The sequence below is a fragment of the Roseomonas elaeocarpi genome (assembly GCF_042433915.1).
In the GTDB taxonomy this organism is placed as follows: domain Bacteria; phylum Pseudomonadota; class Alphaproteobacteria; order Acetobacterales; family Acetobacteraceae; genus Roseomonas; species Roseomonas elaeocarpi.
Map to the genome: position 1 here is coordinate 109648 of NZ_JBHLUN010000010.1, position 56380 is coordinate 166027.

Genomic DNA, 56380 nt, shown 5'->3' on the forward strand with positions numbered 1-56380 from the left:
GCGGTCGGAACGCTCCTTGGAGCCCCACCACAGCAGGCGCACCCGGTTCGACGCCTGTGACCAGGAGGGCGCGGAGCCCGTCGGGCCCAGCAGAGTGGACAAGGTTGCGACGCTGAGCCCTGCCTGCAGCAGGTGCCTTCTCTTGAGCATATTGTCCTCCCGCGACGGCTCATGTCCGTCGGGCTTCATTGACCGATAGTCTGCGGCAGGACTGCGGAAAATGGAAGCTGCGACTTGCAATTTCAGATGGCAATGAGGGATGCTGCACGGCGAAGCGCAGCCCAGCGAACGCGGCTGCGCCGACGGAATTCAAGGGAATGTCCATGCTACAGAGTTACGAGGCACGACAGCGGATTGCCCTCGTCGGAACCGGTCATCGCGGGACCGGGATGTGGGGAACGGAGCTGATGTCGCGGATGGGTCCGCAGCTCGACCTCGTGGGGCTGTGCGACCTCAACGAGATGCGCGCCCACCGCTCCCAGAACATCATCGGCACCAACGCGCCGGTCTTCACCGACTTCGACGCGATGCTGCGCGAGGTCCGGCCGCAGACCGTGATGGTCTGCACCCAGGACGACAGCCATGACGAGCTGATCGTGCGTTCCCTGGAAGCCGGGGTGGACGTGATCACCGAGAAGCCGATGTGCACCACGGCCGCCAAGGCCCGGCGCATCCTCGACGCCGAGAAGCGGACCGGGCGCAAGGTGAACGTCGCCTTCAACTACCGCTACGCCCCCTTTGGCGCGAAGCTGAAGGAGTTGCTGCTGTCGGGCGTGATCGGCGAGATCGTGTCGGTGGACTTCCACTGGTACCTGAACACCCGCCACGGCTCCGACTATTTCCGCCGCTGGCACGCCTATGAGCGGAACTCGGGCACCCTCTTCGTGCACAAGGCGACGCACCATTTCGACCTGCTGAACTGGTACATCGCCAGTGACCCGAAGGAAGTGTTCGCCCGCGGACAGTTGCGCCACTACGGCCATAACGGTCCGTTCCGCGGACCGCGCTGCAAGATCTGCCCGCACAAGGACGAGTGCAACTTCTACATGGACATCTCGGCCGATCCTCGGCTGGAGGCCCTGTACGAGGATCCTTCGCGCGAGGACGGCTACGTCCGCGATGCCTGCGTGTTCCGCGAGGACATCGACATCTACGACACCATGAGTGCCTCGCTCACCTACGAGAACGGCGTGCAGGTGAGCTACTCGCTCAATGCCTGCATGCCGATCGAGGGGCACCACCTGGCCTTCAACGGCCGCAAGGGCCGGCTGGAGATCCGCCACCGCGAAACCCAGCCCTTCGCCATCCCGGAATACGACGAGATCCTGGTGATGCCGAACTTCGGAGAGGCCGAGCGCATCCGCATTCCGCGCGAGCACGGCGGCCACTTCGGCGGCGACAAGCGGCTGCAGGCGATGCTGTTCGACCCCAACATGCCCGATCCCCTGCACCAGCGCGCCGGTGCACGGGCGGGTGCGCTGTCGGTGCTCTGCGGCGTGGCCTCGGTCGAGAGCGTGAAGACCAACCGCCCGGTGGCGATCGCGGCGCAGCTGGACTGAAAAACGAAGCCCGGGCGGCACTGCTGCCGCCCGGGCTCAAGGAGGTGTGGGACGGCCGGTTCGCGAGAACCGGCCGTTTTCCGTTCAGGCGTGCTGCGCGAAGGCCTTTCCGTCGGGCAGGAAGACGTGGCAGCGCGCCGGGTCGCAGTTCAGCGGCACCATCTCGCCGGGATGGAGGTGACGCTGGCCGTCGAGTTGCAGCGTGATCGGCTGCCCGTCGGGAAGCGTGCCGTAGACGAAGGAGGAGCTGCCCAGCTGCTCCACCAGCTGCACCTTTGCCTCGCCCAGCGAGATGCCGCCGCCGCCGACCTCGATATGCTCCGGCCGGACGCCGAGGTTGACCTCGCCCGCCTCGGCCGCCGCGAGGTGCGGCAGGACCACGCGCGTGCCGCCCACCGTCAGGCCGGCGCGCCCGCCATCGCCATGGGCGCTGGCGCGCAGGAAGTTCATCTTCGGGCTGCCGATGAAGCCCGCCACGAACTGGTTGGCCGGGTTGTTGTAGAGATCGAGTGGCGAGCCGATCTGCTCCACCTTGCCGGCGCGCAGCACCACGATCTTGTCGGCCATGGTCATGGCCTCCACCTGGTCGTGGGTGACGTAGATCATGGTGCAGCCCAGCTGCGCGTGCAGCTTGGCGATCTCGACGCGCATCTGCACGCGCAGCTCGGCGTCGAGGTTCGACAGCGGCTCATCGAACAGGAAGATCTGCGGTTCCCGCACGATGGCCCGGCCGATGGCGACGCGCTGACGCTGACCGCCGGACAGCTGCTTGGGCTTGCGCTGCAGCAGGTGGTCGAGCTGCAGGATCGCCGCGGCCTTGCGGACGCGCGTCTCGATCTCCGCCTTGGGCATGCGCGCGGTTTCCAGCGCGAAGGCCATGTTCTTGTACACGCTCATGTGCGGGTAGAGCGCGTAGGACTGGAATACCATGGCGATGCCGCGCTCGGCGGGCGGCACGTCGTTCATCACGGTGCCGCCGATGCGCAGGTTGCCGTCGGTGACGGTCTCGAGCCCCGCGATCATGCGCAGCAGCGTGGACTTGCCGCAGCCCGAGGGACCCACGAACACCACGAACTCGCCGGGTGCGACGTCGAGGTTGACGTCCTGGATCACCGAGATGTCGCCGAAGCGCTTAAAGACGTGTTCGAGCGAAAGGCTGCTCATCGCTTCATCCCCGTGGTCGCGATGCCTTCAATCAGCATCCGTTGGAAAAACAGGAAGAACAGGAACACCGGAACCAAGCCCAGCACCGACATGGCGAACAGCGCCGACCAGTCGGACTCTCCGCCTGAGTCCACGAAGGCGCGCAGGCCGATCTGGACCGTGTAGGAGGCCATGTCGTTCAGGTAGATCAGCGGACCGAAGAAGTCGTCCCAGGTCCAGATGAAGGAGAAGATCGCGGCCGTGGCCAGCACCGGGGTGCTCAGCGGCAGCATGATCTTCCAGTACAGGCGCCAGGGGCCGCAGCCGTCCATCATCGCGGCCTCGTCCAGTTCCCGCGGGATGCCGCGAAAGAACTGCACCATCAGGAAGATGAAGAAGGCGTCGGTGGCCAGGAACTTCGGCACCACCAGCGGCAGGACCGTGTCCACCCAGTCGAGGTTCAGGAACAGCAGGTACTGCGGGATCAGCGTGACGTGGTAGGGCATCATCAGCGTGCCAAGCATCAGCGCGAACCAGAAGTTCCGCCCGCGGAAGCGCAGCCGGGCAAAGGCGTAGGCGGCCAGCGAGCAGCTCATCACGTTGCCGATCACCGACAGCACGGCGATCACGGCGGAGTTCCAGAAGAAGGTGCCGAAGCTGACCCGCAGGGCGTTCCAGCCGCGCGTGTAGGCGCCGAGCTCGATATGCGACGGGATCAGCGACAGGTTGCTGAAGATCTCGCTCTGCGGCTTGAAGGAGGAGGAGATCATCCACAGCAGCGGGTAGAGCATCACGATCGCCGCGATGATCAGGACCGTGTGGCGGGTGATGGAGCTCGCCACGCTGCGCTCTCGCGTGATGGATTCACTCATCGTAATGCACCCAGTAGCGTGCGCTGAGGAAGGAGACCGCCGTGAAGGCGGCGATGATCACCACCAGCACCCAGGCCAGCGCCGAGGCGTAGCCCATGCGGAAGTTGCTGAAGGCTTCCTGGTACAGGTAGAGCGTGTAGAACAGCGTGCTGTTCAGCGGTCCGCCCGTGCCGTCGCTGATGATGAAGGCCGGCGTGAAGGCCTTGAAGGCGTCGATCACCTGCACCACGCCGTTGAAGAACACCACAGGGGTGAGCAGCGGCAGGGTGATGCGCCAGAACTGCCGCGACTTCGACGCGCCATCGAGGCTGGCGGCCTCGTAGAGGTCCTGTGGGATCTGCCGCAGCCCTGCCAGGAAGATGATCATCGGGCTGCCGAACTGCCAGACGCTCAGCACCACCAGCGTGTAGATCGAGGTATCGGGATTGGCGATCCAGGCCGGACCTTCGATGCCCACCACCGCCAGCACGCGGTTGAGCAGCCCGTCGCCGGCGAACAGCTCACGCCACATCACCGCGATGGCGACGCTCGCGCCCAGCAGCGACGGCAGGTAGAACATCGCGCGGTACAGCGGCAGGCCGCGCGTGCCCTTGTTGAGCAGCAGCGCCACGCCCAGCGCGAAGGCCAGCTTCAGCGGCACCGCCATGGCGACGTAGCTGAAGGTGACGCGCAGCGATTCCGCGAACTTCGGGTCCGCCGTCGCGATGCGCACGTAGTTCGCCATGCCGATCCAGCGCGGATCGGTCATCAGGTCGAAGCGGGTGAAGCTGAGATACAGCGATCCTATGGCCGGACCGAGGGTCAGCCCGAAGAAGCCCAGCAGCCAGGGAAGCAGGAACATGTATCCCGCTGCGTTCTGCCCGAACAGGCTACGTCGGCGTGTCCTGGGACGGGCCGGCGTCCACGCGGCGCCGCTACTGGTTGTGACCGACATGCGCGGGCACCCACCGATCTTGAAACATGTTTCTTCCCTTCAACTCGCCCAACACGGCTTGCCGGTCGGGGCGGGTCGCATCACGGTCGCCGGGTGGTCTGTCGCCACCTCAAGTAACCAGTCTTTTAATACGCTAGGGAGCCGCTAGGATGGCTGTCAAGCGCCGTGATATTGCAGCGTCGCGGAGGATCGAGATCGTGACCGACGCCCATGCCCCTGGACCCGCGCCCGGTGAGGAGCCGGCAGCCGTGCCCCGCGTGGTGCGGCATCGCGATCCGGAGCGCACCAGCGCCGCGATCCTGGTGGCGGCACGTCGGGAGTTCACCGAGAAGGGCTTCAGCGGCGCGCGCATCGAGGCGATCGCCGCCCGCACGAGCGTCAACAAGCGGATGCTCTACCACTACTTCGGCAACAAGGAGGGGCTCTACCTTGCGGTGCTGGAAAGCACCTACGCCGATATCCGCGCGGCCGAGGAGGAACTGAAGCTGAGCGAGCGCGACCCGGTGGGCGCGATGCGGGAACTGGCGCTGTTCACCTGGCGCTACTTCATCGCGCACCCGGAGTTCCTCAGCCTGCTGAGCACCGAGAACCTCCACCGCGCGCGCTTCCTGCGCCGGTCCTCGCGCATCCGGGCGATGCACTCGCCGCTGATGACGCGGCTGTCGGAAACCCTGCGGCGCGGCACCGAGGCCGGCTGCTTCCGCGCCGATGCCGACCCGGTGCGGGTCTACGTCAGCATCGCCTCGCTGGGGGCCTTCTACCTCAGTAACCGCTACACCTTGTCCACGATCTTCGGCCGCGACCTGCTGGCGAAGGACCAGCTGCAGGAATGGGGAGAGCACATCGTGGAGGTCGTGCTGTCCTACCTGTCCGCCGCGACGGTGGCGGCCCCGTCCGCGGAAAAGCCCATCGCCCGGGCCGCGCGGGTCCCGCGCAGGGTACCCGCCTCGGCCTGAGCGGGGATGGGGCGGGCGCGAGCGCCCTTCCCCGCGCCGCTACTTCCGCTTGGGATCGGCGCTGTGATGCCGGTCGGCCTCGCCGCCGCCGCCGGACACCTGGCTGCGCGAGGTGTTGGTTGCCTCGCCGGCATGCGGCCCATCCCCGTGCCGGTTGGCATGGCCGTGGTTGCCGCCCTGGTGGCTGCTGCCCGGGCCGCCGCCCGAACGGTCGGCCTCTTCGATCTTCTTGCTGGTGCTCATGCTCAGCGGTCCTGCTGGTAGCCCTGGTGGGTGGTGTTCTGCTTGGTGTTGCCCTGCTGGCCCTGCTGCGTGGTGTCGCGCTGCGTCGGGTTTGCCTTGGCTTCCTGGGGCGAGACCCCACCCTGCCCCGCGTTGGCGCCGCCGTGCGGGTTCTGGTTGGCCGGGGGGACCGGCGGAAGATGCGCGTTGGCCATGGCGTCCTCGTGTTCTGGTTGCGGGAAGGGTTAACGCCGGGGCGGCGGGGGTGTTGCCTCCGCAATCCGTCCCGGCCCCGCGTGTTCTTCGCCGCACCGAGCACCGGGTCTCGTTTCCGGGGCCGCCATGGCGCCGTTGCGCTTCCTCAACTACGCTCCGCCCCGACATGAGCGACTCCCCCGACCGCCGCCCCATCGCCGCCCGTGGCCTGCGCCCCGTGGTGGACACGGCGGACTGGCTGATCCGCCGCCGGGCCTCGCCCGACGCGATCTCGATCCTGGGCATGGTGTCGGCGGCGCTCGCGGGCCTGGCGCTGGCCCTGACGCGCGAGATGCCCGAGGCAGCTCGCCCGCTCTGGCTGCTCGGCGCCCTGCTGGTCCAGGGGCGGCTGATGGCCAACCTCCTGGATGGCATGGTGGCGATCGGCCGCGGCGTGGCCTCGCCCACGGGGGAGCTGTTCAACGAGGTTCCCGACCGGGTGTCCGACACCGCGGTGCTGTTCGGCCTGGGCTGGGCGGCGGGCTCGCCGGCGCTGGGGCTGGCGGCGGCGCTGGCGGCGATGGCCACCGCCTATATCCGCGCCGTCGGGCGCGGCGTGGGCACGCGGAGCGACTTTTCCGGCCCCATGGCCAAGCAGCAGCGCATGGCGCTGGTGACCGCCCTGGCCGTGGCCTGCGCCGTGCTGCCCGCCGCCTGGACCGCCGGCTGGCCCGCCGCGGCGCTGTGGATCATCACGCTGCTGTCGCTGGTGACCGCCGCGCGCCGGCTGGGACATGTGGCCAAGGCGCTGCGCGCGTGACGGAAGCCTTCGCCCACCCCGTCACGCGGGGCATCGTGGTCGCGGCGCTGCTGGTGCTCGTGCTGGCCTCAGCCGCCATCGCCGCGCTGTCGGCCACCGGGCGCATCTCGCCCGCGCTGCGGCGCGAACTGTGGCTGCGCACCGGCTCCTGGGCGGTGCTGCTGCCGCTGATGCTGGGGCCGGTGCTGATCGGCCGCGTCGCCACCATCCTGGCGGTCACCGTGCTGGGCCTGCTCTGCCTGCGCGAGTACGACCGCGCCACCGGATTGTTCCGTGAGGTCACCACCGCCGCCACCGTGGCGCTGGGCATCCTGGCGGTGAACGCCGCGGCGCTGGACGGTTGGTACGCGCTGTTCATGGCGCTGATCCCGCTGGTGGTGGGTCTCCTGGCGGTGGTCACCATCCCGCTCGACCGGCCCGAGGGCTACATCCAGCGCACGGGTCTCGCGGTCTTCGCCTTCATGCTGTTTGGCGTGGCGCTGTCGCACCTGGGCTACATGGCGAACGACCCGAACTACCGGCCCCTGGTGCTGATGCTGCTTACCACCGTGGCGATCAACGACGTCTTCGCCTTCACCTGCGGCAAGCTGATCGGCGGTCGCAAGCTGCTGCCGGCCACCAGCCCCAACAAGACGGTCTCCGGCGCGCTGGGGGCGTTGGTCTGCACCTCGGTGCTGGTGGCGCTGATCGCCTGGCCGATCTTTCGCGGCACGGCGCTGGGGCACTGGCACCTGCTGCTGGGCCTGGGCGCCATCGTCAGCCTCGGAGGACAGTTCGGCGACCTGATGCTGTCGAGCATCAAGCGCGACCTCGGCATCAAGGACATGGGCGCGGTGATCCCGGGGCACGGGGGCCTGCTCGACCGCTTCAACTCGCTGCTGCTGGTGGCACCGGCGAGCTTCCACTACGTCAACTACTTCGCGGGCCTCAGCCTCGGCCAGCCAACCCCGGCACTTCCCGGGTGAGGAACTGGCAGTTCCGCCCCGCCCGCGACCACGGGATGCGACCCGCTGAGCGGGTGATGAGCCAGGGGCGGGAACCCGGCCTGACCAGCCTCGCGGTGGCCGGCAGTTGGCGGGGGATCGTGCGCCTTTACCTGCGTGCCGCCCACCGCCTGCGCGTCGAGGGGCTGGAGAACCTTCCCGCCGCGCCCTTCGTGATCGTGGCCAACCACTCGAGCCACCTCGACGCGCTGACGATCGCGGCCGCCCTGCCGCGCGCCCTGGGCCGCCGCGCCTTCGCACTGGCGGCGGGCGACACCTTCTTCACCTCGCTCCCCCTGGCGACCTTTGCCGCCTTCGCGATCAACGCCCTGCCGGTCTGGCGCAAGCGCACCACGGCGCGCGACATCGAGGCCCTGCGCGCCCGGCTGCACGAGGACGGCGCGGTGCTGATCCTGTTTCCCGAGGGCACGCGCTCCCGCACCGGTGCCATGGGACGCTTCCAGCCGGGCGTGGGCGCGCTGATCGCCGGGCAGCCGGTGCCGGTGGTGCCCTGCTTCCTCGACGGCGCCTTCGAGGCCTGGCCGGCGTCGCGCCGCCTGCCGCGCCCCGGGCCGCTGCACCTGCGGATCGGCACGCCGCTGCACTTCGACGCGGTGGCGCCGGGGCGGGCCGGGCTGGCGGAGGTGGCGGGGTGCTGCGAGGCGGCGGTGCGGGAGTTGGGCGGGGTGCAGGCGGAGGGCTGAGAGCGCGCGGATGCGGTATCGCGGAAACGAGCCCCTTATCTCCGGCGAGCTGTACCGTCGTCAGCTGCGCTTCACGCCGACCAGGTAGCGATTGTTTTCTTCCCACACTTCGATGCTGAGCCGGATTTCACGACCGCTGCGCAGCGTGGCCACGGCGGTGCACCAGCGTCGAACCTTCGTTGCACGAAGCTGGCCCGGTGTCGCCAGCTGAACAATTTCCTCGGAGGTTCCGGAGCCGACGGTGCTGTTGAAGGCCGTGACAACGGCTGCTCTCACCGGCGCCGCGTCGCAGCGGGGAAAATGCGGGCTGATGGCATCAAGGTAGTTCCAGCCGTCGACCAGAAGCATCACCAGAACCGCGGCCACGGTCACGCCACCGGCCCACTCCAGCAACCTGTCCTGCTTCTCCCTGTCGGGCGGGTGCTTCCTTGAGAAAAGCAGCATCAGCAGGAGCGGCGGCAGCACCGCAACGCCGATGGCCATGGCCAGTGCCGGGCGGCCGCGTGCCCTGGCTGCCAGGAACCCGGCGCAGAACCAAAGTGCCAACAGCGTCGCCACGACAAAGGGGCTGAGCGTGGAAACCATGGTTTTCACCCAGCCCCCGACATCCGGAGCTGACTTTGACCCGTAAGCCTGCTCTTGAGCAGGGTGCCGAAGTGCCGATCAGACGATGGGTCGGCCATCCGGGCCGTTACGAAGGAGCCGAGCAGCTCCTTTAGGCTGTGCATCCCCACGGCCGGCGGATCCCTCAGCAGGACGCTGGCCAGCACTAGGCCTCGTCGGAAAACGAGACCTCGGACCCGCGCGCCAGTGCCGACACCACCTTCATGCGATACCCGGCCGGCGTCGTGCAGTAGGCCCGCATCGTCCGGGCGCCGTCCGCCTGGTTGTTGTCGTTGAAGCCGAAGACCATCTCGCCGCCTTCCGCCCAGCCGCGGGCGACGGCGGCTTCGAGCTCGGCCAGGATCGGCTCGTCCGGCACGGGACCCGCCGAGGTGCTGTGCGTGAACCAGAGCTCCCGCCACTCCCCCAGCGGCGGGAGCCAGTCGAGCACGCGCCTGGACGCGGCGGGAAGATCAACGGGGAAGTCGGCCATCGCGCCGAAGCCTATCCCGTGGCGCGGCTGACGGCGAGTTACCGAAGCGCCCGTCGGCCGGGTGGCCGGCGCCGCGCAACAGGACGCCGCCACCTCCGGCCTCCGGTGGATCGCACGCCTCGGCCGCGGCGCGCCGGGCCGTCGGTTGCTTTCCGGCAACCCGGAGCAATCGGGCCTCACGCCCGCCGCCCGATCCGTGCCAGTCTGCCTGCCGGTCTGACGGCGAAGTGCGGAAATACCCCGCGCCCCGCAGCCGCGGGGGTTAAGGGTACATGGATCAACTCGTATCGGCCTCCAGGAACGTGCAGACCGGGCGTGACCCGGAACGGGACCTGCGCCGCGTCGGCGTGAACCGCGACCACTGGTACCCGCTGGCCTGGTCCACCGAGCTGAAGCCCGGCAAGTCGTTGGCCGTAAAGTTCGCGGGCGATCCGATCGTGCTGGTGCGGCCCAAGGAAGGGCCCGTCTTCGCGCTGGAGGACCGCTGCGCCCACCGCCAGGTGCCGCTGAGCAAGGGGTTGGTGGAGGGCTGCGCCATCCGCTGCGGTTATCACGGCTGGGCCTATAATCAGGCTGGCCAGTGCACGGACGTGCCCTACCTCGGCAAGGGCAAGCTGCCCAATGGCGTTCGCGCCTATCCCTGCCGCGAGTTGGAAGGGCTGATCCTGGTGTTTCCCGGCGATCCCGCCCTGGCGGAGGTCGTGCCGCTGCCGGCACTCGGCTCCGTCGCCAACGCAGCCTACAAGACGCGGCGCTTCGGGCGCGAGGTCGGCTGCCACTACAGCTTCATGCACGAGAACCTGATGGACATGAACCATCAGTTCCTGCACCGCAAGCAGATGGGCAACATGGTTCCGCGCTACATGGGCGGCGCCAAGGGCGAGGATTTCGTCGAGGCGCGCTACACCTTCTCGCGCGCCAGCGGCAAGCAGCCCTGGGGCGAGGCCGCGATCTTCGGCGAGCGCCGTTCCGCCGGAACCAACGCACCCACCGCGCACAAGGACCTGATGACGATCCGGACGGAATACCCGTACCAGACGCTGCGGATCGCGACCGGGGATGAGGCTCCGGTCATGGACCTCTGGATCTCCTACGTGCCCGTCGATGCGGAGCAGCGGCGCAACCGCACCTTCGGCCTGCTCTCGATCAAGCGCCCGAAGATCCCCGGGCTGCTGGAAGCGGGCTGGCCGATCCTGATCGTCTTCACCGAGCGCATCTTCAAGGAAGACCGCGAGATCGTGGAGCTGGAGCAGGCGGCGCATGACGCGCAAGGGACGGACTGGAACCAGGAGGTGTTCCCGGTCATCCGCAACCTGCGAACGCTGCTGCGGGAATGCGGGGGCGCGTCGCTGGAAGCGGCGTGACGCGGGGTCGGGCGGGAGAAGCCCGGCCGGCAAAACTGCGGGCTGAGAACCCTCCGCCAGAGACAGCCCAGCCCAGCCCAGCCCAGCCCAGCCCAGAAAGGCGGGCTGGAAGAGTCGGGCGCGGAAGGTCCCGGCCTGGCAGCATCCGGTATGGAACCTCATCGTCCCGGGCACCTGCCCTGCTGAACGGGATGCCGGGGCCGGACACCCGCGGCGCCCTGCCCGCTTGCCCCGCAGCACCCGCCCGGCCATATCCGCCGCCGTGCCTGACACCGTGCTTTCCCGCGACACCACCAGCCCCGCCGGGCGCCGCGCCACCTGGGCCGACAGCCTCCTGCGCGACCACGCCGTGCTGCGCACCGGTTGGCGCAACTGGGGCGTGGTGGCGCCGGGGCGGCTGTACCGCTCCAACCATCCCCAGCCCTGGCAGCTGCGGCAGGCCGCCGCGCGCTTCGGGCTACGGAGCGTGGTGAACCTGCGCGGGCACCGGGCGAGCTGCGGCTCCGACGCCCTGTCGCGCGAGGCGGCGGCGGCGCTCGGCCTGCACCACTACGACGCGCCCTTCGAGAGCCGCGGCGCGCCGCACAAGGACCGCATCCTGCGGCTGGCGGAGCTCTTCACCCATATCGAGGAGCCGGTGCTGATCCACTGCAAGTCCGGCGCCGACCGCACCGGCCTCGCCGCCGGGCTGTGGCTGCTGCTCGAGGGGCGCCCGGTGGCCGAGGCGCAAGCGCAGCTCTCGCTGCGCTGGGGGCACGTGGCCGCCAGCAAGACCGGCATCCTCGACGCCTTCTTCCGCCTCTACGCCGCCGAGGGGCGCGGCAAGCCCTTCCTCGACTGGGTGCGCGAGGATTACGACGAGGCGGCCCTGCGGCGGAGCTTCACCTCCCGTCCCTGGGCCGACCGACTGGTGGACGGCATCCTCCGGCGGGAGTAAGCCGCCCGCCCACCGGGCTGCCCGCCCGGCCTCTTTCCTGGCCGGACTGTTCCGACCGATCCTCCTCCGGATGGCACAGGAGCCGCGATGCACCCGTTCCAGGCTTACTGCCAAGACGCCCTTGCCCGCATGAAGGCCGAGGGCCGCTACCGCACCTTCGCCGAGCTGGTGAAGTCGCGCCGCGGCTTCCCGCGCTACACCACGCCCGAGGGGCGCGAGGTCGTGGTGTGGTCGTCCAACGACTATCTCGGCCTCGGCGGCTCCGACATCCTGGCCCGCGCGGCGCAGGAGGCCATCGAGGAGCACGGCGTCGGCTCCGGCGGCACGCGCAACATTTCCGGCAACACGCCCTTTCACACCGCGCTGGAGCGGGAGCTGGCGGCGCTGCATCAGAAGCCGGCGGCGCTGGTCTTCACCTCCGGCTACGTCGCCAACCAGGCCGCGCTGGGCACGATCCTGGCCAGCATGGACGGCAACTGGCAGGTCTTCTCCGACGAGAAGAACCACAACAGCATGATCGTGGGCATGAAGGGCGCCCGCAAGGCGATCTGGCGCCACAACGACGCCGCCCACCTCGACGCGCTGCTCTCCGCCGCCGACCCGGCGGTGAGCAAGCTGGTGGCCTTCGAATCCGTGTATTCCATGGACGGCGACATCGCGCCGATCGCCGAGATCATCGCGGTGGCAAAGCGCCACGGGGCGCTGACCTACCTCGACGAGGTCCACGCCGTCGGCATGTACGGCCCGCACGGCGCCGGGGTGGCGGAGCGTGACGGCGTTCTCGACGGCATCGACATCGTGCAGGGCACGCTGGGCAAGGCCTTCGGCTGCCACGGCGGCTACGTCGCCGGCGACGCCGCGGTGATCGACTGGCTGCGCTCGGCGGCGGCGGGCTTCATCTTCACCACCTCCATGCCGCCCGCCATCGCGGCGGCCGCGCTGGCCTCCGTCCGCCACGTCCGCGGGGCGCACGACCTGCGCGCCCGCCACGCGGAACGCGCGGCCCGCCTGAAATCCGCCTTCCGCGAGGCCGGCGTCGCCATCCTGCCCTCCACCAGCCACATCGTGCCCGTGCCGGTGGGCGAGGCCGCGCTGTGCCGCGAGGTCAGCCGCCGCCTCTTCGACGCGCACGGGATCTACGCCACGCCGATCAACTACCCCACCGTGCCGCGCGGCACCGAACGCCTGCGCTTCACGCCGACGCCGCTGCACGGGGATGCCGAGATGGACCAGGCCGTGGCCGCCGTGGCGCAGGTGCTGCGGGATGTGCGGGGGGTTGCTGCGGCCTGAGGGCGTTGTGCCGTGGCCAGGGAGGGGGAGAAGGTGTTCTCCCCCTCCCCGGACCCCTCCGCCCTCATCTTCTTCCGGGACGCTGCCGCGGGAACGTGGCTGACGCCGTGCGCTCCGGCTCATCGAGCCGGAGCGAGGGACGCCGCAGCCTGCGCTGAACAGCAGTCTTGTTCATTTCAGCAGCACCGGCGGCGCCGTATCGCGACCGGCCTCCACCCACCGCGCGGCAGCACTCCCAGAAAAAAGATGAGAGGGGGTCCGGGGGAGAGAATTCTTTCTCTCCCTCGGCTCCACGCCCGCCGCCACGCAGCCCAGAGCCCCTCCCCGCGCGGGCCGGAACCACCGGAAAAGGCTGCAAACCGTTCCCGGACGGCCTATCTAGCCCACCAATCCCATCCTCGTGATTTTCCGCCGGACCCTGCCCGCCCGCCATGCTGCGCCTGACCGAGCTGCGACTGCCGATCGACCACCCGCCCGAGGCGCTGCGCCCCGCCATCTTGCGGCGGCTGCGGCTGCGTGAGGGGGAGCTGGTGGACTTCACCATTGCGCGGCGCGGCTATGACGCGCGCAAGAAGAACCTGATCCAGTTCGTCTACACCCTGGACCTGGAGCTGCGGGACGAGGCCTCGGTACGCGGACGCAACCCGGGCGACCGCAACCTCGGAACCGCACCCGACACCGGCTACCGCCACGTCGCCCGCGCGCCGGAGGGGTTCCGCAACCGCCCCGTGGTGATCGGTGCGGGGCCGTGCGGGCTGACGGCCGGGCTGATCCTGGCGCAGATGGGCTTTCGCCCGATCATCCTGGAGCGCGGCAAGGTGGTGCGGGAGCGCACCAAGGACACCTGGGCGCTGTGGCGCCGCTCCGTGCTGACGCCCGAGAGCAACGTGCAGTTTGGCGAGGGCGGGGCCGGTACCTTCTCGGACGGCAAGCTGTGGAGCGGCATCAAGGACCCGCAGCACCTCGGCCGCAAGGTGATGGAGGAGTTCGTCAAGGCCGGCGCGCCGGAGGAAATCCTCTACGTGTCGAAGCCGCATATCGGCACCTTCCGCCTCGTTTCCATGGTGGAGCACATGCGCCGCACGGTGGAGAAACTGGGCGGCGAGTACCGCTTTGGCGCGCGGGTCGAGGGGCTGGACGTCGAGACCGGCGCCGACGGCACGCGGCGGATGCGTGGGCTGCACCTGGCCGAGGGCGAGTACCTCGCGGCCGATCACGTCGTGCTGGCGATCGGCCACAGCGCCCGCGACACCTTCGCGGCGCTGGAGCGCGATGGCGTCTTCCTGGAGGCCAAGCCCTTCTCGATCGGCGTCCGGATCGAGCATCCGCAATCGTTGATCGATCGCGCCCGGCTGGGGCCGCATGCCGGCAACCCGTTGCTCGGCGCGGCGGACTACAAGCTGGTGCACCACGCCACCAACGGTCGGGCGGTGTATTCCTTCTGCATGTGCCCCGGCGGCACGGTGGTCGCCGCGGCCTCGGAACCCGGGCGGCTGGTGACCAACGGGATGAGCCAGTATTCCCGCGCCGAGCGGAACGCCAATGCGGGCATCGTGGTCAGCATCTCGCCCGAGGATTACCCCGGCGGCCCGCTGGCCGGCATCGAATTCCAGCGCCACTGGGAAGAGCGCGCCTTCGTGGCCGGCGGCGGAACCTACGCCGCGCCGGCGCAGCGCGTGGGCGACTTCCTGGCGGGACGGGCAAGCACGGAACTCGGCCAGGTGGTGCCCAGCTATAAGCCCGGCGTGACGCCCACCGACCTCGCCACCTGCCTGCCGGACTTCGCCGTGGCCGCGATCCGTGAGGCGCTGCCGCAATTCGACCGGCAGATCCGTGGCTTCGCCATGGCGGACGCGGTGATGACGGGGGTGGAGACGCGGACCTCCTCGCCGCTGCGGATCACGCGCGGGGATGATTTTCAGAGCCTGAACACGGTGGGGCTGTTCCCGGCCGGGGAAGGTGCGGGCTACGCGGGGGGGATTCTGTCGGCCGGGGTGGATGGGATCCGGGTGGCGGAGGCGGTGGGGATCGCGATGCTGGGGGCGCAGCAGCTGCAACCCGCCAGCTAGCGGGCAGCCGAGGTCCCGCCCTCCATAGGGTGCGTCCGGGTCGTCGGACTTACCCGTCCTTCCCCACCCCCCAGAACACCGGCACCGTGGTCGCCCGCACGCCCTGGACGTTGCTCCGGAAGGCCGCGCGGCTGCGGAACTGCCCGGCCGGGATATAGGGCACCACCTCGTAGGCGCGACGCTGGATCGCCTCGATCAGCCCCTGGCGCTTGGCCGCGTCGCCTTCTTCCCACCAGGCGCGGCGCAGCTCCTCGAGCTTGGTGTCGCAGGGCCAGCCCGTCAGCCCGCCCTCGCAGGGAGTGGCGAGGTACAGGCTCACCAGCGGGTCGCCGCCGTCCAAGACATTGCCCACGGTGACGAACAGGTTCCAGCCCCCCTGCTCCACCGGCTCACGCTTGTTGCGCCGGGCGGTGACGGTGGCGAAGTCGGTGGCCACCGTGTCCATGTTCAGCCCGATCTTCCCGAAGGCCTCCGTCAGCACCGTGGTCGCGGCGTGGTTCACGGCCAGGTCGGTGCTGTCCAGGAACACCACCTTGCGCCCGTCATAGCCGCTCTCGCGCAGCAGCTGCCGCGCGCGGTCGAAGTCGGGCTTCTCCAGCCCTTCCGCCCCCGCATTCGTCGCCAGCGGCGTGCCGCAATAGAAGAAGGCCGCGCAGTAATCCACGCGGTCGGCCGCGGGCACGCCGGCGGCATCGAGGATCGCGCGCTGGTCCACTGCGTGCAGCAGCGCCTGCCTGGCGCGCGGGTCGTTGAAGGGCGGCTGCGTGTGGTTCATCCGCACCCAGACCTGCGAGCCGATCGGGTCGATCGGCGCCAGTTTGATGTTGCTGTCGGCCTCCAGCAGCGGGATCAGGTCGGGCGGCGGCAGTTCCCAGAAGTCGATCTCCCCGGCCTGAAGTGCCGCCGCCGCCGTGGCGGGGTCGGGCATCGACAGCCACTCGATCCGGTCCACCCCCGCGACCTTGCCGCCGGCGAGGCCGTCCGGCGCCTCGTCGCGCGGGTGGTAGTTCGGGTTGCGCCGGTACACCGCGCGGTCACCCGGGCGCCACTTGTCGGCCTCGAAGATAAAGGGGCCGGAGCCGGTGGCGTCGGTGATCTGCGTGGTGGCGGGGGTCTGCGCGATGCGCTCGGGCATCACGAACAGGGCGCTGGCGGTGGGGCGGGCCAGCGCCTGCTCCACCAGCGCGAAGGGGCGCTTGAGGGTCAGCGTGAAGGTCTTCTCATCCACCACCTCCAGCTTGTCGGTGGCGGCGGCCAGCGCCCGGCCCACCACGTCGCGCTGCGCCCAGCGGCGGATCGAGGCCACCGCGTCGGCCGCCCGCACCGGCTGCCCGTCCGAGAAGAGGAGGCCGTCGCGCAAGGTGAAGCGGTGGGTCTTCCCGTCCGGCGAGACCTCGTGCGTCGACACCATCTCCGGCCGTGGCTGCCCCTTGCTGTCGAGGGCGTAGAGCTGGTCGTAGACCAGGAAGCCATGGTTGCGCGCGAAGGTCGCGGTGGAGGCCACCGGGTCGATATTCGCGAGGTCGTTGCGCAGCACCATCCGCAGGGTGCTCTCGGCCTGTGCCATCACGGGCGTGGCAATGGCGAAGCAGGCGGCGGCGACGCCGGCCAGGATGGCCCTGCGCGTGCTGGACATGGACGTTGAACTCCCGAACAGGTCTCGTCCGGAAGCCTTGAGAAATTGCTGCCGGTTCTTGCACGCAAGAATGTGCCACGCAGCCTGGTCGGAACAAGCCGTTCTGCGCATAGCTGCCAGAACGACGCAATTTTATTACTCAGAATGCTCATCCGCCCCATCACACGCCCACACCGTGGCTGCTGCGCCAGGTGAGCGGCGGCGCGGCAGGCGCCGACCTGTCGCCGTGGCGGGCGGTGCCGACGAAACCCGTGCCCGCCGCCCGTCGCGACCGCCGCGGCGCTCAGGCCGGCGGCGCGACCTCCGCGTCGCCCTGGCCGCTGTCGCGCAGCGCCCGGGCCACGAAGCCGGAGGCCTTGGCCTCCTCGACGAAGTTTCGCACCCAGTGCGCCGCGACGTCGCGGCCCAGTGGCAGCGCCACCGCCTGCTCGATCACCATGAAGCGTCCGGGGATCAGCCGTAGTCCCGGATGGCTGTTCACGTAGGCGGCGACCGGCTGCCGGACGCCCGCCACCACCTCCAGCGCGCCGGAGCCGAAGCCTTGCAGCGCCTCGGCCGAGGTGCCGACGCGCAGGATCTCCGCCTGCCGCAGCGTCCGCGTCAGGAACAGGTCATAGGCACTGCCGCGGCCCACCGACACGCGCACGCCGGCGCGGTCCACCTCGTCCACGCTCCGCAGCGGCGAGTCCTCGGCCACGGCGTAGACGCCCTCGATCACCACGTAGGGTGGCGAGAAGGTGATGCCCTCCGCCCGCACCGGGTCGATCGCGAGAAAGGCGATGTCCCATTCCCCGCGCCGCCCCGCATCGGTCACCGCCCCGGCGCCGTTGAAGGTGGTGATGCGCAGCGGCAGGCCGAGGCGGCGCCCGACCTCGCGCGCCAGTGCCACCGACACGCCCCGCGGCTCGCCGCCCACGGGGTCGCGCTGCGCCAGGACGGGGTTGCCGAGGTTGATCGCGACCCGCAGCGTGCCGCCGGGCGCCAGCGACGCCGCGACTTCGCCGCCCGCAACCTCGTTGCCGGGGGCGTCCTGCCCGCCCCCAGTGTCCGGCGCGGCCACGGGGCCCAACCCCACGTGATAGGTCAGCAGCCCGGCCGGTGTCTGCATCATCGCTCCTCCTCCAGGGCCGCTTCCCGAGCCCGATGGCGGGAGCCTCGCACGGGATGCGGGCCGCGTCGCCGGCTTCGGCGGAGGGTGCCGCCTTTCCCACGCGGGACGTCGCGCGGCAAAACAGAAAGCGGCCCTCCCGCCCGGGAAGGCCGCGTCCTACGCTGCAAGGGCCGGGGCGGAAGGGTCCGCCGCGGCCGGAGGGGCGTCAGGCGCCCCCGACCGCCTTGCCTTCGCCGCGGGTCTTCCACAGCGACAGCGCGACCGAGCCCGCGATGATCACCGCGGTGACCGCCAGCGCCGCCTCGACCGGCACCGCCTTGCCGCCGGCGTACCAGTTGGCCAGCATCTTGGCGCCCACGATCATCAGCACGATCGACAGCCCGTGCTTGAGGTAGCGGAAGCGGTGGATCACCCCGGCCAGCGCGAAGTACATCGCGCGCAGGCCCAGGATCGCGAAGACGTTGGCGGTGTAGACGATGAACGGGTCGGTCGAGACCGCGAAGATCGCCGGGATGCTGTCGAGCGCGAAGAGCAGGTCGGTCAGTTCCACCGCCACCAGCACCAGGGCCAGCGGCGTCAACAGGAAGCGCCCCGCCTCACGCACCGCGAAGCGGTTGCCGCGATAGCCCTCGGTCACCGGCAGGCGCCGGCGCATCCAGCGCATCACCGCGCCCTCGTCGCCCGAAGCGCCGTCGTCCGCCTCGTGCGAGGAGCGCAGCATCTTCCAGCCCGACCAGATCAGGAACAGCGCGAAGACCACCATCACCCAGTCGAACTCGCGCACCAGCGCCGTGCCCACCAGGATCATCAACGCGCGCATCACCAGCGCGCCCAGGATGCCCCAGAACAGCACGCGATGCTGCGAGGCGGCCGGCACGCCGAACTTCGCGAAGAGCAGCACGAAGACGAAGATGTTATCGACCGAGAGCGACCATTCGATCAGGTAGCCGGTGAGGAACTCGAAGCTCTTGGTCGCTCGCTCTTCCGGCGTTGCGCCGTAGGTCATGCGCAGCCAGGCGAAGAAGCCCAGCGCCAGCAGCAGGTAGACGCCGGACTTGAGCAGCGCCGTGCGCACCGGCACGGCCTCGGGCTCGCCGCCCTTCTTTCGGGAAAACACCCCGAGGTCGAAAAGCAGGACCAGCAGCACGGCCGCGTTGAACACGACCCAGAACCAGATGGATGCCTCCAAGGCTCCCTCCCGTGAAAAGGGAGCCTGGACGGGACCGGTCACGCCGGTCGCGTCGCGCCCGGGCCCCCGTTGCGCGTCACGATCCGACATCGCGGCCGGCGGGCCTGAACCCGCGCGGAGCCGCCAGAGGGGCCCGAATCACGGATGGAACTATGCGGCCCCCGCCCCGGTTTCAAGAGTTTTCCGTACACCGCCCGCCGATCCTCCGCCCGCGGCGGGGCGCCTCGCGAGGGGTTGCAGAGCTTTTTCACCCTTCCGACCCTATGGTGCTTCAACTCACGCGAGTTTTTCGGGGCGGTTCAGGTTTTGGGTGAAGTTCTTCCGACGCGGCGCGCGCGCGCCTTCCTGCCGGGCCGCTCGATCCGGCGTCAGGCACCCGCCCCTGTCACGGCGCGACGCGAAGGCAGCCTGCTGGTGCCGGGCGCCAATTGCTGGCGCCGGGTCGAGGCACGGCGCGCCACGTTGCTGCCGGACGCCGCGGTCTATTACGACGCCCTGCGCCGCACCCTGCGCGAGGCCCGGCGTACGATCGAGATCGTGGGCTGGGACATCGACAGCCGCTGCCCGCTGGTGGGACCGACCGGCACCGTGGACGACGGGCTGCCGGCCACGCTGGGCGCCTTCCTGAGCGCGCTGGTGGAACGCCGGCCGGAACTGCGCATCCGGCTGCTGCTGTGGGACTACTCGGTGCTCTACGCGCTGGAGCGGGAGGTCCTGCCCAGCCTGGCGCTGCGCTGGAACACGCCCGACCAGATCGAGCTCTGCCTCGACGACACCGTGCCCTTCGGTGCCTCGCACCACCAGAAGATCGTGGTGGTGGACGGGGCGGTGGCCTTTGCCGGCGGGCTGGACCTGACGATCCGCCGCTGGGACACCGCCGAGCACGACCCCGACAACCCCTTGCGCGTCGATCCCAAGGGCGAGCCCTACCCGCCCTTCCACGACTGCCAGATGATGGTGGATGGCGAGGCCGCCTCGGCCCTGTCCGAGCTGGTGCGGGCACGCTGGCAGCAGGGCGCCTGCGAGGCGCTGCCCCCGCCCCCGCCCGCCGAGCACGACCCCTGGCCCGCCGGGATCGCGGCGGATTTCCACGACGTCCGCTTAGGGATCGCCCGCACCGCCCCGACCTTCGAGGGCCGGCGCGGGGTGCGCGAGATCCGCGACCTTTACCTCGACACCATCGCCACGGCGGAGCGCTGGATCTACGCCGAGAACCAGTTCCTCACCTGCGGCACGATCGCCCGCGCGCTGATCCGCCGGCTGAAGGAACGGCCGGATCTCCAGGTGCTGCTGGTGGCGCCGCGGACGCATCACACCTGGCTCGAACACCGCACCATGCTGGCCGGGCGCATCCGCTTCATGCGCGCCATCCGCCGGGCACGGGTGGATGGGCGGGTGCGGCTGCTCTTCCCCCACGTGGTCGGGCGCAAGACCGAGCACGAGGTGATGGTCCACGCCAAGGTCATGGTGATCGACGACCGTCTCCTGCGCGTGGGCTCCTCCAACATCTGCAACCGCTCCATGGGCACCGACACCGAGTGCGACCTCCTGCTGGAGCCGGCCGACGACGTGGGCCGCGCCGCGGTCCGCCGCACCCTGTGCCGCCTGCTGGGCGAGCACCTGGGGCAGGCCCCGGAGGCGGTGGATGCCGTGCTGGCGGACACCGGTACGCTCTTCGCGACGCTGGACGCGCTGAACCAGGGCAGCCATACGCTGCGGCCGATCCAGGATGGCGAGCTCAAGCGCAGCGAGCGCGTGCCGGTGCTGGAAATGGCAGCCGATCCGCGCCGCCCGATCGGGGCGGAGGAGTTCTTCGCCGACTTCAGCAGCGGCAGCCCCAACCCGAAGCCCTGGCCGCTGTTGCTGAAGGCGGCGCTGATCCTGGTGCCGCTGGCGCTGATCGCGGTGCTGTGGCGCTACACGCCGCTGGCCGGGATGCTCAGCCCCGGCAACATCCAGGCGGTGATCCACGGCGGCGGCAGCTTCGGCCCGGTGGCGGCGGTGGGGCTGTTCCTGCTGCTGGGCTTCCTGGCCTTCCCGGTGAACGTCTTGATCGTGGCCACCGCCGCGGCCTTCGGCACCTGGCCGGGCCTGGCTTACGCCATCGGCGGGGCGCTGCTGAGTGCGGCCGCCATGTACGGCATGGGGCTGAAGCTCGGCCCCGAGCTGCTGCGCCGCTTCCTGGGGCCGCGCATCAACCGCATCAGCCAGAGCGTCGCGCGAAACGGCATCCTGGCGGTGACGGTGGTGCGGCTGATGCCGATCGCCCCCTTCTCGCTGGTGAACCTCGTGGCGGGGGCGATGCGCATCCGCTTCCTCGACTACATGGTGGGAACCTTTCTGGGCCTCCTGCCCGGCGTGGTGCTGATGTCGGCGGTGGGCGACCGGATGGGGCAGATCCTGGCGCACCCGACGGTGGGCAACGTGGTGATCCTGGTGGCGGCGCTGGCCGCCTGGGCCGGCGTCACCTGGGGATTGCAGAAGCTGGTGCAGCGCCTGCGGCATGAGGGCTGATCCCCTGCCCGACGGAATGCCTGACGGAATGCCCGATGGGCTGGAGGCGCCGGAGCCGTCCCGCCGCCGCCGCTTCTGGCGGCGCGAGCCCCGCCTGCGCCACGCGGGCGCGCCGCACGCCCCGCCCGCGGCGGAGGGGGCGCACGCCCCCTTGCGGGTGATGAGCTGGAACATCCATGCCGGCATCTGCCCGGCGGGGCGCTACGACCTCAACCGCGTCATCGCCCTGGCGCGGCGCCACGCACCCGACATCCTGGCCCTGCAGGAGGTCGAAGGTCGCGGCCGCGCCGCCGAGGCGCCCTTCCGCCAGCTCTGCGAGGCGCTCGGCGGTCATTCCGTCGAGGCGCCGACGCTCGGCACCGCCGGACCCGACGGCGCCTACGGCCACATGCTGATCAGCCGCTGGCCGATCACCGACGCCGCGGTGCACGACATCTCCTGCCCGGGGCGGGAGCCGCGCGCGGCCATCGCCGCCACGGTGCAGGCGCCCGGCGGCCCCTTGCGGGTGATCGCCGCGCATTTCGGCCTGCGCGGCGGGGAACGGCGCTTCCAGGCCACGAAGCTCGCGGCGCTGGCCAAGGCCACCGACCTGCCGGTGCTGGCGATGGGCGACTTCAACGAGTGGAGCTGGCGCGGCGCGGTGGACGGCGCCCTGCTGAGCGTCATGCCGGGCCGCACGCGGCAGCGGACCTTTCCGGTGGCCCGGCCGCTCTTCTCGCTGGACCGGATCTATGCCCGCCCGCGCGGGCTGCTGCGCCGGTCCTGGACCGACGCCGCGGCCCGCGAAGCCTCGGACCACCTGCCGGTGCTGGCCGAGATCGTGCTGCCGCCGCCCGCGGCCTGACGGGATACGGACCGGGGCGCAGGTCAGGACGCCAAGACCAGGACACCAAGACCGGGGGCACCAGGGTCGGGGCACCAGAGTTGGGGCGCGAAAGCCGGGACGCGGGGCCGGCGCCCCGCTCCCCGGCGGCCCGCTAGCGTGCCACCCGCGCCACGGTGTCGCCGGTAGCGCCGTGCACCGCCTCGTCCATCGGGTGCAGCATCCCGCCATGGTCGTCCGTCAGCCGCAGCAACGGCGCCTCGGCGGCGTGCGGCAACTCCCGCGGCGCCTCGGCTGCCGGTAGCTCGGCGGCCGGGAAGCGCTCAGCGGCAAGGCGCTGGAGCCGCACCACCATTTGCGGCGCATCGAGGATCAGCCGGCGGAAGTCGGCGGCCGACAGTTCCAGCAGGTGGCAGAAGCTCGTGGCCCGGGCGCGGGCCCGGCGGCGGCCTCCCTCGATCAGCTCCGCCTCGCCGAAGAAGTCGCCCGGGCCGAGATGGACGCTGCGGCCGCCTTCGGTGAACTCCACGTCGCCCGAGCTGATCAGGAAGATCGAGCGCGCCCGCTGGCCAGGGCGGTAGATCCGCTCGCCCGGCACGGTGAAGCGGATCGTCAGGCTGATGGCCAGGTCGTGCAGCACGGCCTCCTGCAGCCCCTCGAAAGCCGGGAACTCCTTGACGCGACGGTCCAGCCCGGACTGGAGGTTGAACTTTAGCGGCTTGCTGATCTGCCGCCGCCACTCCTCCAGAGAACGCCGCAATTCCTCGTAGAGCTCGTCGCCGATCAGGGATTCGCTCTGGAGGCTGGCGTACTCGTCGGCTTCCTGCCGCAGCCCCCACTGGCGCAGCATCCGGCTTTCCAGCGCCTCGGCATAGCCCGGGTACTGCATCCGCAGCGTGTCCATGGCATCCGACAGCAGGTCCTCGCGCCGCGCCACGATGTCGCCCACCACTTCGGTCACGCGGCGGCCCAGCACCGGCTCCATCCGGCGGTGCATGAAACGCGACATCGCCATCGAGATCAGGTGCGTCAGCAGCAGCGTTTCGAAACGCTCCGCCATGCAATTCATCAGCGGCGCGTCGATGCGGAAGGTGCGGTGCAGCCATTGCGACAGGGTGAAGCGCAGCGTCGGCCGCAGGCGGCGACGCGCGGCCTGGATATAGCCCAGCCGCCCTTCCGCGCGGGCGCCGTCGATCATGCTCTCAGCGGTCCAGAGCAGGCTTTCCATGATCCGCCGGGACAGGCCCTGGTCCTTGAAGATGTCGAGCAGGATGGAGCGTTCCTGCGAAGCGTAGGTGATCAGCCCCAGCGTCACACGCTCCCGGTCGCTGATGGCGGTGTCGAAGGTATTGGCCGCGGTCTCCGCCTTCACCCGGTGCTCGTACATGTCCAGCACGTGCGCGGTGGACTGCGGCGAGAAGCCGAACTCGGCCGCGGTGCCGCGCAGCTGGTCGCGGACCTGGCCCAGCGCGATCGCCACCACCTGGTTGCGCAGCGCCTGGTCGGCAGGCGAGAGCTGGTCCAGCTTGAGCAGCCGCACCACGAAGCGCAGCGTGGTGCCGTTGATCAGCAGCGTGAACAGCGCGTAGCCGGTGGCCAGGATGGTGACGAAGCGCTGCACGCCGTAGGGCACGCCGTAGTGTTCCGTGACCGAGAGCGCCAGCGCCAGGGTGATGGCGCCGCGCAAGCCCCCCCAAAGCATCGTCGCCTTGAAGCGCAGCGGGATGCGCTGCGACAGCCCGGCCATGCGCAGGACCGGCAGCACGCCGAACAGCACCAGCGCCCGCGCCGCAGTTGCGGCCACCACCACCACGCCGATCAGCACCAGGTCCCAGCGCGTCATCCCCAGCAGCAGCTTGGGCACCAGCATCGAGGCCATCACGAAGACCAGCGAGGAGCCCCAGAAGCTCAGCTGCGCCCAGACGTCGTTCAGGTAGGCCCAGGAATGCGGGCGATAGGTGGAAGGGCCGATCGCGCTCACCGTCAGGCCGGCGGCGGCAGCGGCCACCACGCCCGAGGCGCCAAGGAACTCGTCACAGACGATATAGGCCAGGTAGGGCAGCGCCAGCGTCAGCGTCACCTCCGCCGCGCGGTTGCCGCCCAGCACCGGCACCACCCAGAGCATGACGCGCGCGAAGACGAAGCCCACCAGCAGCCCGCCGGCAAACGAGGTCACCAGGGTCACCGAGGCATCCAGCCAGCCCGTGGTGTGGTGGCCCGAGATCTGCGCCAGCAGGATCGTGAAGATCGAGATCGCCGCCGCGTCGTTGAGCAGGCTCTCTCCCTCCACCAGCCGGGTCAGGCGGCTGTCGGCGCCGATATCGCGGAAGATCCCCACCACGGCGGAAGGGTCGGTGGTGGCCACGATGGCACCCAGCAGCAGGCAGGCCGTCAGCGACACGCCGGCGATGGGCGCCAGCGCGAAGCCGATCGCGGCGGTGGTCACCAGCACCGCCACCACCGCCATCACCAGCACCGGCGCCGCGTCGCGCGCCAGCCGCCGGACGTCGATGCTCAGCGCCCCGTGGAACACCAGCAGCGGCAGGAAGATGAACAGGAACACCTCGGCATTCACCGGGAAGTTGCTGAGCGTTCCCGCCACGTCGTCGATCGCCTTGCCGACGGGCCGCTCCATCAGGAAGGCGGCACCGCCGCCGATCACGATCCCGACCACGGCCAGGAGAACGGTGTCCGACAGCATCAGCCGGTTGGCCAGCGGCTGCACTGCGCTGACAACAACCAGCAGGGCGGCGATGGCGAGGAGGATGTGAGGCAGGTCTGTGAACATCAGGTCCGTTGCTCGGGCGACTCCGCGAGGCGGCGGGCGCGATGGGTCGGTCGTGGGGTTTCTAGCGGATCGAACCGGGCGGAGGGGTTCGAAGTGTGGCGGAATGCGGCGCTCGCGCGGCGGCGCGTGCTGGCGGCCCCGCCGGCCTGCCCCTTTCAGGCCCGGCGGCACCCCCTTGGGAACACAGCGAACGAGGGGGCACAACGTTGCCTGCGCCGGAAATGGGGCTGTCCGACGGGTGGCGGCAGGCGCGCGAAGGGTCGTCGCGCAGCCCGGCCGCCGCCATCTCCGCGCGGGTATCGCGCCGCGGGGGTCGCTTCGGCCGGCCGGGGCGAAGGAATGGGTGGCCAGGCCGGGTTCCGGCGATGTCCCTGCGCCGCCTTCTTGTATCCACCGCGCAGCGGTCCCGCCCCCCTGCCGGCGCGGCTGGGGCGCGGCGGTCCGGCGCTGGCCGCGGCTCGCCCGGTGGCGCCATTCCACGGGTTGCGACGGCGCGGCGGGGGGCACATCTTCGCGGTCAACCTTTCTTCGGTGAGACGTTCTCACTCCGCGTCACCGATGATCCCTGAGGACATGAGCATCCCCCTCCGCCCTCTCGCCCCCGTTGTTGCCGACCCCAGCCCCGGCGCCGGTCCTGTCACGCGCCCCGCGACACCTCCCGTGACCTCGCCGGGCCAACGCCGGGCCCGCTGACGACGATGACGCAGAAGCCTCTCCGGACCACGCGCCCGGCCGCCCCCCACGTGAAGGCCGCGCGCCACATCCTGCAGCGCCTGCGCGGCGGCCCGGCCGTGCCCGTGGCCGCGCCGCACCCCCAGCCGGGGGATCACGGCGGGCAGGCCCTGCGGGTCGGCTCCTACAACGTGCACAAGTGCGTGGGCCGCGACGGGCGCTTCGACCCGCAGCGCGTGGCGGCCGTGATCGGCGAGATGAAGGCCGATCTCGTGGCGGTGCAGGAAGCGGACCGCCGCTTCGGCCGGCGCTACGGGCTGCTCGACGCCGAAACCCTCCATCGCGAGGCCGGGCTGCAGTTGCTGCGGGTTTCGGAACTGCCCGACGGCCACGGCTGGCACGGCAACGCCATCCTCCTGCGTGAGGGCACGCCGGTGCGCCTGCGCCGCCTCGCCTTGCCCGGCGCCGAGCCGCGCGGCGCGGTGATCGCCGAGCTCGACCTGCCGGTCGGGCGGCTGCGGGTGGTGGCGGCGCATTTCGGCCTGCTGCGGAACTGCCGGATGCGGCAGGGCAGCGCCATCCTGCGCGCCATCGCCGAGGGCGAGAGCATGCCCACGCTGATGATGGGCGACCTGAACGAGTGGCGCCCCGGCCGGCGCTCCGCCCTGCGCTCGCTGGAGCCCTTCTTCGGTCCGATGGCGGAAGCGCCGGCGAGCTTTCCCGCCCGCATGCCCGTGCTGGCGCTGGACCGCATCCTGGGCTGGCCGAACGGGCTGGTGCAGGGGGTGCGGGCGCATGACACCCCGCTGGCACGCCTCGCTTCGGACCACCTGCCCCTCACCGCCCGGGTGGTGCTGCCGGCCGTGGCGGCCGAGCGCCCGCTGGTGAGCGCGGCATGAACACCGCGGCCTCCACGCGCGGCCTGCGCCGCCCCGATCGCCGGCAACCCCGCGGCGCGGGCACCGATGCGCAGGGCTTCGACGACCGGCGTGCCGACCCCGGCGATGCCGAGGCGCTGGCTGGACAGGGGCCGCCGCCGACGCTGGACCAGACGCTGGATCACGCGCTGGCGCGGATCGGCTCCGACACCGGGGCCGCGCTGATCGCCGACGGGCTGGAAGCCTTCGCCGTGCGCGCCGCCAGCGCCCGCAAGGCGACCCGCACGCTCGACCTGCAATACTACGCCTGGCACGACGGCATCACCGGGCGCCTGCTGGCGGCGGAGCTGCTGGCCGCCGCCGACCGGGGCGTGCGGGTGCGGCTGCTGCTGGATGACAGCACGGTGCTCGACGAGCATTCGGCCCTGCCGCTGCTCTGCTCGCTGGGGGCGCATCCCTGCATCGAGGTCCGGCTGTTCAACGCCCACCGCTGGCGCTTCCTGGGGCGGCTGGGCTTCATGCTGGAGATGGTGGCCAGCCGCGGGCAGCTGAACCACCGGATGCACAACAAGTCCTGGATCGCCGACAACCGGCTCGCGATCCTGGGCGGGCGCAACATCGGCGACGAGTATTTCGACGCCTCGGGCGACTTCAACTTCCGCGACCTCGACGTGGCGGTGGCAGGCGTCGCGGCCGCGCAGGCGGTGCGGCAGTTCGAGCGCTACTGGAACCACCGGCTGTCGCTGCGGGGGGTGGGCTGCGCGGGCTACGGCACCGCGGAGGAGCTCGAGACGCTGCGGCCGCAGCTGAGCAGCGTGGCGGACTCCGAGGAAGCGCGTCCCTACATCGAGCGGCTGGAAAACAGCCGGATCCAGGACGTGCTGGACGGCGAGTCCGGCCTCCTGCCCACCCAGGACATCGAGGTGGACGTCGCCGCCGACCCGCCCGACAAGGCTTCCGGCGAGGAGGTGCGCGGCAAGCTGGTGAACGCGGTGGGCGCCGCGCTGCTGGGCGCGCGGCACGAGGCGCTGCTGATCTCGCCCTACTTCGTGCCGGGCGAGGCCGGGACCCGGGTGCTGATCGACCTGCTGCGGCGCGGCGTGCGGATCACCGTGGTCACCAACTCGCTGGCCGCGACCGACGTGGTGGCGGTGCATGGGGGCTACGCCCGCTATCGCCGCCGGCTGCTCAAGGCCGGGATCGACCTGTACGAGCTCCGCCGCTCCGGCGACGAGAACGCGGGCGTGCTGGGCTCCAAGGGTGCGAGCCTGCACACCAAGGCCTTCTCGCTCGACCGGCAGCGGATCTTCGTGGGTTCCTTCAACCTCGACCCGCGCTCGGCCAACCTCAACACGGAGATGGGCGCCTTTATCCACCACGCCGGCCTGGCGGAGCGGTTGCAGGAGGAGTTCCACCGCCTCGCCTCGCCGGCGCGGTCCTACCACGTGCGCCTGCGCCACGGCATCATGAGCTGGACCGACCTGCGTCCCGACGGGCGGCCGCGCCTGCGCCACAAGGAGCCCGACGCCAGCTTCGGCCGCCGGCTGCTGGCGCAGCTGGTGCGCTGGCTGCCGGTGGAAAGCCAGCTTTAGCCCCATCGGCAACCGCCCGGGCGGATGAAGCGGCGGGGCGCCGGGGCGGCCCCGACGTCACGGCCCGAAGCTTATGGTCCGAAGCTTATGGCCCAGAGCTTATGGCACCGGGTGGGTGTCGTTGGCCCGCTGGGGCGGAAGCTTGATCGCGATGGCCCGGAAGCGGCCGGTCGTCGCGTGCGATCCGGCATGGGGCGTGCCCCGCGGGACGATGATGAGGTCGCCCGGCTTCACCTGCACCTCGCGATCGCCGAGCCAGAAGGAGCCGCTGCCGTCGAGGATGAACTGGATCTCATCCGTTTCCTCGTGGAAGTGCTTGAAGACGTTTCCGCTTTGCAGGGCCACCGTGCCGTTCGCGGTGGCGACCAGCGTGCGGCTGCGCAGGTCGGTGTTGTTGATCAGCGGGCCGATCTCGTCCTCGCTCATGGCGGCGAGGTTGACGATGCGCGCGGTGAGCGGCGCGGCTGGAGCAGGCGCCTGGGCGCCGGTCTGGGCACCGGCGGAGGGCACCATCCCGGCCGCGAAAACACCGGCGGCGAAGCCGAGGGCCAGGCCTCCGCAAAGAACAGGCAGGCGCATGTCGTTTCCTTCCAAGCAACGGATCAGCGAACATGAGCCCTGCCGCGGCGTCGCGACAACAGCCGGGCCCCTCGGCAGCGGGTTCGCACCCGGCACTGCCCCACTCGCGGAGGCCGGTGCCTCCGCGGAAGAACACCTCACGGCGTCCTGGCCGCCACCCGGTCCGCTGCGCCGCCATGCGTGACGCGGAGGTCGTCCGGTTGTCGCCCCCGGCACGCCGGAGGCGCGGTTGCCAGGGGCCACGCGGCCCCTAACCCGCCACGAAGCTCTGCGTCCGCACCAGCCGGGCGTAAACGCCGCCCCGCGCCATCAGCGCGTCATGGGTTCCCTGTTCCGCCACCGTGCCGTGCTCCATCGCCACGATCAGATCGGCCTCGCGCACGGTGGACAGGCGGTGCGCCACCACCAGCGTTGTGCGGCCGGCGCGCAGCCGGGCGATGGCGGCCTGCACCAGCGCCTCGTTCTCGGTGTCGAGCGCGCTGGTCGCCTCATCCAGCAGCAGCACGCGCGGGTTGCGCAACAGTGCGCGGGCCAGCGACACGCGCTGCCGCTGCCCGCCCGACAGCCGCGACCCGCCCGGCCCCAGCACCGTGTCGAAGCCGTCCGGCAGGGCGTTGAGGAAGTCGAAGGCGGCCGCGGCGCGGGCGGCATCCCAGACCTCGGCACGGGTGGCGCCGGGCCGGCCGCAGCTGATGTTGTTGTAGGCAGTGTCGTCGAAGATCACCGCGTCCTGGCCCACGTAGGCGATGCTGTCGCGCAGCGCGTCGAGCGAAACCTCACGCAGGTCGGCACCGTCGAGCCGCACCGCGCCGCTGCTCACGTCGTAAAGGCGCGGCACCAGCGACAGCGCCGTGGACTTGCCCGCGCCCGAAGGCCCCACCAGCGCCACGGTGCGCCCGGGCTCGGCCACGAAGCTCACGCCATGGAGCGAAGCCGCCTCGGTGCCCTCGTAGCGGAAGCCGACCTCCTGGAACTCCAACCGTCCCTCACCCGCCGGCAGCGCCGGGGCGCCGGGCGGTGCGACGATGCGCACCGGCGTGTCCACCACCGCGAAGACCCGCGACAGCCCGGCCAGGCCTTCCTGCAGGGCGGCATTGAGCGAACCCAACGAGCGCACGGGTCGCGAGGCGATCAGCAGCGCCGCCACGAAGCCGGTGAACTGCCCCACCGTGCCGATGCCGGCCGATACGCGCCAGCCCACCACCGCCAGGATCGCCGCCACCGCCACGCCGCCGATCGCCTCCAGCATCGGGTCGAGCGAGGAGCGCGTGCGGTTGATCGAGAGCAAGCCTTCGCGCAGCTGCGCGAAGGCCCGGCCGGCGCGCGCTTCCTCGGCCTCCTCCAGGCGATAGCTCCGCACCACCCGCGCCGCGCCGAAGGATTCCGTCAGCGTCGCGGCCAGTTCGCCCAGCCGGTCCTGCATCCCGCCCGAGGCGTGGCGGATCCGCTTGCCCAGCCGCAGCACCGGCACCACCGCCACCGGATACAGCAGCGCCGCCACCAGCGTCATCTGCCAGTCGAGCCAGATCATCGAGCCCACCAGCCCCACCACGGTCAGCAGGTCGGCCACGCCGTTGATCGCCTTGGTCAGCGCTTCGCGGATGGCCTGGGCGTCGGCGGTGAAGCGCGCGGCGTGGCGGGCGGGGGCCTCGCGCGCCACGGTGGCGAGGTCGGCCCGGGTGAGGGCGCGGAACAGGTCGTTCTGCAGTGCCTCGATCACCCGCAGCACCACGGCCTGCACCGAGACCGCCTGCCCGTACTGGGCGGCGGCCTTGCAGCAGGTCAGCAGGATGATCGCCGGCGGGGCCAGCCAGCTGATGCGCGAATCGCCCTTGGTGAACAGATCGAAGGCCTGCTGGATCACCACCGGATACAGCGCGGTGAGGCCCGCCACCGCCCCGGTCGAGACCACCGCCACCGCGATCCCGCGTGGGTGACGGCTGACGTAGCCGCGCCAGAGACGGCGCAGCAGCGCCCGCGTGGTGTCGGCGGAAAGCGGGTGTGGGATCGGGCGGGCCATGTCGCGGCGGGGGTTAGCACGCGCGGCGGTGCTGGGCTTCCCCCCTCCCCGGCAGCACCGCGATGCGCGGGGTTGCCGGAACAGGGCGCCCGGTAATGGCGCCTGGCAAGATACCGGCGACGGGAGGCCGGGAGCGGGAACCCGTGGTGGGATTGCCGCGATGGAGGCCCGGAACAGGAGTCCTTGGCAGGGCGCCGCGAAGGGGGCGCCCCGGCGAGGCACCCCGACGGGGCGGGATGGGGCGGCGCGGTGGCCGCCCCCTCAGGTCATTCCGCCGGCACGGCCGAAAGGCGGCGGACGCGCAGGTTGTCGACCGCCCAGGCCCCGCCGCCGGCGGCCGCCATGAACAGGAACACGAAGCAGAACAGGATCGCCGCGTCGCCGCCGTTGATAGCGGGGAAGAAGTTCCGCGGGGCGTGGCTCATGAAGTAGGCGAAGGCCATCTCGCCCGAGCAGATAAAGGCCACGGCGCGGGTAAAGAGGCCCACCAGCAGCAACAGGCCGCCCACAACCTCGATGATCGCGGCGAACCAGTAGATCGACATCACGGGCGGCTGGTTCGCCAGCGCCGGAAAGCCGAAGAGCTTCTGCGTGCCGTGCTCCATGAAGAGCAGCGCCGCGACGATCCGCAGCAGGGCGAGCAGGCGGGGCGCCCAAACGGTGGCAAGCGTGTCGTCGCGCAGCATCGGCAGGATGTTCCTTGAAGGTCGTGGTGCCGACGCGGTGCCCGCCCGGCAGGAGCCGCGCGAGACTAGCCGCCGTCCCCACCACCGCCCAGCGCGCCCGTGGGAATGAGCCCCATCACCGGGCGCTATCGTCCGTAACCCTGCGTCGCAATTCGGCGCGGCATGCCTCGGCATCGGCGGTGCAGCCGCCGGCCAGCCACCAGGCCCGGACCTCCCCCAGCAGCCGGCCCAGCGCGGGCCCGGGCCTGACCCCGGCCGCCACGGCGTCGCGTCCCAGCAAGGGAAAGACGGGAAAGGGCGTCGCCGCGATCCTGGCCCGCAGCGCCGAGGCGTCGTGCCCCTCCCGCGCTTGTGTCAGCCAGGCTTCCCCCACCGGCAGCAGCGGGTCCCCTCGGGTGACCAGCCAGCGCCGGAACGCCGCGTCGTCGAGGAGGCCGGGGCTGCCGCCGAAATCCTCGCGCCGGATCAGCTTCTCCAGCGCCTCGAGGTTGCTCCGTTCCTCGTTCGAGAAGCGCAGACGGTCCGCGATCTCCCGGCCAGTCCCCTGTGCGGCGCCCCCGGCATCGCCGCGCGGCAGCAGCGCCGCCAGCCGCAGCACCGGGTCCGCCGGCATCCCCGCCGCGATCGCCCGCCCCAGCCCCGGCAGCAGCGCCGGGTCGGCTTCCGGCAGCACCGCGCGCAGCACGCCCGTTTCCGCCATCAGCTGCAGCGCCCCGGTCGGGTCGGGTGCGGCCAGCAGCCGCTTGAGCTCGCTCCACACGCGCTCGGCCGACAGGCGGTGGAGTTCCCCCGCCGCGTCCCGGATGGCGGCCAGCGCCCCGGGGTCGGGCGTGCCGGTGCCGTAGCGCGCCTGGAAGCGGAAGAAGCGCAGCGCCCGCAGGTAGTCCTCGCGCAGTCGCTGCCGCGGCTCGCCCACGAAGCGCACCACCCCGGCCGCGAGATCGGCGCGGCCGCCGAACCAGTCCCACAGGCGCCCCTCGGCGTCGAGCGACATGGCGTTGATCGTGAAGTCCCGGCGCGCCGCGTCCTCGCGCCAGCTGGTGGTCCATTCCACCTCGGCATGGCGGCCGTCGGTGGCGACGTCGCGGCGCAGGCTGGTGACCTCCACCGGCTCACCGGTCAGGATCGCGGTGACGGTGCCGTGCGCCAGCCCGGTTTCCACGACCTTCAGCCCCGCCGCCCGCAACAGCCGCACGGCTTCCTCGGGCGGCAGGGGCACGCCCACGTCGATGTCGGCGATCGGGCGCCCGGCCAGCGCGTCGCGCACGCAGCCCCCCACGGCGCGGCTGTTCGGCAGGGCGCGCAGCACCGCCCGGCCCGCGCCGGACATCAGCGGCGCCGGCACCGCGACCTGCCCGTGCGGGCCGTCCTCGTGGTCGAACTCAGCCACGCAGCACCAGCGACAGCTGCCGCAGGATCTCCGCCGTGGCGCCCCAGACCAAGTGCCGCTCGTGCGGCCAGACCCAGAAGGACTTTCCGGCCCACAGGTCGTCGCGCCGCACCGGCTGCGCCGGGTCGAGCAGGGTGGACACAGGATAGCGAAAGATCTCGGCCACCTCGCCCGGGTCGGGCGTCAGGGTGAAGGGCGGATGCAGGATCGCCACCACGGGGGTGATGTGGAAGCCGGTGCCGGTGGCGCGGCCCGGCAGGCGGCCGATCACCTCCGGCAGGCGCGGGTCGAGCCCGATCTCCTCGGCCGCCTCGCGCAGGGCCGCGGCCTCCGGCGTTTCCCCGGCCTCGATGCTGCCGCCCGGCAGCGCCACCTGCCCGGCATGGGCGGACAGCCGAGCGGCGCGCAGCGTCAGCAGCACCGAGCATCCCCGCTCCGGCGCTTCCTCCGCGCCGGCCTCGCCCCCGATCACCGGCTGCCGGTTCCGCTCGCCCGGCGGTGCCTCGCCCGCCACGATCGCCACCAGCACGGCGGCGCGGCGCAGCCCGGCGGACGCGGCCTCCACGCCGGCATGCGCCGGCAGGAGGCCACGCCGCAGGCGCGCCGTGATCCCGGCCATGCTCGAAACGGTAGCCGGTGCCGCTATGGAGGGAAGCGGGGCAAGGGAGCGGCCCGTCGGTTCCGGGCTCGAGGTTTCCGGGGTCAGGCTCCCCAAGCTCGCGGTGTCGGCGCTGCCGCCGGCCTCACCCGCATCCCCGGCATCGTCGCGTCCCCGGCCGGCATCCCGCGCGGCCTCCAGCGGCTGCCACCTGGCGCCGGCCTCTTCCCCGTCGCCCCCGGACCCACCGCGCTCAGGCCCGTCGCCCTCAGGCGGAAAGGTCGTCCTCGTCGTCCCAGTCCTCTTCCGTCAACTCATCCGGGACCGGCTCACCGATCGGGAAGAACACGCCCTGGCTCCAAACGCCCAGGACCTCGCGCCCCTCGATCACCTCGGCCTCCGACAGCGCCACCAGCTCGTAGAACACCGCCCGGCTGATCCGCGCTTCCAGTCCCGGCCGCACCAGCACGTAGGGGCTGGGCTCGCCGGTCAGGGGGTCGGTTTCCACCCGGATCGGGTTGCCGATCCCCGCGGTGACCACCTCGTCGAGGTTGGTGCGGAAGGTCAGGCACTGCTCCTTGCCGCCACCATGATCACAATTGCAATGGCGCCAGCACAGCTCCACCGCCACGAAGGGGGCGTCGTCCACCTCGATCCGCCCGCGCTCGGCCGGCGTTTCCAGCACGTAGCTGCCGTCCGGTTCGCGGTGCAGAACGCTGGAAAACAGGCAAACCAGCTCCTTCCGCCGGATCGGCGAGCCCTGGTAGTACCAGGTTCCGTCACGACCGATCCGCATGTCGAAGGCGCCGCAGTCGCGCTTACGAAACGTCACTGGCGCCAGGGGCGGGAGTGGCGGTAGCGGTTTCGTTGTTTCCTCGCGGGTCGCTAGGGTCATAGGCTGGTCCATGCCGTGACGAGAACCGAACGGACGCCGGCCTGGCCCGCTCCTTGGGCCACCCGACCCCCGGCATATAGGGAGCCTGCAAGGCATGGGTGAAGTAGTGGCCGGCGATCAACACTCGCAAATTCGTGAGGCCACCGTCAGCCCCGAAGCCCTGGCGGCCGAGGCCGCGGCGCTGTCGGCCCGCCTGGGCGAGGCGCGCGCCGCCGTGACGCGGGTGATCCTGGGCCAGGAAGAGGTGGTGGAGCAGGTCCTCGTCTCGCTGCTGTCCGGCGGCCACGCGCTGCTGGTGGGCCTGCCGGGCCTGGGCAAGACCAGGCTCGTGGAAACGCTGGGCACGGTGCTGGGCCTCGATGGTCGGCGCATCCAGTTCACGCCCGACCTGATGCCGGCCGACATCCTGGGCTCCGAGGTTCTGGAGGAGGGCGAGCACGGCCGGCGCGCCTTCCGCTTCATCCGCGGCCCGGTCTTCACACAGCTGCTGATGGCCGACGAGATCAACCGCGCCTCGCCCCGCACCCAGTCCGCGCTGCTGCAGGCGATGCAGGAGCGCCGGGTGTCGGTGGGCGGCGAGATCCTGGACCTGCCCGCCCCCTTCCACGTCCTGGCCACGCAGAACCCGATCGAGCAGGAAGGCACCTACCCGCTGCCCGAAGCGCAGCTCGACCGCTTCCTGCTCGAGGTCGAGGTCGGCTACCCGGACCTCGCCGCCGAGCGCGCCATGCTGCTCGCCACCACCGGCGCGCGCGAGGAACGGCCGGTGGCGGTGCTCCGCCCGGGTGAGCTGCTGTCCGCCCAGGCGCTGGTGCGCCGCATCCCCGTGGGCGACAGCGTGGTGGACGCGATCCTGCGGCTGGTGCGCGGCGCCCGTCCGGACCTGGGCGGAACCGGCGGCGTGAGCGAGGCCGCGCGCCAGCTCGCCTACGGCCCCGGCCCGCGCGCGGCGCAGGCGCTGATGCTGGCCACCCGCGCCCGCGCCCTGCTCGACGGCCGCCTCGCCCCCTCGCTCGACGACGTGGCGGCGCTGGCGGAGCCGGTGCTGCGGCACCGCGTGGCGCTGAGCTTCGCCGCCCGCGCCGACGGCGTGCGCCTGCCCGAGGTCATTGCCGCGCTGCGGTCCGCCATTGGCTGAACCCTCCCGCCCTGCCCGCTTCCGGTTCTTCGGCACCGCCCCAGCCCAGGCTGCGCCCGGCGGCCCGGCCGCACCGGGCGCCGGGACGGGAGGAACAACGGCCGGCACCCTTTTTTCCGGCGCGGCGTCGCGCGGCCATCCCGCGACCTCCACGGCCCCGCAAACCCGCTTCCCCTCCCGCACCGGCGGCCCCGTGGCCGGCAACCCGGCCGAGAGCGCCGCGCGGGCCCGTGCGGCAGCGGGCGCCCTGCCGCCGCTGCTGGTGGCGGCCGAGCGCGTGGCCGCCACGGTGATGACCGGCGTCCATGGCCGCAGGCGGGCGGGCACCGGCGACGCCTTCTGGCAATTCCGCCCCTTCGTGACCGGCGACGCCGCGGCCCGCATCGACTGGCGACAGAGCGGCAAGACCGACCGCCTGTTCATCCGTGAGCGCGAATGGGAAGCGGCGCAGACCGTGGGCCTGTGGCGCGCGGCCGACGAGGGCATGCGCTGGAGCGGCGGCCGCGACCGTCCCACCAAGCTCGACCGGGCCGAGCTGCTGCTGCTTGCCCTGGCCTCGCTGCTGCTGCGCGGTGGGGAGCGCCTGCGCCTGTTCGGCGAGGACCGCGCCCTGGCCGGCCGCCCGGCCCTGGCCACCCTGGCCGAAGCGCTGCCGCGCAACGCCGCCCCGCCGGCCGAGGCGCGCCTGGGCCGACACAGCCGCGCCGTGCTGTTCGGCGACTTCCTCCAGCCCCTGGCGGAAACCCGCGCCGCCGTATCCGCCCTCGCGGCCCAGGGCGTCACCGGCCACCTCGTGCAGATCCTCGATCCGGCCGAGGAAACCCTGCCCTTCACCGGGCGCGTGCGCTTCGAGCCGCTCGGCCTCAGCGGCGGCGGCGAGCCCGCGCTGGTGCCGCGCGTGGAAACCGTGCGTGCGCTGTATGCCGAGCGCCTGGCCGCCCATCGCGACGGCCTCGCCGCAATCGCCGCCGCCTCGGGCTGGCGGCTGCTGCACCATCGCACCGACCATGCGCCCGCCACGGCGCTGCTGGCGCTGTGGCAGGCGTTGTCCCCCGCCCGCGGAGGCCGCGCGTGAGCCTCGGGCCCATCCTGTTCGCCGCACCCTGGCTGCTGGTGGCGCTGGCGGCGCTGCCGGCGTTGTGGTGGCTGCTGCGCGTCACTCCGCCCTCGCCCCGCCGGCAAAGCTTTCCGCCCGCCCGCCTGTTGCGCGACCTGCCGGTGCTGGAAGAAACCCCGGCCCGCACGCCCTGGTGGCTGCTGCTGCTGCGCCTCGCCGCCGCGGCGCTGATCGTGCTGGGGCTCGCCCGGCCGATCTGGGATGCCAGCGCCGGCACGGGCGGCAGCGGCCCGCTGTTGATCGCGATCGACAATGGCTGGAGCAGCGCGGCCGACTGGCCCGACCGCTTGGCCACCGCCCGCGCCGCGCTGGACGCCGCCGCGCGCGAGGACCGCGCCGTGGCGCTGCTCGCCACCGCGCGCGGCGCCGATGACAGCGCGCCCGCCCCGACCCCGCCGCTGCCGGCGCGCGAGGCCGCGACGCGGCTGGCGGCGCTGCGCCCCCTGCCCTGGGCGCCCGACCGCCTCGCCGCGGCCGAGGCGATCCCCGCCTGGCGGGAGCGGTTCGGCCGCGCCACCACCCTGTTCGTGACCGACAACCTCCAGCACCAGCCGGGCGACGGGCGCTTCGCCGAGGCACTGGCCGGGCTCGGCCCCCTCACCGTCGCGCGACGCGACGGTGGCGCGCCGCCCCGCATCCTGCAGCCGCCGCGCGCGGAAGCGGACCGGCTGCGCATCTCCCTCCGCCAGGCGCCGGGTGCCGCCACCGAGACGGGCGTGCTGGCGCGCACGGGCGATGGCCGCACCCTGGCCCGCGTCGCCGTGCCGGTGGCCGCCGGCGTCGCCAGCGGCGAGGCCGCGCTGGAACTGCCGCTGGAGGTGCGCGAGCAGGTGACCCGCCTCGACCTCGAGGGCGACACCGGCGCCGCCGGCACGGTGCTGCTCGACGACCGCTTCCGCCGCCGCCCGGTGGGGCTGCTGGCCGGTGCCGGCGATGCCGACACGCCGCTGACCGGCGCGCTCTACTACGTGTCCCGCGCGCTGGCGCCCTTCGCGGAGCTGCGCCGCGGTTCGCTCGATCAGCTGCTGTCGCGCAAGCTCGCGGTGCTGGTGCTGGCCGACGTGCCGCTCACCGAGGCACACGACGTGGCAGCGGTGACGCGCTTCGTGGAGGAAGGTGGACTGCTGCTGCGCTTCGCCGGCCCCCGCATGGCGGAACACCCCGACACGCTGCTGCCGGTGACGCTGCGCGCGGGCGAGCGGCAGCTGGGCGGCGCGTTGAGCTGGGAAAAGCCGCAGGCGCTGGCCCCCTTCCGCGACGGCTCGCCCTTCGCCGGCCTCGTTGTGCCGCCCGAGGTTACGGTCACCACCCAGGTCCTGGCCGAGCCCGAGCCGCGGCTGGCCGAGCGCACCTGGGCCACGCTGGCCGACGGCACGCCGATCATCACCGCCGCCGGGCGCGGCGCGGGCCGCATCGTGCTGGTGCACACCACCGCCAATGCCGACTGGTCGGAACTGCCGCTCTCGGGCCTTTTCGTGGAGATCCTGCGCCGCACCGTGTCGCTGTCGGGCGGCGTGGCCGGCGCCGATGGCGAAGCACGCCTCGCCCCGATCGAGACCATGGACGGCTTCGGTCATCTCGGCAGCCCGCCGCCCACCGCGGCAGCGATCACGGCGCGCGAGCTCGACGACACCGTGCCCGGCCCGCGCCACCCGCCCGGCTGGTACGGCACGCCCGGCGAGGGTGGCGAGCGGCGCGCCCTGAACCTGTCGCCGCACCTGCCCGACCCGGTGCTCTCGCCCGCCCCGCCCGTGGGCGCGCGGCTCGCCGCGGTGGGCGGCGTGCCGGCGGAGCGCGAGTTCGGACCCTGGCTGCTGGCCGCGGCGCTGGTGCTGCTGGCGCTCGACCTCGCGCTGTCGCTGCGGCAGCGCGGGTTGCTGCGCAGGGCGACGGGGGCCGCGGCGGCGGTGCTGCTGATGCTGGCGCTGCCCGGCGCCATCGGCACCGCCCGGGCACAGGTTCAACAAACGCAAGCCCAACAGGCGCCGGTGCAGCAGGCCCAGGTGCAGCAGACCCAGGGCCGCCAGGCGGGCAGCGCGCCGCTGGGTGCCGAGGATGCGGCTCTGGCCACCCGCCTCGCCTACGTGGTGACCGGTGACCCGGAGGCCGACGAGGTGTCGCGCGCCGGGCTCAGCGGCTTGTCGGACTACGTCAACCGCCGCACCGCCGCCACCCTGGCCGAGCCCGTGGCGGTGCGGCCCGGGCAGGACGACCTGTCCTTCTATCCCCTGCTCTACTGGCCCGTGCTGCCCGAGGCCGCGGCGCTGGATGCCCCCACGGCCGAGGCGGTGAACGGCTTCATGCGCAACGGCGGCGTCATCCTGTTCGACACGCGCGACGCCGGCACCGGCGAGGGCACCGCCCCCGGCGCCGATGCCGCGCTGCGCCGGGTGACGCGCGACCTCGCCATCCCGCCGCTGACCGCCATTCCCGAGGATCACGTGCTGCGCCGGTCCTTCTACCTCCTCAGCGACATGCCCGGCCGCTGGGCCGGCGGCACCGTCTGGGTGGCGCGCGACGTGGACCGCGCCAATGACAGCGTCAGCCCGGCGATCCTGGGCGGTGCCGACTGGGCCGCGGCCTGGGCCACTGACGCGCGCGGCGGCAACCCCTATGCCACCGTGCCGGGCGGCGCGCGGCAGCGGACGCTTGCCTACCGCTTCGGCGTCAACCTCGTGATCTACGCGCTGACCGGCAACTACAAGGGCGACCAGGTCCACGTCCCGGCCATCCTGGAGCGGCTGGGGCAATGAACCGCACCCTGTCCTCGGTCGATTTCGCCCCGCTGCTGCCCTCCTGGCTGCTGGTGGCGTTGGCGGTGCTGGCGCTGGCGGTGCTGGGCGTCGCGCTGTGGCGGCGGGCGCGCGGCGTTTGGTGGCGCGCGCTGGCCTTCCTGCTGATCGGCGGCGCGCTGCTCAACCCACGCTGGGTCGAGGAAACGCGGGCGCTGCGCCCCGGCATCGCGCTGGTGCTGCTCGACCGCAGCGACAGCGCCCGCCTCGGCACGCGCGAACGGCAGATGGAGGCGGCGCGCGAGGCCGTGGAAGCCCGTCTCGGCCGTATCCCCGACCTCGAGGTCCGCACCGCCACGGTGGAGGAAGGCGGCAACCGCGGCACCCGCCTGTACGCCGCGCTGGAACGCGCCCTGGCCGAGATCCCGCGCGCGCGGCTGGCCGGCGTGATCGCGATCACCGACGGGCAGGCGCACGACATCCCCGCCAATCCTGGCATCGGTGCGCCCTTCCATGCCCTGCTGCCCGGCCGCCCCGGCGAGATGGACCGCCGTTTGCGGGTGATCGAGGCGCCGGGCTTCGGCATCGTCGGCCGTTCGGTGGAGATCCGCGTCGCCGTCGACGATCTCGGCGCCCCCGCCGGCACGCCGGTGCCCCTGACGATCCGCCGCGACGGCGCGGCACCACGCACCGAGAGCGTTCCCGCCGGCCAGGAACACCGCATCACCGTGCCGATCGAGCGCGGCGGCCCCACGGTGGTGGAGATCAGCGCCGCCGAGCGCCCGGGCGAGGTGTCCACCGTCAACAACCGCGCCGTGGTCACCATCAACGGCGTGCGCGACCGCCTGCGCGTGCTGCTCGTGTCCGGGGAGCCGCACGCGGGCGAGCGCACCTGGCGCCGCCTCCTCAAGGCCGACCCGAACGTCGACCTCGTCCACTTCACCATCCTTCGCCCGCCCGAGAAGGACGACATGACGCCGCTGAACGAGCTGGCGCTGATCGCCTTTCCGGTGCGCGAGCTGTTCCAGCAGAAGCTGCGCGAGTTCGACCTGATCGTCTTCGACCGCTTCTCCAACCGCGGCTTCCTGCCGCCGCAGTACCTGCGCAACATCGCCGACTACGTGCGTGGCGGGGGGGCGCTGCTGCTTTCGGTGGGGCCGGAGTTCACCGGCCCCGCCAGCCTGGCGCTGACGCCGCTGGGACAGGTGCTGCCGGTGGATGCCGACACCGGGCGCAACGGCGAGGTCGACACCCCCTTCCGCCCGCACGTCACCGAGGCCGGCCAGCGCCACCCCGTCACCGAGGGCCTGCCCGGCGCCAACACCACCTCCGCCACGGGCGACACCCCGGAGCGCTGGGGCCGCTGGTATCGCTACCTGCGGGCCCAGCCGCGCTCCGGCACGGTGGTGATGGACGCGCCCGGCGGCGCGCCGCTGATGGTGCTCGACCGCGTGGGCCAGGGCCGCGTGGCACTGATCCTGAGCGACCACATCTGGCTCTGGGCGCGGGGCCACGACGGCGGCGGGCCGCAGGCGGAGCTGCTGCGCCGCGTCGCCCACTGGTCGATGAAGGAGCCGGAGCTGGAGGAGGAAGACCTCACCGCCACGATCCTCGACGGCCACCTGACCGTCACGCGCCGCAGCGTGGAACCCACCCCCCCGCCCCCCATCACCGTCACCGCCCCCGACGGCACCACGGCCCGGGGGGAGGCGAAGCCCGCCGGCGGCGGCCGCGCCACGGTGGAGATGGCCGCGACCCAGCCCGGCGTGTGGCAGGCCACCGACGGCACCCGCACCGCCTACGCCGCCGCCGCCGCCAGCAACCCGCCCGAGATCGCCGACCTGCGCGCCGACCCGGCGCCGCTGCAGCCGCTGCTGGCCGCCACCGGCGGCGTGGCGCGCTGGCTGGGCACGGCCGAGGCGCCGCAGATCCCCGAGATCCGCCGCGTCGAGGCCGGGCGCGATGCCGCCGGCGCCGGCTGGATCGGGCTGCGGCGCAACGAGGACGGCACCGTCACCGGCCTGTCCGCCACCACGCTGCTGCCGCCCTGGCTGGCGCTCTGCCTCCTGCTCGGCGTGGCGGTGCTGGCCTGGCGGCGCGAGGGAGCGTGATCGCGCCGCCCTCTTTTCCCGTCCCGCCCGTGTCGCCACCTGAGGGGTGCCATGCGACGCCTCCTCCTTGCCCTTCCCTTCCTGCTGGCCGCCTGCGCCCAGGGGCCGACGCTGGCACAGCGTCTCACCCCGCTGGTCGGGCAGAGCGAGGGCACGCTGGTGGCGCAGCTCGGCGTGCCGGTGCGAACCTACGAGGCCGACGGGCGCAAGTTCCTGGAGTTCCAGAGCACCTCGCTCGTGTCGCTGCCGGGTGACCCGTATTTCGGCGCGGGCTTCGGCCCCGGCTTCTACCGGGGCGGCTTCGGCGGCGGCTACTGGGGCAGCCCGACGACCTACGCCAACGTCGTCTGCTCCATGACCTTCGCGCTCCAGAACGACCGGGTACAGAGCTTCAGCTATCGCGGCTCGGGCTGCGCCTGACCGGCCGTCGCGGCGGGGTGTTTTCACAGTCGCGCAATCCCCGCTGGAACCGCGGCGGCGCTGAGGCTAGACAGTGCGCCATGCGCCGTCTGCTCCTCGCCAGCCTGGTTACCGTGCTCCTCGTGCCCGCCGTGGCGGCGCAGGCCCAGATGAGCCGCATGCGCGGTCCGATCACGCCGGGCGAGGCGGGCGTCGCGCCCAAGTCCGCCGAGCCGCCGCCGCTGCCCGGCCTGCGTGAGCAGCGGCCCGGTGCCATCCCAAGCGATACCCCCACCGCCAGCCTGTCGCCCAACGACGCCCTGTTCGACGCCATCAACCGCGGCGACATGGCAGCCGCCAAGGATGCGATGTCGCGCGGCGCAGACCTCGAGTCGCGCAACGTCCTGGGCCTGTCGCCAATCGACTCCGCGGTGGACCAGGGGCGCAACGACATCGCCTTCTACCTGCTCTCGGCCCGCGGCACCCGCCCCAACCTGCAGCCGGCCCCGGGCCGCGCCGACGCGGCGACCGGCGCCGCTGCCGCGACACCGCTCACGCCCGCGCAGCGCCGCGCCGCCGATGCCGAGCGCCGCCGCGCGCAACAGGCGGAACGGGCCGCCGCCCGCACCCAGCCGGTGCGCGAGGTCACGCGCCCGCGCAACAGCCTGGAACAGTCCGCCGCCCGCGCCCCCGCCGGCGGTGGCGGCACGCCGCGCCCGAGCGCGGGCTTCCTGGGCTTCGACGCCGGCGGCTGACCGCCCGCCCACGCCCCGGTCGCGCGGGCCAGCCGCGCGCCGGCATCCCCGTTACGTGGCCGGATAGGTGAAGAGCGGGTGAAAACCCGCTTAACCCTGGGCTGACGCCCATCTCCGCGACGCCAGCGGCGTTATGCTCCCACCACGCGATGGAGGAGCGGCCGATGAAGCCGACGCCCACGAGCCTCTGGATGAGTGCCGCGCATCGCGCCATGGGATGGTGGCGCGGCAGCGTCATGGCCGAGGCAGGGCGGCAGAAGGCAAGGCTCCTGCGCCTCTCGATCCCCAAGCCCCGCAAGCCGCGCCGCCGGCGCAAGCCGGAAGCCTGAGGCGCGCCCCTGTCGGCTTATTCCACGTCGAGCGCGTAGCCGGCGGAGCGGACGGTGCGGATGATGTCCTCCTCGCCCTCCCCGTTCACCGCCTTGCGCAGCCGGCGGATATGGACGTCCACGGTGCGCGGCTCGACATGGATGTCGCGTCCCCAGACAGCGTCCAGCAGCTGCTCGCGCGAGAAGACGCGGCCCGGATGCGTCATCAGGAATTCCAGGATGCGGTATTCGGTCGGGCCCAGATGGAGCGGCCGGCCGTTGCGCGTCACGCGGTGCGCGTCCTGGTCCATCGACAGCTCCCGCCACACCAGCGCCCCGCGCCCGGCCGGCGGGCCGGAGCGGCGCAGCAGGGCCCGGATGCGGGCCAGCAGCGCGTCGATGGCGAAGGGCTTGGAGATGTAGTCGTCCGCCCCCGTGTCCAGGGCGCGCACGGCGTCCTGGTCCTCGGTGCGCGCGGTGACCATGATGATCGGCAGGTCCCGCGTCGCCGGGCGGCGGCGCAGCTGGCGGCAGACCTCCAGCCCGGACAGCGCCGGCAGCATCCAGTCCAGCAGGATCAGGTCCGGCCGGTCCTCGGCGACCCGCAGAAGCGCCTCCTGGCCGTCCGCCGCCTCGTCGACGCGAAAGCCCTGACGCTCCAGGTTGTAGCGCAGCAGCGTCAGCAGCGGCGCCTCGTCCTCCACCACAAGGATGGTCGGGCGGCCGCCGCCCTCCATCGCCAGGCTCATGCCGCGGTCCCGGAAACGTCGCCGCGCGGCCTGTCCTCGGGCAGCGTGGTGCCGGTGATCGAGAAGTACACCGTTTCGGCGATGTTGGTGGCGTGGTCGCCGATGCGCTCGAAGTTCTTGGCCACGAAGAGCAGGTGCGTGGCCGAGGTGATGTTGCGCGGATCTTCCATCATGTAGGTCAGCAACTGCCGGAAGATGCCGTCGTACACGTCGTCCACCGGCGCGTCGTTGCGCCACACGCGCTCGCAGGCAGCGGCGTCCTCGTTCACCAGCGCGTCGATCGCGTCCTTAAGGTTGCGCTGGACCATCTGCGCCAGCGCCTCGAAGCTGGCGACGCCGGCGCTCAGCCCCATGTTCTCGCTCACCACGATCACCCGCTTGGCGACGTTGCGGGCATAGTCGCCGATGCGCTCGAGGTCCTGGCTGATCTTCATGGCCGCGATGATCAGCCGCAGGTCCGAGGCCATGGGCGAGCGCAGCGCCAGCAGGCGCACGCAGTAGGCCTCCACCTCGCGCTCCAGCGCGTCGATCGGCGCGTCGCGGGCCGCCACCTCGGCGGCGGCGGTCGCGTCGCGGCGTGCCAGCACGTAGGAGGCATCCGCCACCTGCCGCTCCGCCAGGCCGCCCATGCGGGCGATCAGCTCGCGCAGCCGGCGCAGTTCCTCGCCGTAGGACTTGACGATGGTGTTGGCGTCGGAGCTCATGACCCGTTCCCCTTCCCGCTCAGCCGAAGCGGCCGGTGATGTAGTCCTGGGTGCGGCGCTCGCGCGGCGCGGTGAAGAGCTGCGCGGCCGGCGCGACCTCCACCAGATCTCCCAGGTAGAAGAAGGCCACCTGATCGGCGCAGCGCGCGGCCTGCTGCATGTTGTGCGTCACGATGGCGATGGTGAAATCCTGCTTCAGCTCGTCGATCAGCTCCTCCACCTTGGCGGTGGAGATGGGGTCGAGCGCGCTGGTCGGCTCGTCGAGCAGGATGACCTCGGGCCGCACCGCGATGGTGCGCGCGATGCACAGGCGCTGCTGCTGGCCGCCCGACAGGCCGGTGGCGCTGGTGTCGAGGCGGTCCTTCACCTCGTCCCACAGGGCCGCGCGGGTCAGCGCCCACTCGATGCGCGTCGCCATCTCGGCGCGCCCCAGCCGCTCATGCAGGCGGATGCCGAAGGCGATGTTCTCGCGGATCGTCATCGGGAAGGGCGTGGGCTTCTGGAACACCATGCCGATGCGCGCGCGCAGCGCGTTCAGGTCGGCGCGGTTGTCCAGGATGTTCTCGCCGTCGAGGCGCACCTCACCCTCGGCACGCTGGCCGGGATAGAGGCTGTACATGCGGTTGAGCACGCGCAGCAGCGTCGACTTGCCGCAGCCCGAGGGGCCGATCAGCCCCGTCACCTGCCGCGCCGGCAGGTCGAGGTCGATGCCCTTGAGCGCCAGCTTCTCGCCGTACCAGAAGCGCAGCTTGCGGATGGTCATCCCCGCTTCGTTCAGCGGTGCCGCGGTGCGCCGCGCGACGGAGGCGAGTTCCTCCACCTGGCGCTCCTGCTGGGCGGTCTGCATGTCGGTTCCGTTCACGGTCATGCGTTCCTTCGGCTTCAGGCTTTGCGACGCAGCGCGAAGCGCGCGATGAGGTTGAGGCCCAGCACGCCGACCGTGATGATCAGCGCACCCGCCCAGGCCAGCGCGACCCAGTCCTCGTAGGGGGAGCCCGCGTAGGCGTAGATGGTGATCGGCAGGCTCGCCATCGGGCGCGCCAGGTCCACCGACCAGTTGAGGTTGCCCAGCGAGGTGAACAGCAGCGGCGCGGTCTCGCCCGCGATGCGTGCGATGCCCAGCAGCACGCCGGTGATGATGCCCGACGCCGCGGCGCGCCAGCCCACCAGCACGATCATCTTCCACTTCGGCGCGCCCAGGCCGATCACCGCCTCGCGCAGGGTGTCGGGCAGCAGCGTCAGCATGTCCTCGGTGGTGCGCACCACCACGGGGATGATGATGATCGCCAGCGCCGCCACGCCCGCCCAGCCCGAGAAGCCGCCGAAGGGCAGCACCAGCAGCTGGTAAACAAACAGGCCAATCAGGATCGAGGGCGCCGAGAGCAGCACGTCGGACACGAAGCGCACCGCGAAGCCCAGGCGCGAGCCGCGGGCGTATTCCGACAGGTAGGTGCCCACCAGCAACCCGATCGGCGTGCCCACCACGGTTGCCAGGATCACCTGGATCAGGCTGCCGATGATGGGGTTGAGCAACCCGCCACCCGATCCGGGCGGGCGCGTCACGCTGGTGAAGGTCGAGAGTGAAAGGCCGCCGAGCCCGCGCGCGATCAGCGTCAGCAGGATCGACACCAGGAAGAACAGGCCCAGCAGCGTCGCCACGACGCAGAAGCCGCGGACCACGAGGTCCGCCACCCGGCGGCGGCGGCCCAGCGCGCGGGCCACGGCGGCGTCCTTGCGCGGGCCGCTGGCCGGGTTGCCCGACGGCGAGGTGGCGGAAAGGGTGGAAGCGCTCATCGCCGGTCAGCCCTTCAGCCGCGAGCGCAGCAGCCAGCGGCTCAGCGCCAGCACCGCGAAGGAGATCACGAACAGGATGAAGCCCAGCGCCAGCAGCGCGCTCAGCTTGAGCGAGCCGGCCGAGGCCTCGCCGAACTCCAGCGCCACGATCGAGGCGATGGTGTTGCCCGGCCCGAAGAGCGAGGGCGTGATGCGGTTGGCGTTGCCGATCACGAAGGTGACGGCCATGGTTTCACCGAGCGCGCGGCCCAGGCCCAGCATGATGCCGCCCACCACGGAGATGCGGGTATAGGGCAGCACCACGCCGCGCATCACCTCCCAGGTGGTGGCGCCGAGGCCGTAGGCGCTTTCCTTGTAGACGGCGGGCACCTGCTCGAACACGTCGCGCATCGTGGCGGCGACGAAGGGCAGGATCATGATCGCCAGGATCAGAGCGGCGGTGAACAAGCCGGTGCCGAAGGGCGCGCCGGAGAAGAACATGCCGATGCCCGGCACCTCGCCCAGCGTGTCGATGACCGCGGGCTGGATCGTGGAGGCCATGATCGGCACGATCACGAAGAAGCCCCACATGCCGTAGATGATCGAGGGCACCGCGGCCAGCAGCTCGATCGCCGTTCCCACCGGGCGCTTCAGCCAGGCCGGCGCCAGCTCGGTCAGGAAGAAGGCGATGCCGAAGGCCACCGGCACCGCCATGATCAGCGCCAGCACCGCGGTCAGCAGCGTGCCGTAAACGGGCACGCCGGCGCCGAAGACCTCCTGCACCGGGTCCCAGTCGGTGTTCGTCAGGAAGCCCGCACCGAAGGCCCGGAAGGCCGGCAACCCGCCCAGGAACAGCTCGACGATGATGGCGCTCAGCAGCAGCAGCACCAGCACGCCCGCCGCACGGCAAAGCAGGGCGAAGATCGCGTCGCCTTGTCCGGCCCCGCGGTTCGCGGCGCGCGAGGCGCGCGGCGGCACCGGGTCGGCACCGATGGCCGCACCTGCGAGATGGGAAGCCGTATCTGTCACGTCATCTCCTTCCGGTGCCGGGCCCGGGAACACCCGGCGGGTCCGCCGCGATGGAAGACCCGCCGGGATGTGCCGCGACCTGACGCCGCTTCAGATGTCGGTCGGGCAGGATGGCGGGCGAGGAGGCCCACCGTCCGCCCGTCCGCGGCTTACTGGTTCCAGACGGCCTTGCCGTCGGCCATGACCTGCGTCCAGGTGGCGCGCGCCTGGTTCTGCACCGCGGCCGGCAGCGGGATGTATTCCAGCTTGTTCGCCGCATCGCCGCCCTTGCTGTAGGCCCAGTCGAAGAAGCGCATCACCGCGCGCGAGCGGTCGGCGTTCTCCGGGTTGGTCGGCAGCAGGACGAAGGTGGGCGACACGATCGGCCAGGAATTCGCACCCGGCTGGTCGATGATGCTGGCCGCCATGCCCGGCACGTTCCAGTTGGCGCTGGCCGCCGCCGCGGCGAAGCTCTCCATGGTGGGCTTCACGAACTGGCCGTCATGGTTGCGCAGCTGCACCGTGGTCAGCTTGTTCTGCGTGGCATAGGCGTTCTCGACATAGCCGATGCCGCCGCGGGTGTTGTGCACCGTGCCCGCCACGCCCTCGTTGCCACGCGCACCGGCGCCGGCCGGCCACTTCACCGAGGTCGCGGCACCCACGCCCGACTTCCAGGCCGGCGACACGGCCGCGAGGTAGGAGGTGAACACGAAGGAGGTGCCCGAAGCGTCGGCGCGGTACACCGGCGCCACCGCGATGCTCGGCAGCTTCAGGCCGGGGTTCAGGTCGGCGATGCGCTTGTCGTCCCACTTGGTGATGCGGCCGGCGTAAAGGTCGGCCAGCACCTCACCGGTCAGGCGGAGCTGGTCCACCTCGACGCCCGGCAGGTTCACGATCGGCACCACCGAACCCATCACGGTCGGGAACTGCACGAGCTTGGCCTCGGCCAGCTGCTCGGCCGTCAGCGGCGCGTCCGAGGCGCCGAAGTCCACCGTGCGGTTCTTGATCTGGTTGACGCCGGCGCCCGAACCCACCGACTGGTAGTTCAGCTGGATGCCCTGAGCCTTCGCGTCCTCGCCCCAGCGCTGGTAAACGGGGTTGACGAAGGAAGAACCGGCACCGGTAATGCTGGCGGTCTGCGCCATGGCCTGCGGCGCCAGTGGCATCACGGCCGCAATCGTGGCGAAGCCAGCGAGAAGGGCAAGGGTTCGTCTCTGCACCGTGCGATCTCCAGTCAAGATTCGTGGCGGGACCCCCACGGAGGTCCGCGGGGCGCTGCGTAGAGCCGCCAGAAGTCCGAACGGTTGCACTTTGGTGAAGCTTTTATGACAGTCCGGCATCCGGCTGAGCCGCACTGCCCGTCACCGCACGAAGTCGATGCCGACCCAGCGCAGGCTCTGCCCCTCGACACGGAGCTCGAAGCCGACGCCACCTTCGAACTTCACTTGCGCCCGCGTCCAGCCGAGGCCGCTGGCCCCTTCGGAGCCGCCAAGCGGCGGCAGCACCGGCTCGAACCCGAAGGCGCCGGCGCGGCGCAGGCGCAGCCAGGCTGCCAGGGCCTCCGGCTCCGCCCAGGACGCCCTCATGTCGCCCGCCATCGCCCACAGGAAGTCCGCCGCCCCGGGCTCCAGCCCCGCGGGGATGCGGGCATTCAGCTCGGCGGCCGCATCCTTCTCCAGGGCCGCGAGGTCGGCAAACTTGACCACGCGCTCCGGCGTCGCGGTTTCCACCGCCTCGACGAACCGATTAGCGGCGATCCAGGGCGGCAACACCCAGGCCAGCGCCGCGAGGAGCAGCAGCAAGGGCAGCAGGAGCCAGCGGCGTGAACGGGCGGAGGGTCGCACCGCGGCTGCCTGGGAAGCGTCCCGCGTCGTCGGTCCCCCGCGACGGACCAACGCATCGGGACCGGTGTTGCGGGCATCGTAATCCGCCCACACCCCTTCCCAGTCGTCGGTGTTTCCATCGAGGGGCACGTTAACCAAGCACACTCGGAGCATGGGAATGACGTGCCATTCTGGCAGGAATTGCCTGCTTAGCAGGCTGTGCCCCTCAGTAGGGGACGGGCACCCGGCAATACAACCATAAATTGAATCACAAACCAGAAAGCTCGCGTGTCAGCGCGACCGGGTTCCCAGCCGTGCCCCGATCTGCGCCTCCAGCGCGGCAAAGGCCTGCCCCAGCGCCGCCACCTCGGCCGTGGCCTGCGGGGCCGGCGTGTCGGCCCCCTCCCGCGGCAGGGGCGCGTGCCCTTCGCAGGTGAACTGGCCAACCACGCTGCTTTCCCCCGCCCCTTCGCGCAGCAGCACGGCGGACAGCGCCGCGCGCGCTTCGCCGCGCCCGAGATCGGCGTGCAGCGCCGTCAGCTCGACCTCCAGCGCCAGGTCGGCCGCGGCGCGCGTTCCGGGCGCCAGCACCGCCCGGAACAGGCCCGAGCGCATCAGCCAGCGGCGCAGCGCGTCCTCCATCGCCTCGGCGGGCGGCGCGCTCCATTCGGCGTAGTATTCGGTGTGAACCGTCCCGTCGGCGCGGATCGAGCGCAGCATGCGCCCTTCCAGCCCCGGCGCGGCGCGGCCCAGGCGCAGCAGCAGCGTCTGCGTCCCGAGTTGCCCCCGCGCCGCCGCAGGGCGCAGCGCCGCGGTTTCCGCCGGCCGCTCGGGCGAAAGGGGGAAGCGCAGCGGCTCCACGTAGGGACGCGACTGCAGCGCCGAGCAGCCCGGCAGCACCGCCAGCAGCCCGAGCATCCAGGCGCGGCGCCCTGCCACGGCGGACCGGTTCCCCATGGTGTTCCCCTCGCTCATCGGCGTCCTTCCGTTGCACCCCTTTGGGCCCAGGCCGGCACCGGCGGCGGCGAGCCCAGGATCGCCTGCGACGGCGCACGGCGCAGCGCGTCGGTGGTGTCGCGCAGGTTCGCCGTCACGCTGCGCAGGTCGCGCAGGATCGGCGCGAGGTCCGCGTTCACGTCCGTGGTGGCGCCGCGCGCCGCCCGCGCCGTGCCTTCCAGCGATCCGATCGCCGCCGGCAGCTTGGTCATCGCGGCGTTGAGCTGCGCCGTGGCCTCACGCACCGAGCGCAGCGTTTCGCGCACGTCGCGGCCGTTGAGGGTGCCGCGCAGGTCGGTGGCCGTGCCGCGCAGCTCCGCCACCAGCCCCGGCAGATCGGCACCCTGCACCGCCTGGTTCAGCGTGCGGGCGAGCTCGGCCGTCTCATGCAGGGTCTGCGCCGCGTCGCCGTCCTTGGCCTGGGCGCGCAGGTCGGTGAGCAGCCCGTTCACGTTGCGCAGGACGTCCTCCACGGGCAGGTCCTGCAGCCGACCCAGCAGGTTCTGCGCCGCGTCCTGCACCTGCGCCACCGTGGAGGGCATCGACGGCACCACCGGGTGCTCGGGCGTCCAGGGCAGGGTTTCGGGCGGGTAGCGGGCCGGGTCCACGAAGTCGGTCTCGAGGTACACGCCGCCGGTCAGCCCGGCGCTGGCCAGCCGCGTGCGGTAGCCCAGCTGCACGGCGCGCTCGATGTTCAGGTCCTCGCTGCCCAGCCGCGCCGTGTCGATGGCGTAGCGCACCACCACCAGCTGGAAGGCGCTCTGGAAGGGCCGCCCCTCGGGCGAGCGGTACACCGCGTTGGCCAGCGTGATCTCGGTCACCCGCCCGATCTGCACGCCGCGGTAGCGCACCGCCGCCCCGACATCGAGGCCCTGCACGCTTTCGCGGAAATAGCTCTCGAAGACCTCGGCATTGCGGTTCAGCCGGCCCGCCGTGAAGAACAGCACGAAGCCCACCGCCAGCACCGCGCCCACCAGGATCAGCAGTCCCACGCGAAGGTAGAGGCGCGTGTTGCGCGCGCCCGCCGGTGCCTGCGCCATCAGGCGGCTTCCCGCCGGAAGAAGTGCCGCACGGTGTCGTTGGGCGGGTCGTCGCGGAGGCTGCGGGGATCGCCCTCGGCGATCATGCCCTTGGCCTGCTTGTCGAGCATGATGCAGCGGTCCCCGATGGCCAGGATGGATTGCAACTCGTGCGTCACCACCACGAAGGTCGTGCCGAGGTCGCGCGCCAGGTCGCGGATCAGCTGATCCAGCCCGGCGGAGGTGATCGGATCGAGCCCCGCCGAGGGCTCGTCCAGGAACAGGATCGGCGGGTCGAGCGCCATGGCGCGGGCGATGCCGGCGCGCTTGGCCATGCCGCCCGAGATCTCGGCCGGCAGCCGCCCGGCGGCATCGGCCAGCCCCACCATGCCGAGCTTGACCCGCGCCACGGTTTCGCGCGCCGCGCGCGGCAGGCGGGTATGCGCCTCGAGCGGCAGCATCACGTTCTCCAGCAGGGTCATGGAGCCGAACAGCGCGCCCGACTGCCACATCACGCCCAGGTGGCGCAGGATCTCGCGCCGCGCCTCGCCCTCGGCCGCCAGCATGTCGGTGCCGAGGATCTCGATGGCGCCGCTGCTCGGCGGATGCAGGCCGATCAGCAGCTTGAGCAGCGTCGACTTGCCGCAGCCCGAGCCGCCCAGGATCACGAAGACCTCGCCCCGGCGCACCTCGAAGCCGACATCCTGGAACAGGAGGTTGGTGCCGAAGCGCTTGCTCAGGCCCTCGACCCGGATCACCGCCTCGGCCCGGGTCGCGGCGGCAGCCGGGCCGGAAACCTCGTCATGCGGGCGGGGATGCGCCTCACCATCCATCGCGTTCAGATCCCCAGCCGGTAGAACAGCACGGCGAACAGCCCGTCGAGCAGCACGATCGAGACGATGCCGCCCACCACCGCCTCGGTGGCCGCGTCGCCCACCGCGCGCGGGCCGCCGCCGGCCGAAAGCCCCGCGCGGCTGCCGATGCCCGCGATCACCATGCCGAACACCGCCGACTTCGCCAGGCCCTGCCACAGGTCGCCCAGGCCCACGCCGTCGATCAGCGAGTGCACCACGAAGATCGGCGGGTAGCCCAGGCTCATCATCACGCCCGCCATGCCGATCAGGCCGGACAGGTCCATCAGCAGCGTCATCACCGGCATCGCCACGGTGGCGGCCACGAGGCGCGGCAACACCAGCATCACCATCGGGTCGATGCCCATGATGCGCAGCGCGTCGATCTCCTCGTTCACGGTCATGGTGCCGAGCTCGGCGGCGAAGGCCGACCCCGTGCGCCCCGCCAGGATCACGCCCGCCAGCAGTGGCCCGAGCTCGCGCAGCAGCGAGATGCCGACCAGCATGGGGATGAAGGACTCGCCGCCGTAGACGCGCAGCGGCACCGAGCTCTGGAAGGCCAGGATCAGGCCGATCAGCACGCCCAGCAGCACCACCAGCGGAAAGGAGCGCGTGCCCACCTCATCCAGGTGGCGCATCACTTCGTTCAGCCCGACCTGCCAGGGCCGCAGCACGGCGCGCAGCACGGTGGAGGCCGCCTCGCCCAGGAAGGCCGTGCCCCCCTGCGCGTCGCGCCACTTGCCCACGCCCCAGGCGCCGAGCTGCGCCAGCACCGGCAGGCGGCGCACCCGCACCACCGGCACCGGCCGCGCCAGCGCCTCGCGCGCCCGCTCCAGCACCGCGGCCACCTTGGGCGCCGCCCCCTCGATCGCGGCCGCGAACTGGGTGTCCTTGCCGCCGCCCCCCGCCGCCTCCACCACCAGCGCCGCGCCGGTGGTATCCAGCACCGTCACGCCCGCGAGGTCGAGCACCTGTGCCCCGGCCGCGGCGCGCAGCACCTCGTCCCAGACCGGCGCCGTGGTTTCGGTCACCAGCGCCCCGCCGAGGTGCAGCCGGTCGCCTTCGCGCCGGACCTCCGGCGGCGCCAGCGGCTGCCCGCCCAGTGTCATAGGCCCGGCGCCATCAGGGCCTGTCCGTCGCGCTGCCGCCGGGCCGGAGGACCTCCGCCAGGCGCGCCACCGCCGCTTCGCCGGTGTCCCAGGCGCCGCCGACCGTGCCGGCCCGGGTGTCGTGGCAGTGCTCGCCGGCCAACGCGACCCGCCCGTCGAACAAGGGCTGCCGCAGCACCGCCCGGGCGCCCCGCGCCCCCGGCAGGGCATAGCTGTAGCCGCCCCGCGACCAAGGGCTGCGGCCCCAGTCGCTCACGATCGCCCGCTCCGGCGCGACCGCGCGGCGGGCATCGGCACCCAGCAGCCGCACCAGCTCCTCCAGCGCCGCCTCGCGCTCGGCGCGCGGGCCTTCCCGTGACAGGGTCCAGGCCAGATCGCCGCCCGCGAAACCTTCCAGATGCGTGCGGCCGAAGGGGCGGGCCACGAAGGTGATCCTCGTTTCGCCCTCCCCGACCGCGCGGTCCATGGTGGCGAAGGGCGGCAGGCCGAGCCAGCTTCCATCCGCAGCCACCGTGCCTTCCGCCGCCGGCAGGATGATCTTGCTCAACAATCCGAGCGGCAGCCCGTTCAGCGCCTCCTCGACGGCGGGTGGCAGCCCGCCTTCGAAGCGCAGCGTCGCCGCCTCGCCGGTCAGGGTGGGTGTCGGCAGGGTGACCACCGCGCCCCGCGCGCGCAACCGGCCAGCCGGGGTCTCGACCCAGATGCCATCGCGATCCCGGCCCAGCCGCGTGGCCGGGCAGTTCAGCCGCACCGGCAGCCCCTCGCCCAGCCGCGTCAGCAGCGCCCCCATGCCGATCGCCGGCAGGAGGTTTCCGCCTTCCAGCTGATTGGCAAGGAAGTCCCGCAGGCCCAGCTGCCCGAGCTCGGCCGCCGCGATGGTGGGCCCTTCCCAGGCGCCGACCGTGGCGTCCCAGCGACCGCCGCGCGGCGCCACCGACAGCACCGTGGCATCCTCCTCCGGCGCGAGCCGCTGCTCCGCCGCGCGCAGGCTGGCGATCCAGGCGTCCCAGGCTTCCTCGAACTCGGCCATGGCCGCCTCGTCGGCCCAACCGTCTTCCAGGCGCATCCGGTGCGCCCGCAGCGCGTCGTGGTCCGCGAGTTCGAGGCCCATTTCCCGCGCCAGCGGCACCAGCGGGTTGTGCTCCGCCGCGTGCAGCCAGGTGGCGCCGAGATCCACGGGCCCGCCGAGGGAATGATCCGTTGAGGCCCGTCCGCCCAGCCGCCCCCGCGCTTCCAGCACGAGCGGTTGCAACCCGAGGCGGCGGCAGGCGCACGCCGCGGCGATCCCCGCGGCACCTGCCCCGAGGATCAGTACGTCGGCATCATGGGAAGCATTGGACGACGAGGTCATACATACGCGGACGTAGGTCATTCAGCCGGGATCGCCAAGACACATCCTGCTGCACCGCAGCGCCGGGTGCGCATGGCAGGGCCTCCCCGCCCTGGCCCCGGCATCAACCGTTGTCGCGGAACTCCGGATACAGCGTCATGCCGCCATCCACGAAGGTGGTGGTGCCGATCACGTAGTCCGACCGGTCCGACGCCAGCCATACTGCCACGTTGGCCACGTCCTCCGCCACGCCGATCCGTCCGTAAGGGATCAGCTTCAGCATCTTCTGCCCGGCCTCGCCCACCGTCTGCTCCGCGTTGATGCGCGTCTTGATGGCGCCGGGCCCGATGGCGTTCACGCGGATCCGCTGCTCCGCGACTTCCTGCGCCAGCGAGCGCATCAGCATGCCGATGCCGCCCTTGGTGGCGGCGTAGTTCACGCGGCCCGACCAGGGGATGACCTCGTGGACGGAGCTCATGTGGATGATCTTGCCGATCGCCTTGGACACGCCGCGGTCGCCCTGCTTCAGGAACTGTCGCACGGCAGCTTGCGCCGTCAGGAACTGCCCGGTCAGGTTGGTCTGGATCACGCCGTTCCATTGATCCAGCGTCATCGCCGCGAACTTCGAGTCGAGCTGGATGCCGGAATTCGCCACCGCGATGTCGACGGCGCCGAAAGCCTCCACGGCGCGGGCGAACATCGCCTCGACCTCCTCGGGCTTGCCGACATCGGCCCCGACCGCGATGGCGCGGCCGCCCTTGCCCTCGATCTCGCGCACCAGCGCTTCCGCCGGCTCGGCCCCGTGGTGGTAGTTCACGACCACCGCGGCCCCGGCCTCGGCCATGGCCCGCGCCACACCCTCACCGATCCCGGAGCTGGCCCCGGTCACCAGGGCCACCTGCCCGTCCAGACGGCATTCCATCGCTGCGTCCTTTCCCTGCCGCCCCGGACAGCCGCGGCCGCGCGCCATGGCCGATGCGGGACGTCCTGCACCGCAGCGGCACAAGCGACGGGTCCGGGGGATGGTTGCAGCGTCCGCCGGCTTCCGGCGGCCAGGGCGGCGTTGCCGGCCCCGCCCGGACCCGGTTACCGGTGGGCACCCCCGGCGGGAAACCCGCCGGCGTGGGCAGGCCGGCCAGGGATCAGGCGGCGCGGGTCACGGCACCCTTGGTCAGGGCACGCAGGGAGCCCATGCGGCGGGCCAGAAACAGGGCGACGGAAAGGATGAAGCTGGAGTCGGTCACGGGGCGGATCCTGTTGTTGCTGTTCCTCCCCAACCGCCGGCAGAATGAATGCTGCACCGCAGCAGATCAACCACCTCCGGCCTGTGGTTCTTCTTCACGAGACGTGGAAGAACCGGTGCCCTGCCCGCACCGGTGCCTCGCTGCCGCTTTCCTGTGCAGCCAATGGGCGGGAACGCCGGACTCGCCTCCGCCGGCGAAACAAGCCAGCCTCCCGTCCGACTCGCAACAGTGTGCCGGGAGCTCCTGATGTCCCCTCCGACCCTGAACCGACGCGGCCTCCTCGCGGCCGGCGGCGCCGTGGCCACGGCCGCCGCGCTCGGCACGTCACTGAACCGCCCCGCCCTGGCCCAGGGGAGCGCCGCCAACGTGCTGCGCTTCATTCCGCAGGCGGACGTGACCATCCTCGACCCGCTGGCCACCACCGCCTACCCGACGCGCAACCACGGCCACATGTGCTGGGACACGCTCTACGGCATCGACGCCGACTTCGTGCCCCAGCCGCAGCTGGCCGAGGGACACACGGTCGAGGATGACGGCAAGCGCTGGATCTTCACGCTGCGCGACGGGCCGACCTTCCACGACGGCACCAAGGTCCGCGCCGCCGACGCGGTGGCCTCGATCCAGCGCTGGATGCCGCGCGACACGCACGGGCAGACGCTGCAGGCACGGCTGGACGCGATCCGCGCCCTCGATGACCGG

The 56380-nt window shown here is 71.9% G+C and carries 52 protein-coding genes (2 of these 52 running past the window's edge); 21 read left to right on the forward strand and 31 right to left on the reverse strand.

Features of this window, described 5'->3' with window-relative positions; translation table 11 throughout:
- A protein-coding gene (locus tag ACFFGY_RS15200) for an ABC transporter substrate-binding protein (protein WP_377045351.1) crosses the window boundary here: on the reverse strand, positions 1–150 show its 5' end (the start). The gene continues 1146 nt to the left of window position 1, outside the view; only the first 150 of its 1296 coding nucleotides appear in the window; the start codon lies at positions 148–150; its stop codon lies beyond the left edge, outside the window.
- 173 nt (positions 151–323) lie between these two features.
- Here ACFFGY_RS15200 and ACFFGY_RS15205 point away from each other — a divergent pair, with 173 nt between their 5' ends.
- The gene (locus ACFFGY_RS15205) at positions 324–1559 is read left to right on the forward strand and encodes a Gfo/Idh/MocA family protein (protein ID WP_377045352.1); all 1236 of its coding nucleotides are present in this window, start codon (positions 324–326) and stop codon (positions 1557–1559) included.
- Positions 1560–1643: 84 nt separating this feature from the next.
- Here the strand turns inward: ACFFGY_RS15205 and ACFFGY_RS15210 are convergent, their stop codons facing one another.
- From ACFFGY_RS15210 to ACFFGY_RS15220, 3 genes are read right to left on the reverse strand one after another with little or no spacing between them, the layout of a single operon-like run.
- Positions 1644–2723 carry an ABC transporter ATP-binding protein gene (locus ACFFGY_RS15210; protein WP_377045353.1) on the reverse strand — a complete coding sequence of 360 codons (1080 nt, stop codon included), beginning with the start codon at positions 2721–2723 and terminating at the stop codon, positions 1644–1646.
- On the reverse strand, positions 2720–3574 hold the full coding sequence (locus tag ACFFGY_RS15215) for a carbohydrate ABC transporter permease (protein WP_377045354.1): 855 nt from the start codon (positions 3572–3574) through the stop codon (positions 2720–2722). The genes ACFFGY_RS15210 and ACFFGY_RS15215 overlap by 4 nt, the downstream gene beginning before the upstream one ends.
- Entirely contained in the window at positions 3567–4415 is an 849-nt protein-coding gene (locus tag ACFFGY_RS15220; RefSeq protein WP_377045355.1) for a carbohydrate ABC transporter permease, read from the reverse strand. Before ACFFGY_RS15220 ends, ACFFGY_RS15215 begins: the two co-directional genes overlap by 8 nt.
- 290 nt (positions 4416–4705) lie before the next feature.
- Between ACFFGY_RS15220 and ACFFGY_RS15225 the strand changes: the two genes are divergently transcribed.
- The gene (locus tag ACFFGY_RS15225) at positions 4706–5464 is read left to right on the forward strand and encodes a TetR/AcrR family transcriptional regulator (RefSeq protein WP_377045356.1); all 759 of its coding nucleotides are present in this window, start codon (positions 4706–4708) and stop codon (positions 5462–5464) included.
- A gap of 39 nt (positions 5465–5503) precedes the next feature.
- On the opposite strand, the gene ACFFGY_RS15230 is transcribed toward ACFFGY_RS15225, so the two are convergent.
- Positions 5504–5707, reverse strand: coding sequence for a hypothetical protein (locus ACFFGY_RS15230; protein WP_377045357.1), 204 nt, complete (start codon positions 5705–5707; stop codon positions 5504–5506).
- A 2-nt stretch (positions 5708–5709) separates the two neighbouring features.
- Positions 5710–5901 carry a hypothetical protein gene (locus ACFFGY_RS15235; protein ID WP_377045358.1) on the reverse strand — a complete coding sequence of 64 codons (192 nt, stop codon included), beginning with the start codon at positions 5899–5901 and terminating at the stop codon, positions 5710–5712.
- A 167-nt stretch (positions 5902–6068) separates the two neighbouring features.
- Between ACFFGY_RS15235 and ACFFGY_RS15240 the strand changes: the two genes are divergently transcribed.
- Genes ACFFGY_RS15240 through ACFFGY_RS15250 form a run of 3 tightly spaced genes read left to right on the forward strand, consistent with a single transcriptional unit; the run spans position 6069 to position 8388 of the window.
- Positions 6069–6701 (forward strand): CDP-alcohol phosphatidyltransferase family protein, encoded by a 633-nt coding sequence (locus ACFFGY_RS15240; RefSeq protein WP_377045359.1) that lies wholly within the window; start codon positions 6069–6071, stop codon positions 6699–6701.
- Positions 6698–7666, forward strand: coding sequence for a phosphatidate cytidylyltransferase (locus tag ACFFGY_RS15245; RefSeq protein WP_377045360.1), 969 nt, complete (start codon positions 6698–6700; stop codon positions 7664–7666). The genes ACFFGY_RS15240 and ACFFGY_RS15245 overlap by 4 nt, the downstream gene beginning before the upstream one ends.
- Before the next feature lie 56 nt (positions 7667–7722).
- Positions 7723–8388, forward strand: coding sequence for a lysophospholipid acyltransferase family protein (locus ACFFGY_RS15250; RefSeq protein WP_377045361.1), 666 nt, complete (start codon positions 7723–7725; stop codon positions 8386–8388).
- A gap of 60 nt (positions 8389–8448) precedes the next feature.
- Here ACFFGY_RS15250 and ACFFGY_RS15255 read toward each other — a convergent pair whose 3' ends face one another.
- The gene (locus ACFFGY_RS15255) at positions 8449–8973 is read right to left on the reverse strand and encodes a hypothetical protein (RefSeq protein ID WP_377045362.1); all 525 of its coding nucleotides are present in this window, start codon (positions 8971–8973) and stop codon (positions 8449–8451) included.
- Positions 8974–9157: 184 nt separating this feature from the next.
- The gene (locus ACFFGY_RS15260; RefSeq protein ID WP_377045363.1) at positions 9158–9484 is read right to left on the reverse strand and encodes a hypothetical protein; all 327 of its coding nucleotides are present in this window, start codon (positions 9482–9484) and stop codon (positions 9158–9160) included.
- A gap of 272 nt (positions 9485–9756) precedes the next feature.
- Here ACFFGY_RS15260 and ACFFGY_RS15265 point away from each other — a divergent pair, with 272 nt between their 5' ends.
- From ACFFGY_RS15265 to ACFFGY_RS15280, 4 genes are all read left to right on the forward strand, one after another.
- Positions 9757–10848, forward strand: coding sequence for a Rieske 2Fe-2S domain-containing protein (locus ACFFGY_RS15265; protein ID WP_377045364.1), 1092 nt, complete (start codon positions 9757–9759; stop codon positions 10846–10848).
- 274 nt (positions 10849–11122) lie between these two features.
- Complete coding sequence (locus ACFFGY_RS15270; RefSeq protein WP_377045558.1) at positions 11123–11785, forward strand: tyrosine-protein phosphatase; 663 nt, start codon at positions 11123–11125, stop codon at positions 11783–11785.
- A gap of 87 nt (positions 11786–11872) precedes the next feature.
- Complete coding sequence (gene hemA, locus ACFFGY_RS15275; RefSeq protein ID WP_377045365.1) at positions 11873–13075, forward strand: 5-aminolevulinate synthase; 1203 nt, start codon at positions 11873–11875, stop codon at positions 13073–13075.
- A gap of 431 nt (positions 13076–13506) precedes the next feature.
- Positions 13507–15144: an NAD(P)/FAD-dependent oxidoreductase gene (locus ACFFGY_RS15280; protein ID WP_377045366.1), complete on the forward strand. Its 1638-nt coding sequence runs from the start codon at positions 13507–13509 to the stop codon at positions 15142–15144.
- Between the two features lie 49 nt (positions 15145–15193).
- Here the strand turns inward: ACFFGY_RS15280 and ACFFGY_RS15285 are convergent, their stop codons facing one another.
- The 3 genes from ACFFGY_RS15285 to ACFFGY_RS15295 form a co-directional block, all read right to left on the reverse strand.
- Complete coding sequence (locus tag ACFFGY_RS15285; protein ID WP_377045367.1) at positions 15194–16780, reverse strand: ABC transporter substrate-binding protein; 1587 nt, start codon at positions 16778–16780, stop codon at positions 15194–15196.
- A 283-nt stretch (positions 16781–17063) separates the two neighbouring features.
- Positions 17064–17891, reverse strand: a complete 828-nt coding sequence (locus ACFFGY_RS15290) for an ABC transporter substrate-binding protein (protein WP_377045368.1) — start codon at positions 17889–17891, stop codon at positions 17064–17066.
- 205 nt (positions 17892–18096) lie between these two features.
- Entirely contained in the window at positions 18097–19080 is a 984-nt protein-coding gene (locus ACFFGY_RS15295; RefSeq protein ID WP_377045369.1) for a TerC family protein, read from the reverse strand.
- Between the two features lie 306 nt (positions 19081–19386).
- Here ACFFGY_RS15295 and ACFFGY_RS15300 point away from each other — a divergent pair, with 306 nt between their 5' ends.
- Entirely contained in the window at positions 19387–21594 is a 2208-nt protein-coding gene (locus ACFFGY_RS15300) for a VTT domain-containing protein (protein WP_377045370.1), read from the forward strand.
- A gap of 28 nt (positions 21595–21622) precedes the next feature.
- Positions 21623–22438, forward strand: coding sequence for an endonuclease/exonuclease/phosphatase family protein (locus ACFFGY_RS15305; RefSeq protein WP_377045371.1), 816 nt, complete (start codon positions 21623–21625; stop codon positions 22436–22438).
- A 133-nt stretch (positions 22439–22571) separates the two neighbouring features.
- Here the strand turns inward: ACFFGY_RS15305 and ACFFGY_RS15310 are convergent, their stop codons facing one another.
- Positions 22572–25205 carry a cation:proton antiporter gene (locus tag ACFFGY_RS15310; protein WP_377045372.1) on the reverse strand — a complete coding sequence of 878 codons (2634 nt, stop codon included), beginning with the start codon at positions 25203–25205 and terminating at the stop codon, positions 22572–22574.
- A 698-nt stretch (positions 25206–25903) separates the two neighbouring features.
- Between ACFFGY_RS15310 and ACFFGY_RS15315 the strand changes: the two genes are divergently transcribed.
- Together ACFFGY_RS15315 and ACFFGY_RS15320 are read left to right on the forward strand one after the other, a co-directional pair.
- Entirely contained in the window at positions 25904–26776 is an 873-nt protein-coding gene (locus ACFFGY_RS15315; RefSeq protein ID WP_377045373.1) for an endonuclease/exonuclease/phosphatase family protein, read from the forward strand.
- Positions 26773–28347 (forward strand): phospholipase D family protein, encoded by a 1575-nt coding sequence (locus ACFFGY_RS15320; RefSeq protein WP_377045374.1) that lies wholly within the window; start codon positions 26773–26775, stop codon positions 28345–28347. Before ACFFGY_RS15315 ends, ACFFGY_RS15320 begins: the two co-directional genes overlap by 4 nt.
- A gap of 99 nt (positions 28348–28446) precedes the next feature.
- Here ACFFGY_RS15320 and ACFFGY_RS15325 read toward each other — a convergent pair whose 3' ends face one another.
- The 6 genes from ACFFGY_RS15325 to ACFFGY_RS15350 all read right to left on the reverse strand — a co-directional run bounded on the left by ACFFGY_RS15325 (position 28447) and on the right by ACFFGY_RS15350 (position 34452).
- Entirely contained in the window at positions 28447–28926 is a 480-nt protein-coding gene (locus tag ACFFGY_RS15325) for a cupin domain-containing protein (protein WP_377045375.1), read from the reverse strand.
- Between the two features lie 250 nt (positions 28927–29176).
- Entirely contained in the window at positions 29177–30946 is a 1770-nt protein-coding gene (locus tag ACFFGY_RS15330; protein ID WP_377045376.1) for an ABC transporter ATP-binding protein, read from the reverse strand.
- A 266-nt stretch (positions 30947–31212) separates the two neighbouring features.
- Positions 31213–31632: a DoxX family protein gene (locus ACFFGY_RS15335; protein ID WP_377045377.1), complete on the reverse strand. Its 420-nt coding sequence runs from the start codon at positions 31630–31632 to the stop codon at positions 31213–31215.
- A gap of 115 nt (positions 31633–31747) precedes the next feature.
- The gene (locus tag ACFFGY_RS15340; protein ID WP_377045378.1) at positions 31748–33022 is read right to left on the reverse strand and encodes a CCA tRNA nucleotidyltransferase; all 1275 of its coding nucleotides are present in this window, start codon (positions 33020–33022) and stop codon (positions 31748–31750) included.
- The gene (locus tag ACFFGY_RS15345; RefSeq protein ID WP_377045379.1) at positions 33015–33641 is read right to left on the reverse strand and encodes an NUDIX hydrolase; all 627 of its coding nucleotides are present in this window, start codon (positions 33639–33641) and stop codon (positions 33015–33017) included. Before ACFFGY_RS15345 ends, ACFFGY_RS15340 begins: the two co-directional genes overlap by 8 nt.
- A 247-nt stretch (positions 33642–33888) precedes the next feature.
- Complete coding sequence (locus ACFFGY_RS15350) at positions 33889–34452, reverse strand: DUF1285 domain-containing protein (protein ID WP_456316170.1); 564 nt, start codon at positions 34450–34452, stop codon at positions 33889–33891.
- Between the two features lie 157 nt (positions 34453–34609).
- On the opposite strand from ACFFGY_RS15350, the gene ACFFGY_RS15355 reads away from it, so the two are divergent.
- The 7 genes from ACFFGY_RS15355 (at position 34610) to ACFFGY_RS15385 (ending at position 43096) form a co-directional block, all read left to right on the forward strand.
- A complete protein-coding gene (locus ACFFGY_RS15355) occupies positions 34610–35653 on the forward strand; it encodes an AAA family ATPase (protein ID WP_377045381.1) in 1044 nt (347 codons plus the stop codon).
- 193 nt (positions 35654–35846) lie between these two features.
- The gene (locus tag ACFFGY_RS15360; protein WP_377045382.1) at positions 35847–36728 is read left to right on the forward strand and encodes a DUF58 domain-containing protein; all 882 of its coding nucleotides are present in this window, start codon (positions 35847–35849) and stop codon (positions 36726–36728) included.
- On the forward strand, positions 36725–39523 hold the full coding sequence (locus ACFFGY_RS15365) for a DUF4159 domain-containing protein (protein WP_377045383.1): 2799 nt from the start codon (positions 36725–36727) through the stop codon (positions 39521–39523). Before ACFFGY_RS15360 ends, ACFFGY_RS15365 begins: the two co-directional genes overlap by 4 nt.
- Entirely contained in the window at positions 39520–41613 is a 2094-nt protein-coding gene (locus ACFFGY_RS15370) for a hypothetical protein (RefSeq protein ID WP_377045384.1), read from the forward strand. The genes ACFFGY_RS15365 and ACFFGY_RS15370 overlap by 4 nt, the downstream gene beginning before the upstream one ends.
- 51 nt (positions 41614–41664) lie before the next feature.
- Entirely contained in the window at positions 41665–42033 is a 369-nt protein-coding gene (locus ACFFGY_RS15375; RefSeq protein ID WP_377045385.1) for a hypothetical protein, read from the forward strand.
- An 80-nt stretch (positions 42034–42113) separates the two neighbouring features.
- A complete protein-coding gene (locus ACFFGY_RS15380) occupies positions 42114–42767 on the forward strand; it encodes a hypothetical protein (protein ID WP_377045386.1) in 654 nt (217 codons plus the stop codon).
- A gap of 164 nt (positions 42768–42931) precedes the next feature.
- Complete coding sequence (locus tag ACFFGY_RS15385) at positions 42932–43096, forward strand: hypothetical protein (RefSeq protein WP_377045387.1); 165 nt, start codon at positions 42932–42934, stop codon at positions 43094–43096.
- A gap of 17 nt (positions 43097–43113) precedes the next feature.
- Here ACFFGY_RS15385 and phoB read toward each other — a convergent pair whose 3' ends face one another.
- The 13 genes from phoB to ACFFGY_RS15450 all read right to left on the reverse strand — a co-directional run bounded on the left by phoB (position 43114) and on the right by ACFFGY_RS15450 (position 55359).
- Positions 43114–43824 (reverse strand): phosphate regulon transcriptional regulator PhoB, encoded by a 711-nt coding sequence (phoB, locus tag ACFFGY_RS15390; protein ID WP_377045388.1) that lies wholly within the window; start codon positions 43822–43824, stop codon positions 43114–43116.
- Positions 43821–44528 (reverse strand): phosphate signaling complex protein PhoU, encoded by a 708-nt coding sequence (gene phoU / locus ACFFGY_RS15395; protein WP_377045389.1) that lies wholly within the window; start codon positions 44526–44528, stop codon positions 43821–43823. Before phoU ends, phoB begins: the two co-directional genes overlap by 4 nt.
- A gap of 19 nt (positions 44529–44547) precedes the next feature.
- Positions 44548–45291: a phosphate ABC transporter ATP-binding protein PstB gene (pstB, locus tag ACFFGY_RS15400; protein WP_377045559.1), complete on the reverse strand. Its 744-nt coding sequence runs from the start codon at positions 45289–45291 to the stop codon at positions 44548–44550.
- Between the two features lie 119 nt (positions 45292–45410).
- Entirely contained in the window at positions 45411–46322 is a 912-nt protein-coding gene (gene pstA / locus ACFFGY_RS15405; RefSeq protein WP_377045390.1) for a phosphate ABC transporter permease PstA, read from the reverse strand.
- Between the two features lie 6 nt (positions 46323–46328).
- Positions 46329–47330 carry a phosphate ABC transporter permease subunit PstC gene (gene pstC / locus ACFFGY_RS15410; protein WP_377045391.1) on the reverse strand — a complete coding sequence of 334 codons (1002 nt, stop codon included), beginning with the start codon at positions 47328–47330 and terminating at the stop codon, positions 46329–46331.
- A 149-nt stretch (positions 47331–47479) separates the two neighbouring features.
- A complete protein-coding gene (gene pstS, locus ACFFGY_RS15415) occupies positions 47480–48529 on the reverse strand; it encodes a phosphate ABC transporter substrate-binding protein PstS (protein ID WP_377045392.1) in 1050 nt (349 codons plus the stop codon).
- Between the two features lie 141 nt (positions 48530–48670).
- Entirely contained in the window at positions 48671–49282 is a 612-nt protein-coding gene (locus ACFFGY_RS15420; RefSeq protein ID WP_377045393.1) for a hypothetical protein, read from the reverse strand.
- Positions 49283–49423: 141 nt separating this feature from the next.
- On the reverse strand, positions 49424–50107 hold the full coding sequence (locus ACFFGY_RS15425; protein WP_377045394.1) for an ABC-type transport auxiliary lipoprotein family protein: 684 nt from the start codon (positions 50105–50107) through the stop codon (positions 49424–49426).
- On the reverse strand, positions 50104–51168 hold the full coding sequence (locus ACFFGY_RS15430) for an MlaD family protein (protein WP_377045395.1): 1065 nt from the start codon (positions 51166–51168) through the stop codon (positions 50104–50106). Before ACFFGY_RS15430 ends, ACFFGY_RS15425 begins: the two co-directional genes overlap by 4 nt.
- Positions 51168–51980 carry an ABC transporter ATP-binding protein gene (locus tag ACFFGY_RS15435; RefSeq protein ID WP_377045396.1) on the reverse strand — a complete coding sequence of 271 codons (813 nt, stop codon included), beginning with the start codon at positions 51978–51980 and terminating at the stop codon, positions 51168–51170. The genes ACFFGY_RS15430 and ACFFGY_RS15435 overlap by 1 nt, the downstream gene beginning before the upstream one ends.
- A 5-nt stretch (positions 51981–51985) precedes the next feature.
- Positions 51986–53107, reverse strand: a complete 1122-nt coding sequence (locus tag ACFFGY_RS15440) for an ABC transporter permease (RefSeq protein ID WP_377045397.1) — start codon at positions 53105–53107, stop codon at positions 51986–51988.
- A 13-nt stretch (positions 53108–53120) separates the two neighbouring features.
- Positions 53121–54479, reverse strand: a complete 1359-nt coding sequence (locus ACFFGY_RS15445; RefSeq protein WP_377045398.1) for a flavin monoamine oxidase family protein — start codon at positions 54477–54479, stop codon at positions 53121–53123.
- An 82-nt stretch (positions 54480–54561) separates the two neighbouring features.
- Positions 54562–55359 (reverse strand): SDR family oxidoreductase, encoded by a 798-nt coding sequence (locus tag ACFFGY_RS15450; RefSeq protein WP_377045399.1) that lies wholly within the window; start codon positions 55357–55359, stop codon positions 54562–54564.
- 583 nt (positions 55360–55942) lie between these two features.
- On the opposite strand from ACFFGY_RS15450, the gene ACFFGY_RS15455 reads away from it, so the two are divergent.
- Positions 55943–56380, forward strand: partial view of an ABC transporter substrate-binding protein gene (locus ACFFGY_RS15455; protein ID WP_377045560.1) — the 5' end (the start) only. Its footprint extends 1167 nt past the window's final position; the window shows 438 of its 1605 coding nt (coding positions 1–438); the start codon lies at positions 55943–55945; the stop codon falls past the right edge of the window.

Coding starts and splice junctions, on each gene's coding strand:
- ACFFGY_RS15205 (WP_377045352.1), top strand. CDS start 324: ATGCTACAGAGTTACGAGGCACGACAGCGGATTGCCCTCGTCGGAACC.
- ACFFGY_RS15210 (WP_377045353.1), bottom strand. CDS start 2,723: ATGAGCAGCCTTTCGCTCGAACACGTCTTTAAGCGCTTCGGCGACATC.
- ACFFGY_RS15215 (WP_377045354.1), bottom strand. CDS start 3,574: ATGAGTGAATCCATCACGCGAGAGCGCAGCGTGGCGAGCTCCATCACC.
- ACFFGY_RS15220 (WP_377045355.1), bottom strand. CDS start 4,415: ATGTTCCTGCTTCCCTGGCTGCTGGGCTTCTTCGGGCTGACCCTCGGT.
- ACFFGY_RS15230 (WP_377045357.1), bottom strand. CDS start 5,707: ATGAGCACCAGCAAGAAGATCGAAGAGGCCGACCGTTCGGGCGGCGGC.
- ACFFGY_RS15235 (WP_377045358.1), bottom strand. CDS start 5,901: ATGGCCAACGCGCATCTTCCGCCGGTCCCCCCGGCCAACCAGAACCCG.
- ACFFGY_RS15240 (WP_377045359.1), top strand. CDS start 6,069: ATGAGCGACTCCCCCGACCGCCGCCCCATCGCCGCCCGTGGCCTGCGC.
- ACFFGY_RS15250 (WP_377045361.1), top strand. CDS start 7,723: ATGAGCCAGGGGCGGGAACCCGGCCTGACCAGCCTCGCGGTGGCCGGC.
- ACFFGY_RS15255 (WP_377045362.1), bottom strand. CDS start 8,973: ATGGTTTCCACGCTCAGCCCCTTTGTCGTGGCGACGCTGTTGGCACTT.
- ACFFGY_RS15260 (WP_377045363.1), bottom strand. CDS start 9,484: ATGGCCGACTTCCCCGTTGATCTTCCCGCCGCGTCCAGGCGCGTGCTC.
- ACFFGY_RS15265 (WP_377045364.1), top strand. CDS start 9,757: ATGGATCAACTCGTATCGGCCTCCAGGAACGTGCAGACCGGGCGTGAC.
- hemA (WP_377045365.1), top strand. CDS start 11,873: ATGCACCCGTTCCAGGCTTACTGCCAAGACGCCCTTGCCCGCATGAAG.
- ACFFGY_RS15280 (WP_377045366.1), top strand. CDS start 13,507: ATGCTGCGCCTGACCGAGCTGCGACTGCCGATCGACCACCCGCCCGAG.
- ACFFGY_RS15285 (WP_377045367.1), bottom strand. CDS start 16,780: ATGTCCAGCACGCGCAGGGCCATCCTGGCCGGCGTCGCCGCCGCCTGC.
- ACFFGY_RS15290 (WP_377045368.1), bottom strand. CDS start 17,891: ATGATGCAGACACCGGCCGGGCTGCTGACCTATCACGTGGGGTTGGGC.
- ACFFGY_RS15305 (WP_377045371.1), top strand. CDS start 21,623: ATGCCCGATGGGCTGGAGGCGCCGGAGCCGTCCCGCCGCCGCCGCTTC.
- ACFFGY_RS15310 (WP_377045372.1), bottom strand. CDS start 25,205: ATGTTCACAGACCTGCCTCACATCCTCCTCGCCATCGCCGCCCTGCTG.
- ACFFGY_RS15315 (WP_377045373.1), top strand. CDS start 25,904: ATGACGCAGAAGCCTCTCCGGACCACGCGCCCGGCCGCCCCCCACGTG.
- ACFFGY_RS15320 (WP_377045374.1), top strand. CDS start 26,773: ATGAACACCGCGGCCTCCACGCGCGGCCTGCGCCGCCCCGATCGCCGG.
- ACFFGY_RS15325 (WP_377045375.1), bottom strand. CDS start 28,926: ATGCGCCTGCCTGTTCTTTGCGGAGGCCTGGCCCTCGGCTTCGCCGCC.
- ACFFGY_RS15330 (WP_377045376.1), bottom strand. CDS start 30,946: ATGGCCCGCCCGATCCCACACCCGCTTTCCGCCGACACCACGCGGGCG.
- ACFFGY_RS15335 (WP_377045377.1), bottom strand. CDS start 31,632: ATGCTGCGCGACGACACGCTTGCCACCGTTTGGGCGCCCCGCCTGCTC.
- ACFFGY_RS15345 (WP_377045379.1), bottom strand. CDS start 33,641: ATGGCCGGGATCACGGCGCGCCTGCGGCGTGGCCTCCTGCCGGCGCAT.
- ACFFGY_RS15355 (WP_377045381.1), top strand. CDS start 34,610: ATGGGTGAAGTAGTGGCCGGCGATCAACACTCGCAAATTCGTGAGGCC.
- ACFFGY_RS15370 (WP_377045384.1), top strand. CDS start 39,520: ATGAACCGCACCCTGTCCTCGGTCGATTTCGCCCCGCTGCTGCCCTCC.
- ACFFGY_RS15375 (WP_377045385.1), top strand. CDS start 41,665: ATGCGACGCCTCCTCCTTGCCCTTCCCTTCCTGCTGGCCGCCTGCGCC.
- ACFFGY_RS15380 (WP_377045386.1), top strand. CDS start 42,114: ATGCGCCGTCTGCTCCTCGCCAGCCTGGTTACCGTGCTCCTCGTGCCC.
- ACFFGY_RS15385 (WP_377045387.1), top strand. CDS start 42,932: ATGAAGCCGACGCCCACGAGCCTCTGGATGAGTGCCGCGCATCGCGCC.
- phoB (WP_377045388.1), bottom strand. CDS start 43,824: ATGAGCCTGGCGATGGAGGGCGGCGGCCGCCCGACCATCCTTGTGGTG.
- phoU (WP_377045389.1), bottom strand. CDS start 44,528: ATGAGCTCCGACGCCAACACCATCGTCAAGTCCTACGGCGAGGAACTG.
- pstB (WP_377045559.1), bottom strand. CDS start 45,291: ATGACCATCCGCAAGCTGCGCTTCTGGTACGGCGAGAAGCTGGCGCTC.
- pstA (WP_377045390.1), bottom strand. CDS start 46,322: ATGAGCGCTTCCACCCTTTCCGCCACCTCGCCGTCGGGCAACCCGGCC.
- ACFFGY_RS15425 (WP_377045394.1), bottom strand. CDS start 50,107: ATGAGCGAGGGGAACACCATGGGGAACCGGTCCGCCGTGGCAGGGCGC.
- ACFFGY_RS15430 (WP_377045395.1), bottom strand. CDS start 51,168: ATGGCGCAGGCACCGGCGGGCGCGCGCAACACGCGCCTCTACCTTCGC.
- ACFFGY_RS15435 (WP_377045396.1), bottom strand. CDS start 51,980: ATGGATGGTGAGGCGCATCCCCGCCCGCATGACGAGGTTTCCGGCCCG.
- ACFFGY_RS15440 (WP_377045397.1), bottom strand. CDS start 53,107: ATGACACTGGGCGGGCAGCCGCTGGCGCCGCCGGAGGTCCGGCGCGAA.
- ACFFGY_RS15445 (WP_377045398.1), bottom strand. CDS start 54,479: ATGACCTACGTCCGCGTATGTATGACCTCGTCGTCCAATGCTTCCCAT.
- ACFFGY_RS15450 (WP_377045399.1), bottom strand. CDS start 55,359: ATGGAATGCCGTCTGGACGGGCAGGTGGCCCTGGTGACCGGGGCCAGC.